Here is a 55,616-nt window from a genome sequence, read left to right on the forward strand (position 1 = left end):
CGGCGAAGAGCTGGGCATCTCGCAAATGCAGGTGTCCCGCCTGCTGACCCGCACCGTTGCCAAGCTCCGCACGGGAATGCTGGGCGCTGCCGCCGAAGCGCGGGGCTGATAGAGCGGGCGCCCATTCCGTACATACGGAAAACCGGTGGCGGCGGGAGCGGATTAAGCCACGGCGCCCCGTACGCATGGCGACCGTATGCATGCCACAAATGAATGGCGCGGAACAGCAGAGCGCAGAGAACACGCGGAACAGGGGGCGGGCCCGACACATGTCGGGCCCGCCCCCTGTTCCGCGTGCTGTTGTGTGCCGCGTGGCGTGCGGCTACCAGCGGTACCAGCGGCCGCTTCCGCCGCGCGGACGTGCGACGAATCCGATGAGCCACACGACCAGGACCACAATGGCGATCCACCACAGGGCCTTGAGCGCGAAACCGGCGCCGAAGAGGATCAGGGCGAGCAGAAGAACGAGAAGCAGGGGAACCATAGTTATCAACCTCCAGAACGCCGTGTGCCCCGGGATGAGCCCGTCACACCCTCGCGACGGCAAGATTCAATTCCCTCGAAGAGTGCGGGACGAGAAGAGTGCGAGGTCATCCTCCAAAGGTGAAGCGAGTCGCCCGCTCCCTGTTTAGAACCCGCGAATGTGGCCAGGTGTATCCATGTCACGGTGTGCCAACGAATATGTGGGAGTGATTGTTGTGTCGGGTGACGAAAAGACTCAGTCGAAGGTCGAGCAGGCCAAGGGCAAGGTCAAGGAAGCGGCAGGCCGGACGGTCGGCAACGAGCGCCTTGAGGCCGAGGGCCGTGCGGAGCAGGCCAAGGGCGACGCACGCCAGGCCAAGGAAAAGATCAAGGACGTCTTCAAGCACTGACCCGCTCGGGACGTACGCGGAGTGGGGCCCAGCCGGAATCGCCCGGCTGGGCCCCATTCCGCATGCTCGGGGGCTCGCACGTCTGCCCGGCACGGTGTGTGGTCGCCCACGCGCAGGGCAAGCCGGTGTCGTGGTCCGTCGTCACACGCACCACACGTCACACGCACCACACCTCACGCGCACCACGCAAGGCCCCTCCCGCCGACGACGGGCAGCCGGTGAAGCCTGCTGAAACCAGCGTGATGCCCCGCTGAAACCCGTCCGGCGCACTCTCTCTTCATCAACGCGGCGAACGGCCGCGGAAGACATCGAGTCGCAGGAGCACGGCATGCAGAAGTTCGACACCACCGCCCCGATCACCGCCATCCTCACCGTCCCAGCCGGCCGCGTCCGGATCGTCGCCTCGGACCAGGCCCACGCCAGGGTCGACGTCCGGCCGGCGGACGCCGCGAAGGGCCGCGACGTGAAGGCCGCGGAGCAGACCACCGTCGGCTACGAAGACGGCGTCCTGCGGGTCGAGGGCCCCACGAAGAGCCAGGCTTTCGGCTCCAGCGGCGCCCTCGACGTGACCCTCGGACTGCCCGCGGGCTCCCGCGTCGAGGCCCGGACGGCCAGCGCCGAGTTCCGTACCGAGGGACAGCTCGGTGACGTCGTCTTCGACGGCGCCCACGGCACGGTCCAGCTCGACGAGACGGCCGCGCTCCGCCTCACCGTGCACGCGGGGAACGTCTCGGTCGGCCGCCTGGCCGGCGACAGCGAGATCAAGGTCTCGGCGGGCGACATCGAGATCGCCGAAGCCGTGCACGGCACCCTCACGCTGCGAACCGAGTCCGGAAGGATCACGGTCGGCGCCGCCCGCGGAACCAACGCCACCCTGGACGCCGGCACCTCCTACGGCCGCATCCACAACGCCCTCAACAACACGGAAGGATCCGCCGCCGCCCTGAACATCCACGCGACCACCTCGAACGGTGACATCACCGCCAGCAGCCTGTGACCGGGGAGGTCCGTTCCTGGACCGGGGAGTGCCCGTGACGGGACCTGTCGTGTCGGCCCGTCCCGACCGCACACCGCTGCCGTCCGCTCTCACCCACCCCCACCAGGTCGGTTCTAGAAGTTGCTGTGTGAGGGTTCCCAGATCGAGCAGTCATGGGCGAAGAGCACGCGTCGCGGGTCGAATTCGGCAAGTCGTTCCAACCAGTGCGCGTAGTCAGGGAGCGGCTGTGCCACGCCGTGCAGAGCGGCCTGGCGGGCCAGCTGGTCCGACGCGAACTGGGATGCGAAGTCGTGTGCCTGGCCGGCGAGGACCACGGTGCCGTCTCCCTGCCGAAGGACCAGCGACTGATGTCCTGGGGTGTGCCCGGGTGTCGGGATGATCCAGACTCCGGGCCGGACCTCGGCCTCACCGGTGAGTTCCTCGTAGGACGCGCCGGGGAAGTCGACGAGCTCGTCGATGGTGTAGTCGCCCCGGCGGGCGGCGGCCAGCTCGGTTTCCTGGACCAGGATCGGCTTGCCGCCCAGCAGTGGGTTTCCGCCGCAGTGGTCGAAGTGCAGGTGGCAGTTCACGACCAGAGAGATGTCGCCGAGGGTGACTCCAGCCGCGGACAGTGCCTCTTGCAGTGCTCGGCGCTGGGGCCGGTAGTGCGCCTCGGTCTCGGGGTCGGCGCTGCCGATGCCGCTGTCGAAGAGGATCAGTCCCTGTTCGTGTCGCACCAGATAGGCGAGCACGGGTTCAACTCGCGGTTGCGGGCCGCCTGTCTCTGAAGCCGGCCGGACGAAGTATCCCAGGTCGAGTCGGCGCACCGCCGTGTTCTTCCCCATGCCGGCCATCCTGGCAGCCATCGCTGTGCCGTTCAACGGGTCCGCCCGACAGCGGAATCGCGACCGGATGCGGCGGTCGTCGTCCCCGGCGTCCCCCTCATCGACCATCGTGCCGAGTGCCGAGTGCCGAGTGCCGAGTGCCGAGTGCCGAGTGCCGAGTGCCGAGTGCTGAGTACCGGGTCACGGCGACGCGGGCTGAAAGACCAGGAAGAAGAACCGGGCCCCCGGGCTCATACAGGGTTCGGCGGCGCACATGGTGACCAGGCCGCGCTGGGACGGAACGTGGCGCTCGCAGCACTTGTCCCGTGGGGAGAGGTCGCTGTGCGGGCCCGAGTAGCCGGGATGACGCATGATGCGGGTCTGGCCGTCGGGGTGGCGGAACGCCACATTGTGGGTGCGGTAGATCGGCCCTGACACCGGGTCCTCCGACACCTCCTCGTGGAGCTGCTGAAGGTCCTTGTTCTGCGGGTGGGTGGCCACCGCGGCCCGCAACTGGGCCGCCACGGGACCGGCCCACTGCTCCTCCCAGTCGACCAGATGGTGTTCGCGCGCGTCCTCGCGCAACAGCATCCAGCGGATCAGGTTCTGCTCGGGCACGCGCGGCGCTTCGCCTTCCACCTGGGGGAAGATGGAGACGAAGTCGTCGTTGTAGGCAAGCAGGTTCCACGCCACGTCATTGATGTAACAGGGCTGCCCCGTCACCTCGTTGACAGCCTTCTGCCAGGCAGGAGCGACACTCGTCCCCGACGTCGGGTCCAGCGGGGTGGGCGGCTCGTAGCCGAGCGCGTAGATGTAGAGCGCGGTGCGCTCCCCCTCCTCCAGGCGCAGCACCTTGCACACCGAGTCGAGGAACCCCTGGCTCGGCGCCGGCATCTCACCCCGTTCCAGGTGGCCGTACGTACGTTCCGTCACGAAGAGGGCCTGGGCGACCTGCGCCTGCGAGAGCCCCGGCGAACGGCGGCCCCGGCCCGTGCGCCTGGGTATGCCGAGTTCCGACGGGTCGATCTGCCCCCGCTTCCACCGCAGCAGCTGCCGCAGTGCGTCCTTGTCGGTCACCCCTCTGACCCTCCCTGGCCGGCCCCGGGCGACCCGCGGCCGCACTTGTCGGAGGCGCCCGCGCAGGTAATTCGCGAGCAGGTCACCCTACAACTGCGGCGCCGGGGGGTCGTACGGGTTACTTCGGGGCGGGCGATTTCGGGACCAACCGCGCGGGGTGTCAGGGGAACGGGTGCGGATGCGGGTTGACCTCCTCGGGACGCAGCGGCCGAGAAGTGTGGCCGAGACGGTGGGGCGCGGTGAGCACCCGGTCGAGACCGGCGATGCGCCGCAGATGGTGCCCGAACGTCATGGGAAGCAGTCCCGGCACGATCACCTTGACGCAGGCGAGGTCGGAGGCGGTGTGCACCGACGTGGTCTGGTCGACGACGATCGCTTCGAGCCCCGTCGCGGCGAAGCGACCCACCAACTCGTCCAGATCCGAGCGCAGATCGGTGTGCCGCGGCCATGGACAGCGGTCGGTCAGTTCGCTCAGACTCCGGCGCTCACGCGGCGGCCGCCCCCCGGGCGCGAGCAGGAAGTCGAGCCGGCGGGCGGCGACCGGGTCGCAGTACAGCAGCGCGTGGTCGTCCATCAGACGGACCTGCTCGGGGTCTTCGCGCATGCGAGCCGCGTCCTCCGTCCGCTGCGGGTAGATGAGCCCGTACGCCTCGATGGCGGTGACCAGTTCGTGCAGCGCGCCGAACACACCGCGCTCGGGGTCGAGCCCCGAGCCGCCCGCACAGAGCACGCGGGGGCGAGGTGCCCCGGCGCCCGGGGCGGGGGGCCGTTCGTCGACGGCCGCGGCCCAGAAGCAGGGAATGCCTTCGGCGCCGGTCACGTCGAAGACCTCGACGCGGTACCCGTCGCGTTCGCGGATGCGGTCCGCGAGCAGGGCGATCCGCCGGTCGCGCGCGGTGCGCAGATCGAGCGGGGTGGCCGGGAGACGGGCGTACCAGGTGAGCAGGAACGCGTCGCGCTCGGCCAGCTCCAGGAGACCGTACAGGGCCGCCTCTTCGACACAGCCGCCCAGGGCGCACCCGTTGGAGATCTCCGACACGAACGGGCGGACCGACGGAGGCTGGTGGCGGCCGATGCGGTAGTACGCCAGGCTCTCGGGGACCAGGACCGGCCGCTCGCGGGTGAGGGAGTAGCCCCAGACCCACGGCATCACGAGGTCGGGACGGTAGGGCTGGAAGGGGAAGCCGGGTGCCTGATAGCGGTGGGGTTCATGGCCGCCGGTGGTCGCGGGATCGAGTACACCCCCGGGGTGCCGGGCGGCGAGCTCGCGGTGGCTGCCGCGGACCACGGTGCGCCGTCCACCCGGCCGTCCGCCGCCGAGACGCTCAAGGGCCTCGGCGATCGCGGTGACCTCGGCGGTGCGGAAGTCGAGCGCGCGGCCGTACCCCCCGTCGACCGACTCGGGCGGGCCGACCTTCGCCTCGGCGAACGGCAGGGCGTGCAGTCCGCGCGTGCGGAGACCCTTGAGCACGCCGGTCTCGTCGTCGGCGTAGCGGGCCTCAAGGACACCCCGCTCCGCGCGCAGATCGCGCACCCGCAGAACGGCGGGGTCCGGCTTGGGCCGCGCGACGCGCGGGATCACGGCGCCGGCCGCGTCGTCGTCGGGCAGGCCGCCGCACTCCGGGCAGTGGGGGTCGGGCACGAGGAGGTGCCGGCTGATCTCCAGGCCATCGAGGCGGAGCATCGTGACGGTCAGGTCGGGGACGGCCCCCGCGGTGGTGAGCCGGTGCAGGGCGAGCCCCGCCGCGAGGTCGGCCGCGATCGGGGTGAGCAGCGGAGAAACGGTGCCGGTCAGACGGCTTCCGTACGTCGAGCGCAGAGCCGCCTCCTCGGCCGCGTCGGCCCGCGCGCCCGCACGGCGGGCGGCCAGGCACTGCTGACAGCCGGGGGTGCCGGGTCGGACCAGCGGACCGATCACCACGCGGTCCAACTCCGCCACGACGGCAAGATAGGGGGCCCCGTCAACCAAAGGACCCGCCAGACATTTTGACGCTGCGTCAGAAGAGTCCGCCGCGACCAATTGCATCCCTGGCGCGGGGCGGGGCACGACCGCCGCCCGGCGGAGCAGGGCTTGGCCGAGCAGGCCCCCGTCGTGGTGTACCCGTACGGCGGCCGAGGGGGGATCGGCCGACATGGCAAGCTCAGTCATCGCAGCGCACCGCTCTCAGCAGGTTGGGCAGTATGTCGGTGGCGGCCGGATCGTGGTCGAGCGGTACGACCACGGTGTCGTGCGCGGGGCCGCGCAGATCACGGCGGGCCTCCGCCACCGCCTCGTCGAAGGTGGCACCGGCGCCGAGGCCTCGCGGCGGACGCGTTCCCTGCGCGCGGACACGGGCCGCCGGGACCAGATGGGCGGTGTCGCGCTCGGGCGACCAGGCCCACAGCGCGGGGCCGGACGGCGCCGGGACGAACCGTCGGGGATCGAGGGCGAGCAGGGCGTAGTGGGCCAGCGCGCGTCGCGCGGTGCGCAGGCGCGCCGCGGTGAAGTCCGTTCCGGTGGCGTGCACTTGGTGCACCGCTCGGCCGGTGTCCGGGTCGCGGACCAGGGCCCGTGCGGCGTGCCGGGGGAACTGTGGCAGCGCTCCCTCGTCCAGTTCGGCGAGCAGCCCGCAGCGCTCGTCGATACAGCCCGCGGCGCGCCGGGAGAACTCCTCGGGTGTGACGGCCGGCCCGGCGCGCAAGGAAGCGATCCGGGCGAGGAACTGCGCCGCGGACTCGGGCGCGGCCGGCAACGCCGCCGGGTGAGGCCGGTAGGGATGGCTGGTGGTGGCCAGGGTCGTCGCGTCCAGGCGAGTGACGCGGACCGGCTGGTCCGCCCCTGATGTGCCGGGCTCCTCCGGCGCTGCCGGGGAGAGGCTGAGGAAGGCCCGCTGGAAGTGGTGGGCGAGCAGTGGGGCCGCGAACTCGGTGGATCCGTAGGAGACGTGAGGGGGGCGGACGGGGGCGTCCTCCCTGCCGTGCACGCGCAGCCACGCGCCGAGCCAGCCTCCGGCAGTACGGTCCGGCCCGGGGGCGAGCATCGGGCCGATCCACCACGATTCCGCGTCGCGGACAGCGGCGGCGAACCACAGGCCGCGTACGCGGCACTCCTCGTCGAGCCGGGCCACGGACCGCGCGTCGCCGCCCTCCGCGAGCAGGAGCAGGGCGTCGTGGCCGCCGTTCGCCAGCGCCGTCAGGGCGGCCTCCTGGCCGGCGACCGGCGTGATGCCGGTGAGTCCGGTGAGCCGCAGCGCGTCGGCCAGGGCGCCGGTGGCGGCGGGCGTGCCGAGGGCCAGAGTCCTGAGGTGCGGGTAGCGGGCGGCGCGGGGGTCCGGCTCGCGCGGGGCCACATCGTCCAACAGGCCGTGCTCATCGAGGAGTTGAAGCACGCGCAGGACCGTGCCGCGCCGGGCACCGTCGAGACCGTCGAGGAGCTGCGCCACCGTGCGGCTGCCGTCGAGGAAGGGGGCGAGCCGCTCCAGCCAGCCGGCGATGCCCGGCGCGGCGATGAGGTCGGTGCCCCGGCTGGAACGTACGTAGACGGTGCCGCTGCCGCTCGGCGTCAGAAAGACGTCCGGACGCAGGAGGGGGACGGAGACGGAGGTGATCACTGTGTCCTCGGCCGGAAGAGAGTCGGTACGGTCGGAAGGAGGTGGCAGACCGGTGCACCGCCGCCGCGTTCCCGGCCGAGCAGGGCGGCGAGCAGCGTCGTGCGGTGGGGACGTGTGCGCAGAACGGCATCGGCAGCCGCGGTGTCGACGTCGCAGCGGAGCCCCGCGCCGAGCCCGGCACGCGCCGCGGCCACGCCGATCCGCTGACCGATGACACCGGCGCGCAGGTTCAGCATCCGGTACCAGCGGTCGCCGTACAGCGGGTAGCCCGCTTCGTAGTCGCCGGTGACGAGCACGGCACAGGCGGACTCGAATCCGGCCAGCTCTCCCGGCCCGCCGGGCGGGAACAGCCCCCGGGGCGTGCCGCCACCGCCCGGGACCGGTGTGAGCCGGCCCGTGTTCCGGTCGAGCCGATGGCATCCGGCATCGAGACCGGCGACACGCTGGGCCACCACATACACGTCGCAGCCGACCGGCGCGGCATGGTCGAACGCCATCGGGCGGACGGCCTCCTGGAGGACCGCGAGAAGGGAGTCCACCAAGATCGGGACCGGCTCGAAGCCTGAACGCGCCGTACGGCGTCGAAGCATCGCCGCCCCGGGCACGATCGGCCCCGGGGCTCGGCCGGTGACGACCGAACGCACCTGCTCCGCACGGGAGTTGAGGCCGAGCAGTCGGCCCAGCTCCTCGTCCGCGAAGCGCGCGTGCGCCATCGGAGTGGCCTCGGCGGACTCCAGCAGGGTGAGCGCCTGGCCGGTGAGGACGCCCGTGTCGAGCGCTTGAAGACGGTGGCCGAAGGGGCCGTAGCGGGCCAGATTCGCGTCCAGTCGGCTGGTGAGCAGCAGCACGCACTCGGGTCGCTCCGGTGGCGGCCGGTCCAGTGCGCCGGTCACGTCGGTACGGACGTCGGCGCCGGAGAGGAGTTCGAGCGCGTGAGCGGACGGCAGATAGTGGAACAGGCCCGATCCGGTGGCCGCGTACACCTCACCCGGATAAGCGCCGCCGCCGGAGGGGACCGGCCGGCCGACGCGCGCTCCCGAGCCGGTCCAGTCGATCCTGGTGACGCCGTTGAGCAGCGCGAGGAGCGAACCAAGACGTTCCGCCGTCGCTGCCGCCGGATCGCCGCCGTCCGACGGCGACGGGAAGGTCGGCGGGAACGGCAGGGGCAGGACGGGCACGCCGGGATGGTGTAGGGGCGCGGTGGTGCCCGCTGCCGGATCGATGGCGGGCAGCACACTGCCGTGGCGCGCGTGGTAGCGACGCGCGGCTTCCCCTCCGGTCTCGGCGGACGCCGGGTAGCCGTCGGACGGCGGAGCCGACGAGGCGGACCTCATCCGTCGCCCCGCGCCGGTACGGCGACGCTCTCCGGCGCACCGGGGGTACCCGCCGCGGTGGCCAGGACCAGATCGAGGGCGCTGACGCCGTACACCTCCTCCACCGCGTCGGCCGCGAGGTGGCAGAGCAGATAGCGGGTCAGGCCGGGCAGCCCCAGCCGGGAGAGGTGGAGGTAGGTGTAGTTGAGCATCAGGCGGTACCGCAGGAAGCGCGGGTCGCGGTACATCATCTCCTTGTACGTGGCGCTGCCGCTGATCGCCCGGTGCAGCGGGCTGGCCGTGACCAGTCCGCCGATGCCGTTCTCCTCGTCGGACGGTATCTCCGCCTCGGGGATCTCGCCGGCCTCGTACAGTGCGGTCCAGCGCCCGCCCAGGGGGTCGATCGTCGACACCCAGCGATGCAGTGCGGCCGCCTCCTCGCGCCCGTCCGCGGACCCGGCCGCAGGAGAGTCGAAAGCTGCCACCACGGCGCGCACCTGGGCCGTGAGCGCCGCGCGATTGGCCGCGTACCGCCTGTCGAAAGCGCCCCGCACCTCGGGGCCGACGGTACTCAGGTACCCCTCGGCGTGCGATCGGAAGGAGACGAAACCGCGCCGGATCGACGCGTCCTGCGGATGCCGGCAGAGGGTGTGCGCGGTGGCGAGCATCAGGCGCAGGGCCAGCGTCTCGCGCGGCACTCCCGCGGCGACGGACTCCAGGTGCTCGAAGAGCAGGTTGTTGGTCTCCTCGTAGAAGAGGGCCAGTTCATCGGCGCCGACCGGGCAGCCCAGCACATCGACGCGGCGGTCGTGCTCCTCCCAGACGATGGAGTTGTCGGCGTAGAAGGGGGTCAAGGGGCCCGGCTCGCGCTCGGCCGCGGCGAGCCGGCGGTGCAGCGGCAGCAGGGCGGCCTCGTCGAGCGGCGCGGCGGTGGACGGCCGCTCCGCGAGATGCCTCCCGATCAGCTCCGAAACGGCCGGGACCACCCACTCGTCGAAGACGGCGGGCGTGGCGCGGACGACCAGGCGCAGATGGGGGCCGCGTCGCCAGTGCCGCAGCACGTAGGCCGATTCGACGCGGCCGGCGCAGCGCTCGATGACCGGCCGCACGGCGTGGAGGATCAGATGGTCGACGTCGTCACCGAAGTACGCGATGTGGGCCGCGCGCCACTGTGGCTCGTCCGTCTGCGGGCTGGCTGTCACGGGAGTCACTCCTTGGCGGTTCTTCGTGGTTTTTCGCAGTGCTCTATGTGGTTCGCTGCGGTTCTCTGACGGTTCTCCGCGGCTGGGGAACCGTCAGGGTGGCTCGGCGCCGTCGCTCGTCAACTCCGCCACCGTCAGCAGGGCCAGGGCGCGCAGCGTGGCCTCCTGGCCGAGCCGTATGCCGAGGCGGTTGCAGGCCAGGTGGGTCAGATGGCCGGCGAGCGCGCTCGGGTCGGCGGCGTACCGCTGGGCACCGCGGCACGCCGCGAGCCATTCGCTCACCGGATCGGCCCCGGTCGGCGTGGCGTCGGCCGACGCCGTCGCGCGCGCCGCGCGGGCGACGGAGAGGAGCGCGGCACGCCTGCTCCCGTACTGGCTCAGGACATCCGGCGACGGTCTTCCCGGCCCCGCGTTCCGGTCCAGGCCGGCGGCCAGCAGCGCGAAGCAGTGCGCCGTCCGCCGCGCCGGGCTCCACTCGGCTCGTACGGCGGCGACGCCCAGCTCGCTGCAGGTGGCGAACGCCTCCTCGGCCGCCCGCAGGCCGATGCCATGGCCGTACTTGCCGTGCTCGGGGCGGTAGACGTCAAAGGCGGCACTGTCGTTGGGGGCGAGAGCGCCGGGCTCACTCTCGGGCTCGTGAACCCTCAACTCGGCTGCCAATGAAGCGTACTGACGCTCTGTCATTCTTGCTGACGGTGGCAGTCCGGCGAACAGGGACGCCGCATGGTCGCGAAGGACGAGGCGCACCGCCGGTTCGGCTTCCGGGGTGGTCGGGCGTACCCGCAGACGGAGATGAGGGCCGCCCTGCCAGTGACGGAGATAGAAGAAGCGGTCGGCCAGGCCCTGTCGCCGCAGCTCCGCGAGGGCCGGCGGGAGGAGCGTGCCCACCACCAGATCGAGCGGATGCCCGGTGTACACACGCATGCTGACCCACCGGTCCTCGGTCCGCGAGGCGTCCGGTGTCCCCGCTTGCGGCGCCGCGCCGGCCGGGCGGACCGTCATGCCTCCCCCCGCCGCGGTGCCGCCGGGAGCCGGAGTGTGGGCATGTCGATCACGAACTCGGACACGTGCCGCGAGCCGTCCTGGTGTGCCGGTGCGTCGTGCAGATCGGGCAGCGCCTCCGTGAGCAGCAGCGGACGGCCCGTGGCGACGGCGCGCTCGAAGACGCGCAGCAGGTGCGGGTGGGCGAAGTCGACGTACACCGGCTTGCGGTCCTTGTCGTGGAGGGCGGGCCCGGTGAAGCCGTCGGCGGGGCGGGGGGTGAGGACGCGCAGGAAGCAACGTCGCGGCAGGCCGAGCGCCGCACGCCACGCGTGGACCCGGACGAGATGGGCGGCGTCCCGCTCGCCGGGTGCGCGGACGGGCCCCCGGCCCGGATCGATGAACCACGTCGCGCGCCGCACCACTACGGCTCCGACAGCCAGGCGGGGCAGCGCCGTCCAGCCCGAGCCGGCCGCGCGGCCCGCGTCCCCACCGGCCACGGCTGTGGTGGTCCCCGGTGGCAGAAGGCGCCATAGCTGCGGCCAGTCCGACCAGAAGGTGTACGACGTCTGGCCGAAGGCCTCCACCAGCAGCCGGGCCTGGAGGGGAAGGAGCGGCGTGGCCAGTAGTCCCAGATGGAGGGGTCGAACCACCCGCCCCATGGTGCGGTGGACCAGGTGCAGGCGCCGCGTATGTGGGTCGTGCACAACGTTCAGATCGGCGGGGCGGATCAGCTGCTCGGGCGGCCGGTGCGAGGTGGCGCCGTCCAGATCGATGGCGTAACGGGTGGCGGGAGCACGCTGGTTGAGCGCACTGCCGAAGACGGCGTCGAACTCGGCGTAGAGGGGACCGTCCGGCGCGTCGTGCGGGGCAGGGCTCCGGTGGGCTGCCGCGCCCCCGGCCTGCTCGGCGGTCAGACGGGCGATCCGGGTCAGACCGGTGCCATGCCCGCAGGTCACCGTGTTGAGTACGAGGCCGAGCCCGGTGGTGGTGTTCGTGCGGGGCAGCGCCTGGACGTAACAGACATGGCTGTCACCGGAGTTGAGCGGATCGGGCCAGGTGGCGCAGAGGTCGCGGACGGCCTGCGGGTCGAGGCGGAGGGTGCCGTCGGACGCCGGTGGAGTGCCGGCGATCAGACGGCGCAGCTCGTCCTGACGCCCCGCGTCCCGCGCGGTGGGCGTGTGCGGTGCGGCTGCCGCCCACCACGCGCCGAAGTCCCGGAGGAAGCTGGTGAACGACCGCTCGAACCCGGGGCCGTAGGCGGTCACGGCGAGGTGCAGCAGCGCTTCGCGCGGCGGTGCGAGAGTGTCGAAAGGGGAGAGCAGGGCGGGTATGAGGGCGAGGTCGGCGAGGGCCGGCTGCCAGGCGGACGGGTCGAGTTCGGCGGCCGCGCCCACGGCGGCGGTGTGGTGGAAGTACAGCGGCCCCGGCTCCAACTGCTCGCCCGGCCCCATCAGTTGGAGGATCTGGGCGGCGCTCGTCAGATGGTCTCGCAGGGCGGTGGCGATACGCCGATGGGAGCCGGGAGCGGCGGTGCCGGCGGCATCCGTCTGATCGCGGACGGCGCGGAGCTGGGCGAGGAGGAGGGTGAGGCGGCCGTCGTCGCGTGGTGGCTGGGGTAGGTGGCGGCCGAGCCACTCGCAGAGCGTGGCGGCGCTCAGCTCCTGGTCGGGCAGGCCGAGGCGGACCTCCAGGAGGCCGAGCCGCACGAGCCGGGCAAGGACGGCGTCGGCGGTGCTCCCCGTGCCGGGCGCGCCGAGCAGGGCGCGCAGCCGCCGGGGGCTGCCCGCCTCGCGGACGGCTCCCAGGATCGCGGTCAGGGCCGGGGTCGCGGGCAGGGCACGCACCTCGCCGGACGGTCCGGGCGCGGTGAACAGCCACTGGTCGCCGCCCTCGGGGGAGTGGTGTGCCGGTGTGGCCGACGGATTGACGCGCAGGTGCACGGCATCGTCCAGCTCGGGTACGAGGGCGAGCGCCGCGGCGATCCTGGACAACGGCAGCAGCCCCGCCTCGGCCACTTGCACCAGGGCGGTGCCGGAAAGCCGGACGCCACCGTCACCGGCGTCCGAGTGCGCCCAGCTGCCGAGGCCGCAGGCGGCGAAGGTGGTGAGCGGGCTCGGCTTGGCCATCGCGCGGCCCGCGTACTTGGCGAGCCGCACGGCCGCCCCGTCCAGCGGTCGCCGCCGGGACGCCTCGCGTCCGCCCCAGCGCAGCAGGTCCTCGTACAGGTCCGGGCTGGCATAGGCGAGACCCGTCGCGAACGACGGGTCCCGGACGAGCGCGCCGAGGGCCTGCGCCGCCGAGCGCGTCTCGGCCGGCAGGACACGTTCCAGTTCGGTGAGGAGTTCGCTCCGGGTGCGGTGCAGCGCGGCGTGGGCGTGAAGGTGCTCGGTGAGGACGACGCCGAGTACGTCCGCCGGGGCCGCCGCGTCGATCAGCGGGCCGATGCGCGCCCCTCGGTGAACGGCTCGGCGCAGGCCCACGAGGCGGGCCTTGTGCGGGCGGGCCGGCTCGGTGCCGATGAGTGTGTGCAGCGTGTCGCCGAGCCGGCCGGCCTCAGCGGCCAGCTGCTCGTCCAACGAGGCTATGTGCAGGGCGAGTTGCGTGCTGCGGGGGATGCGGGACGCGTCCAGTGCGGTGGTGGGAAGCCCGGCGATGCGTACGCCCACGGCGAGAGCGGCCGTGCCCCCGTCGGGCGGAGCGTCCACGCGCGTGGACGCGGCGGCGCGGCTCATCAGAACACCACCGGGAGGCGGAAGGCGGCCCCGGGCCGGGCCGCGCCGATGGCCACCTGGAAGACCACGGTCTCGTCGGGCGCCAGCCCCAGCAGGCGCTCGGCGCGGGCGGCGTCGTAGCCGTTGTGGACCCGGGCGGACAGGCCGTGGCGCGCGGCGGCCACGCAGAGCAGATGGGCTGCCGCCCCCGCGGCCAAGTGCAGTCGGCGGAAGGCGTCGGCGCCGTACGCGGCGACGGCGCTGCCGCGACGGACGGCGATGTAGGCGGTGCACGCGGTGGAGCGGAAGTTCATCGACACCCGGCCCTCGGTCTGTCCGATCCGCTCCAGCAGGGCGAGCGGGTCGCCGTCGCGGACCTGCCAGAGACGGCCGTCGCTGTGTACGTAGTGGCCGGGTGCGGAGTCGGCGACCCGCTGGACCAGGAGGTGGCAGGAGAAGTCGGCGAACGGTGCCGCTGCCAGGTCGGCCCCGAGATCGGTGAGCAGCGCCCGGGGCGCCGGGGCCGGGACGGGGTCGAATATCGCGGCCCCGGAGTGGCGGGCCCGCAGCACCGCTGCGAGGCCGGCGGGAACCCTGGGAGCTCCGGCCGGCGGGCGCTCCGCGGGGGGCAGGATCTCCAGGTAGCCCATCGGGTGCTCGTCCGCAGGCAGCCGGCCCGCGCAGAGGCCGTCGAGCGTGTCCCGGTCCTGGCCGGGCCGGGTACGCAGACCGAGCGCGGAGGCGACGAGGTGCACCGCGCCGAGCAGCATGCCCGCCTCCTGGGCGCAGAGCCGAGGAGCGTAGTCGCCGTAGAGGCGTGCCGTGCGGGCGAACTGACTGGTGATCACGGCGAAGCGGGATGCGGCGGGACCGCCGCATCCGGAGGGTTCCGCCGCGGAACCTCCCCCCATCTCTGCGTCCAGGCACACCAGTTGGTGGTGAAGCGGATCGAACCGGTACGCCGTGGTGGGGGCGACCAGGGTGAGCTGGCTGGGGTATTGGCAGCGGGCGGAGGCCACCGCGCGGTGCAGCGGCCAGCCGTGCGGGGTGAGGTCGTGCTGGAGCAGCCCGTACGCGTAGTGCAGCAGCGCGGCGAGGACAGCGGGGTCGGCGAGGCCGGCCGGGGCGGGGCCGGGGGAGGGTGCCAGGTGCAGCGGCGGTGGCGCGAGCGCGAGGCGGCGTCCTTCGGGGTACGCGTCGGGTTCCGCCACGTCGGTCTGGCCCGGAGCCGGGTGTCCCGCGGCCAGGGTGGCCGGGATGGCTCTGCGGGAGTAGACCGTGTCCGCCCAGAGCTCCGGGGGAAACGGCTCGGCGCCCGCCAGATTCCGGCGGGCCCGTTCGGTCACGCCGGTCATGACGGCTCCGTACCGAGGAAGCGTCCGGTGACCAGGTCGAGTACCGCGGCCGGCGGCGTGGCCGAAGGCTCCGGGCCTCCGGCGTCGGTGTGCAGTTGCGCCACCTCGTGCAGCAGGTGCATGCAGAGCTGGTTGGCAGCGAGGGCCGCGATCGGGCCACCGAGGTAGGGGCTCGGCTCACGCAGGCGGATGCCGTCGGCATCCCTGGCGCCGACCGTGGGTCGACCCGGCTCGGCACGGGGCGGCCCATCGGAGCCGGCCATGTCTGAGACCGCCTCGGGGAGGGTGACGGCGCTGATCACGATACGTTCGCCCTGTCCGGCCGCCTGGCCGTACCGGAGCCCGCCCCGGTGTGCGAGTGCGCGAGCCAGGAGCGCTGCCCCGGGGTCGTGTGTGTCGGTGGCGTGGAGTACGACGCCGACGTCCGGGGGTAGTTGGGCCGGGTCGTCGTCGAGTTGCCCGAAGTGGAAGGAGCCGCCCTCCTCCCGGCACAGCGCCACCCATGCGTTGAGCCGAGTCATGTCGGTGGCGCCCCCGGAGTTCCCCCGGGGTTCACTCAGCCGTAGGCGGACATGGGCCACGCCCGAGGCGAGCAGGGCGAGGACCAACGCGCTCGCCATGTGTCCGGAACCCACCACGAGGGGCGCGCAGTGGCGGTAGCGCTCGAAGCGGTGCTCGGGTGAGTCCGTGCGCGCCGCAATGAAGTCGATGAGCGCGGTGTGGTGCTCGCACACCTGCGGGCTCAGCCCGTGGGGCCGATCCGTCGTGGCGTCCCGCACGAAGCCTTCCCGCGCCAGGAGTTCCACCAGCGTGCGGACCTGGTGTGCGGCCTGGGGCGGAAGGTCGGCGGTGAGCTGGTCGAGGGTGCTGCGACCGTCGAGGAAGGGCCGCAGGCGCTCCAGCCACGGATAGATCCCGGGCCGCGCGAGGGCGGTCGTGCGCCCGGGTCCGCTGATCACCACGCCCCGCTCGGAGGGCAGCAGATGGGTGTCGGGAAGCAGTCTCGGCTTCATCTCCGCCTCCTCGGGAACACCTGGCGCGAACGCGCTCTCGCAGGCGTGAATGCGCCCGGTCGAGGCTGCGCTCGCGGCCTCCGGGCGGCCGACACTAGCCGAGGTGAATGGTCTAGTCCACCCCCTTCCCAGTTCCCCAACCGTCACGCTAGTGTCCCAATTGGACGTCCACATACGCCCGTTGATGCTCCATTAGGTTCGAAAGGAGGGCTTTGATGAACGAGAACAGTAATGTCTCGCTCGCAGCCGCGGTCGCTGACCTCGCGCTGGACCTCGACCTGGACTCGCTGGCCGGTGACGAGCACAGCCAGTCGCTCACGGCAGGCCACGGTATGACGGAGGTGAGCGCGTCTTTCTGCTGCGCTCCGCCGCCGAACTGCTGTAACTGCAGCTGTTCCTGAGCCGGTAGCGCGCGCCGGGCGAGCCCATGGCCCGGCGCGCGCGTCGACCCGGCGAGGCGATCCGTCCCGCCGTTGCCTGCCGCCTGGCTCCTGCCGCCCGTCTCCTGTCGCCGTTGCCACATGACTCCCGCCGCCGCGGGGCCTACCGTCCCGCCAGCCTGTGGAACGCGCGGGCCACGCCGCCGGCGGGGTGGACGAACAGGGCGGCCCACTGATGCTGGGCCCGGGGCCGGGTCAGGCCCACGCACATGGCGGCGACGGCCGAGGCCAGACCGCCGACCGCGAGCCCTGCCCGGGGATGTGTCGTGCTGGAGATCCAGCCGATCAGCGGTGCCGTGAGCGGTGTGGTGCCGAGGGAGGCGAGGGTGTACAGGCTCATGACCCGGCCGCGCATGGCGTCGTCCGTACCCAGTTGCAGCGCCGATTTCGCGGCGGTCATGAACAGGATCAGCACCGCGCCGGTGGGCACCAGCATGACCAGGAAGCTCACATGGCTCGGCATCGTGCTCGTGGCGACCTCCAGGACACCGAACCCGAACGCCGTCCCCACCAGATAGCCGGGACCGCAGGGGCCTCTCCGGGCCGCTGCCACGGAGCCCGTGACCGCGCCGACCGCGAACGCGGTGGAGCCCAGCCCGAAGGCGGCCGGCGATGTGTGGAACACATCGCTCGCCATCAGGGCCGTGGTGATCTGGAAGTTCATGCCGAACCCCGCGACCACGCCGACCAGAACCAGCGGAGCACCGAGTTCCGCGCGAGCACGCACGTAGCGCAGCAACTCCCTTACCTGGCCCTTTGATCGGGGCTCTCGATCGGGCGCCGCCTCGCCGGTCCGCCGTCTCGGCCGCATGCGCAGCAGCGCGGCGAGTACCACGAGGTAGGAGAAGGAGTTGAAGAAGAACGCGGGAGCGACACCGAAGACACCGATCACAGGACCGGTCAGGGCGGGCCCCGCGATCCGGGCGAGGTTGAACACCGCGGTGTCCAGCGCCACCGCGTTGGGCAGGTCCGCGGTGGGGACGGTCTGCGCGATGAAGGACTGCAGCGCCGGTTTCTCGGCCACCAGGGTCAGCCCCATCCCCAGCGCCAGGGCGTAGACGGCCGGAAGGCTCACCGCGTGGGTGAGGACCAGGATCCCCGGCGCCAGTGAGACCAGGCACAGCACCGACTGCGTGACGAGCAGGATCTTCCGCAGCGAACAGCGGTCCGCGAGGACCCCGCCCCACGGGCCGAAGAGCAGCAGCGGCAGAAACTGCAGTGCCGTGATGATGCCGAGGGACGTGCCGTCTCCGTGGGACAGATCGAGGACCAGCCATGCCTGGGCCACCTTCTGTATCCACGTCCCGGTGTGGGACCCGAGCTGGCCGAGCGTGAGCAGCCTGAATTCCCGGTGCCGCAGTGATCTGAGCATCCGCCGGCTCTCGCCGTCGCCCGCCGGAGGCAGGGGCGCGAGGCCGGTGGAGCCTTCTTCAGAGGGCGTGCTGGGGCGAACGACCGTATCCTCCTGGGCTTCGGATCCATCGGCGCACGGACGCACGGTGCCCTCCGTCGGCACACCGTGGCTGCTCCACAGGGGGATGGGCCCGGGGTCGGGCCCCGCGCGGCCCGGGGCCGTCGCGGAGCCGGCCCGTGCGCCGTGTGTCGGGAATGCGCGCCGGTGCCGCGCGGGGCCCGGCGCCGTAGTCCGTCCGTCCGCGCGGACCGGACGGCGCCAACTGGCAGGCCCGGCACGGTTGTCGGGGGCGCGGCCGGTCACCGCAGGCGCGCGGCGCACGCCTCTGCGATGGCGGGCACGACCTGGTGGAGGTGCTCGCGCCACCCGACATTGGCGTTCACCTCGCAGATCGTGAAGCTGCCGTCCGGCTCGAAGAGCAGGTCCACACCGGCGACCCCGAGCCCCAGCACCTCCGCCGCGGCCACCGCCAGCGCCTCCCCCGCCGGGTGGAGGCCGATGCAGGGTGTGGCGGTTCCGCCGAGGGCCAGGTTCGACTTGAGCCCGCCGTCCGCGGCCACGCGCACCTGTGCCGCCACGGCCTGCCCGTCGACGACGATCACCCGGAGGTCCCGGCCATGTGAGTACCGCACATACTCCTGGAACAGGTAGGGAGCCTCGTCGTTGAGACTGCCTTGAACGTCGTGCAGCATGGCCGTGTCAGGGGCGAGGAAGACACGGCGCCCGCGATGGCCCCGTACCGACTTCACCACACACGGCTCGGGCACCCCCGCCCGCAGCACGTCCGTCATCGACGCGTCCACGTAGGTGCTGGTGTCCGGGACGGGGAGCCCGGCGGCCGCGAGCTGTTGCAGGTGCCAGAACTTGTTCACGCACGCGAGCACGGCGTCGATCGGGTTGAGCAGCACCGTGCCCATGGCCTCCAGGTGCCGCAGCAGGGTGATCTCCCGGTCCGTGGAGAGCTTCGGTGTGGACAGGCGCGCGTAGGCGAGCTCCGGCGCTGCGATGGGTGTCCCGTTGAGGTCATGCAGGGTCAGACGTCCGTCGTGGATGCCAAGGACCAGGTCACTGGTCCGCATGACCGCGCCGCGGTCGCCCAGAACACGCTCGAATCCGCCGGCGAGTTCGGCGGTGATCCGGTCCTGGTCGAGCCCGCCGCCGAGAAGCAGCCAGAAGGGCGCGGTGGCCAGGCAGCCCGGGAAGGCCTTCGCCGGGACTTCGGTTACGGTCATCAGGGTGCTCCTCAGGACATCGGCGGCCACACCTTGCGGCGTGGGCCCTGCACATATGTGCCGCGCACCCGTGAGGGCAGCGTCGGACATCTGTCGTCGACAGGTGGATCACAGTGCCATCCTGTAGTCCGACAACCCCTCAATTCGCCCATATGTGGCCGTGTTTCCCCGCGGAGCACACCAGGTGGCTCCTACAGCTGCCGCACAGATGGAGTCGATGGGGCGAGACACCATACGAGGGCCGCGCTTCAGGGAACACACCCCGCCCGGGTAGGCCCTGGAGGGCGCGGTCGGCGGGGAACCAGCCTGGCATGTAACGCTTCGGGGCGCCGCGGCCAAGTAGAGGTGTAAGGCACCACACGCCGCCCTGCCCCAAGGAGCAATCCGTGCCAGCGGAGCATTCGACAGCACCACCTGCGCGCGACCCCGCCGGGTTCGCCGTCTTCTACGAGCAGCAATTCGACGCCGTGCTCGGCTTCGTCACCCGGCGCGTCGACAGCCCCCACCTGGCCGCCGACCTCACGGCGGACATCTTCGTGGCCGCGCTGGAGAACGCGCACACCTATGACGCCCGACGTGGCGCGCCCGTCGCCTGGCTGTACGGCATATCCCGGAACGTCATCGCCGCACACGTCCGGGGAAGCTCCCGCGAACAGCGCGCGGTTGCCCGGATCACCGGCCGCAGGCTGCTGGACGACCAGGACGTCAGCGCCATCGAGACCCGCATCGACGCCGCCCGCTCAGTCCGGCACATGGCTGCCGCCCACGCCGCCCTGCCCGACCCCCTGCGTGAACTCCTCGACCTGGTCGCCCTGGACGGGCTGACCACCAAGGAAGCCGCGCAAGCGCTGGGCATCAGCTCGACCGCGGCCCGAGTCCGGCTGCACCGGGCCCGCAAGGCCCTGCAAGCCGCTGGGCAGACCCGTATCGACCATCGCGAAGCAGTTCTGGAGGCCACCCAGTGAACGCACCCGTGCACTTCAAGCAGCAACTCGCGCAGGAGCTCACCGTGCGCGCGAACGCCCTGGCCCCGCAGAGCGGCCTCCGCGTCCGCGGCCGTGTCCCGCGCCGCCGGCTCACCCTCTCCCTCGGCGCCGTCGCAGCCGCCGTCGCTGTGGCGGTCGCCGTTCCGCTCCTGGGCGGAGTGCAGGGCGAGCAGGCCGAAGGAACGTCGGCGGCACCGTCGCTCCAGACCAAGGCCGGCAACCTCGACATCGTCACCGCCGACTACGCCGTGAAGTCAGTCCCCGACGGCACGGTCGCCGTGAAGGTGATGAGCCGCCGGGGCATCCCCGGGCTGCAGGACGCCCTGCGGCAGGCGGGCATCCCCGCGTCGGTGATGACCTTCTCGGCCTCGTGCCACACCAAGGTCCTCTACGACGGCGGCGTCGACTCCATGAAGGTGTTTCCCCAAGGAACCGCGGGCAGCGGCATCGACGGCCACTACTCGCTGATCAAGCCGAACGCCGTCCCGGCCGGCGATCACCTGCTGTTCGTCCCGACGACCGGGGCCCAGGGCCAGATCGGCACGCTCCAGATGTCGGTCGTACGCCAGGTCCCCAGCTGTGTCCCGGAGTCCGACAACGGAATCGGCGCGGGGTACGTCCCGCCGGGCACCAACCCGTAACCCGCAGATCGTAGGCGGGTAGTTGGCAGGAAGCCCGAGGCAGGCCGGCGGGAGAGGGGGGCCCGCCGGCGGTCAGCCCTCGCCGCTGGGGTTCCCGTTCAAACCCCGGCGCCTACGCCTCCGTTGGGCCCCGCGCACCATGTCACCCGCGGCGAGGGTCAGGGTCGCCACGCCTCGGACCCAGCGCGGCCCCCCGCGACTCGACCACACCACGCACACGCACCCGCCGACCACGAGTACCAGCACGCCCAGCAGTACCAGACCCACCATGATCTCCGCCTCCGTACTGACGTCGAACCGACGTCGTCGGTCCCCTTCCCCCGGGGCGCCCCAGGCAAGCAGGGCTGTCGCAGCGCCGCAAGGGTGTCGAGCGTACGCGAACAGGCAGCGTGCCCCGGGCCGCAGGGCTCGGCCTTCAGCCGACCTCGTAGTCGAACCAGATGCGATGCGTCCCATCGGCCTCGACGGCCAGCCCACCGGCCCCGGAGATCCCGGTCAGCGCGCCGGTGCCGCTCGACGGCACGATGCTGAAGAACTCCGCGGTGCGGTCGCTGCCGGCCGTCGTCGCCGAATGCACGAAGTTGAAGGCGCCCTCCCGGCCGTGCAGCGAGCCCTCGAACGACTCCATGGCGACATACGTGCCGACGCCGGTCGACTGGTCGAAGGCGGCGGTGAACAGCGTCGCCGAGCGCCCCACCACCTCTCCGTCGAAGTGTTTCTCCATCGTCGCGACCCCTACCGGCAGCCCCGTGGGCACGGCGGGCTCGGGCTTCAGCTCGGTCGGGACGAAGGCTTTGACGCTGAAAGTTGCCGTAGCTCTCATGCGACGACCGTACCGACGGGGTCTGACAATCGCGGCCGAGCGGTGTGCGGCCGGCCCGGCCGAACGCCGCGCCCACGTGCCGCGTGACCCGTACGGCCCAGCAACGCTGAGGGTCCGGGCCGGGCGGCACGGAGAGTAGGACCCGAGCGACCAGACGACCGGGACCGAGGCCCGACGGCCTCGGCGGCCCCGAGGCGGCCGTGGTCATGGCCGGACGTAGACGCAGACGCAGGCGTAGACGCAGACATAGAAGCGGACGCAGGAGCGCGAGGACCGGAAACAGCCGCATCAGAAGCAGACACGTCTCCTCACACCCGGCAGACAGGGTCACGACCATGAAGAACGCATCGGACGCCGAGAGCGGCGCCGGACGGCTGCACCGCCTGGGACGCTGGTGCGCCACGCACGCCTGGCGGATCGTCATCCTCTGGCTGGTCCTGCTCGTCGCGTGCAGCGTGGCCGACCGGCGCTGGGGCGGCAGCTTCGCCGACAGCTTCTCGCTGCCCGGCACCAGTACCCAGACCGGCGCGGACCTGCTCAAGGCGCACGGCGGCACGTCCGGAACCTCGGCGCCGATCGTGATCAAGTCCGACCAGGGTTCGGTCTCCGACCACCAGGCCTCGGTCGACGCCGCCGTGAAGAATCTGCAGAACCTGCCGGACGTCACCTCCGTGAGCAACCCGCTGACGACGCCCGGCGCCGTCTCGCCCAAGGGCACCATCGCCCAGATCAACGTCACGTTCACGAGCAACCCGGCCGGCTTCGACCATTCGTACGTCGGCAAGGTCGACGACGCCGTCCAGCCCCTGCGCTCCGACCACGTGAGCGTCGACTACGGCGATCCGCTGGGGCAGCTGGCCGCGCCGAAGGCGGCCGACCTCACCTCGGAGGCGATCGGCCTCGGCGTCGCCGTCATCGTGCTCCTCATCGGCTTCGGCAGCGTCGCCGCGGCCGGGCTGCCGCTGGTGACCGCCGTGGTGGGTCTGGTGGTGGGACTCGGCCTACTCGGCCTGCTGGCCGCCCAGTTCAGCTTCGGGCAGGCAGCGCCCACGCTGGCCGCGATGATGGGCCTGGGCGTCGGCATCGACTACGCGCTCTTCCTCTCCACCCGCTACCGCGCACTCCTCCAGGAGGGCGTGGATCCCGCGGACGGGGTCGGCCGCACCGTGGCCACCAGCGGCCGGTCGGTCCTGGTCGCCGCCGCGACCGTCGCCATGGCTCTCGCCGGCCTGTACGTCTCCGGCATGAGCTTCATCGGAACCCTGGGCGCCGCCGCCGGGCTGACCGTGATCGTCGCGGCGGCCGCGTCCGTCACGCTGACCCCCGCGCTCCTTGGCCTGCTCGGCCGGCACATCGACCGCCTGCACGTGCGCACGCCGGTCGCGGAGCCGAGCGGCACCAACGACGTCTGGCACCGCTGGGCCGCGAAGGTGGGCCGTCAGCCCTGGTTCTTCCTCATCGGGGGCCTGGCGCTGCTCGGGGTGCTCGCCATCCCGGTGGGCTCGATGCACCTCGGCCACATCGACGCCGGGGCCCAGCCCACCACCAGCACCGACCGCCGCGCCTACGACCTCATCACCGAGGGCTTCGGCCCCGGTGCCAACGGCCCGATCACCATCGTCACGCAGCTCGACAGCCAGCAGGCCGCGAACCAGGCGCAGAGCCAGACCCTCGCCAACACCTTGCAACACGACCTGTCGGCCGTCCACGGGGTCGCGTCGGTGACGCCGCCGAAACCGAGCCCCGACCACGCCCTCCTCGTCAGTACGGTCATCCCGACCACCGGCCCCCAGGACACGGCCACCACCGACCTGATCCACACCCTGGAGGACGACACCGTCCCGCACGCGCTCTCCGGCACCGGCGCCACCGGCTACGTCACCGGCCCCACCGTGTCGGGCCAGACGTTCACCGACACCCTCGTCTCCAAACTGCCCCTGATCATCGGCGTGGTCGTCGCGGCCGCGTTCGTGCTCCTGCTGTGCGTCTTCCGCAGCCCGCTCGTGGCGCTCAAGGCCGCCGTGCTGAACCTGTTCTCCATCGCGGCCGCGTACGGCGTCGTGGTCGCGGTCTTCCAGTGGGGCTGGGGCGGGAACCTGGTCGGCGTGACGGAGAAGGTGCCGATCGAGTCGTACGTGCCGATGATGATGTTCGCGATCATCTTCGGCCTCTCGATGGACTACGAGGTCTTCCTGCTGGCCCGCATCCGCGAGACCTGGCTGCACCGCGCCGACAACCATCTGGCGGTCGCCGCCGGTCTCGCCGCGACCGCGCGCGTCATCACCTGCGCGGCCCTCATCATGACCAGTGTGTTCCTGGCGTTCATGCTGTCACCGAACGTGGTGGTGAAGATGCTGGCGCTCGGGCTCGGCGTCAGCGTGATCCTCGACGCGACGGTCGTACGCCTGCTCCTCGTCCCGGCGACCATGTACCTCTTCGGCCGCGCGAATTGGTGGATTCCCCGCTGGTTGGACCGCCGGCTCCCGCACCTCGACCCGGAAGGCCCGCACGAGCCGCCCGAGGCCGTCGCCTAGCCGACCCGCTCACACGCCCACCAGCCCACCGGCCCACGGCGTTGTTCAGATCGAGCGCATTGACGGCTGTGGCCGAATCAGGTGTGGCTGACGTGGTTTGTCGTGAATCTGTAACGGCGCGGCCGCCACCGAAACGGGCCGCACGCCCTCCCCATCTGGCAGGACGGCAAGGCGCGTTGGGCGCCGCTGCGACGGGGGCGGGGTCTCACCGACCGGGGGAGACCCGTGAAAGGGGAAGTCCATGACCAGGACGAAGAAGACCGGCATGAAGGCACGCGCCGGCAGGGCTGCTGTGATCGGTGCGCTGGGGCTGGCCTCGGTGGCGCTCGTCGCCGCGCCGGCGTTCGCCAAGGGCAGCGTGGAGATCACCGCGCCCCACACGGTTCAGGTCGGCAAGACCATCACCGTCAAGGCGCACGGCGGCGACGACAGCGCCGGGCTCCTGCACCAGCTGTGTGTGGAGGAGAACGGCTTCGGCGAGGGCTGGCACCAGGAGACGTGCAGCGTCCCGGCCGAGGGCGACGCGCGGGTCACCGCGGCGGGCACGTCCGCCCGGAGCGGCGATCTGCGATTCCGCGCGGTGCTGTACGGCCTGACCAGCAAGCACGACCAGAAGCCCGTCCGTCTGCACGCCTCGGACGTGGTGACGGTGCACGTGCGTTGACGGGCTGGTCCGGGGTGCACGTCCTTGCCGGAGCGATGACCGTGACCGTCTTCCGACCGTGATGGTGCACGTGTGCCGACGGACCCCGTTGGTGTTCGTCCGCTGAACCGGCCGCCGACAGTGCGGCCCCGGGCGGGAGCGCGCGAGAGGGTGGGCCTTGCGCCTGCCCTCTCGCGGCCGCCGGCGCCGCGCGCCACAGCGAGCTGATTCCCGGGCTGCGAGCCCGGCGGCCTTCGGGTCGCCCCGGCGGAGGTCACCGGCGGCGCACGAGGAGTGCCGCGACCGCCGTGCCGGTCACGGCATCTCGAAGTCCTCGAAGTCGAAGCCCGGCGCGACGATGCACGAGACCAGGACGGGCTCGTCGCCGACCGGCTCCGCAGCCTGCCAGGTGCCGGCCGGCACCAGGAGTTGGGGCCGCTGCCCCGATGCGACGTCCGGGCCCAGGACCGCGGTCGACTCCTCCTCGGAGGTGGCCCCGGTACCGCCGAGGCGCAGCGTCAGGGGGCTGCCCCGGTGCCACAGCCAGAGTTCGTCCGACCGCACCCGGTGCCAGCGGGAAGCCTCACCGGGATGGAGAAGGAAGTAGATGCCGGTCGCGAAGGGACGGGGTCCCGGGTACCCGTCCGGAACGGCGCTCGGCGCGGTGCGCCATGTCTCCCGGAACCACCCGCCTTCCGGATGCGGTTCCAGCTGAAGCAGGGCGACCAGGTCGGAGATCTCGCTCATGGGCAGACATACTGGCGCACGGCGCGGACGCTCACAACGGGCGCCGCGCTGTGTCAGTGGCGGGTGCGATGGTGAGGGACATGATCCCTTGGAATCTGACCGCCATCGAACAAGCCCTCCGGAGTAGTTGGGCCGCCGACACCTGTTCCCCGGACGACATCACACGGGCCGGCTGGCAGCCCGACAACCCGGCCTGGGGGCACTGCGACATCACGGCCCTGATAGTCAACGACATCTTCGGCGGCGACCTCGTGGTCGGCGAAGTCCATCTCGATGGGGAGCAGCACGGCTTCCACTGGTGGAACCGGCTGCCCAGCGGGGTCGAACTCGATCTGACCCGCGAGCAGTTCCGGCAGGGGCAGAGCATCACCGCGGCCCGTGTCGTCCAACGCCCGCCGGGCCCCCTGCGCCGCTGGGACGAGTACCTCCTCCTGCGCGAGCGCGTCGTCGAGCACCTCGGCCACCTGCCCGAACCCGCTGCCTGACCCGCCCGGCGCACACGATCACGACGGTAGGCGGCCGGGCGGCGCCCACAGTCGGACGGCGTCCCGGTCGCGCAGCCGTCGCAGGAAGGTGAGGACACCTGCGGAGCCGGTGGCCCAGCCCATGTCGGAGCCCGTGAGTGTGTTGTCGGGGAACAGGGGGCGGCGTACGGTGCCGCCACTGCGGGCCAGGACGAGGGAGGCCACGTCCTCGGCCGCGTACCAGAACGATTCGTCGCCCGTCGCGAGCGCGGCGTCGACGAGCAGATCGCCGACGCCGGACAGGCCGCAGCACTGCGACACTGGACTCATCCGAGGAGCGATCCGGTGACACGTCCGGGCGCCCCGCAGGCCGACGGCCAGGAGCTCGGCGTCCTGTTCGCCCACGCCCGCTTCGATCAGGAGCGCCGCTATGCCCGTCAGGCCGCGGCACCAGGAACCGAAGCGTCGGCTGGCTTCGGGGCGCTCGGCGACGGCCAGCAGCTCCGTGAAGCGGGCTGCGAGGGTGTCGATGCCGGTGCACGCGGCTGCGCGGACGACCGGGTCGGCGGTCACCCGCTGCAGGGCGTACAGGAAGTGAGCGACGCCCGCGGTGCCGTGGGCGAAACCGAGCTCGTACGCCGCGTCCGACGACGACGCCGGCCGTGAGGGCGCGATGCCCGGATCGGCCCGCGACGGCTCGTGGGCCGGATCGGCCGTGCGGGTCAGCAGGGCTGCGGCGCAGGCCGCCGCGGTGGCCAGGTGGCGGGCGGCGTCGATCCTGCGCCCGTCCGCTTCGGCCTGTGCCGCCAGGACGAGGTGGCCCGTGCCCGTACCCGCAGCCCCGCCGATCTGGTCGCCGGTCTCGTCGGGTGGGGGAGGGTGCGGGGGCGGAGCGCCGAGGGAAGGCACGGCCGAGCGTGTGACCGCGCCGAGGAATACGTCGATGCCGGTTCGGCCGATGTACAACGCTCCGTTCAGGCGCGGCAGTTCGGGATGGCGTGCGGTCTGCCGGGCCAGCTCGTCGACGGCCTGCGGTACGCCCGGCCGGTCCATGTGGTGGAGCAGTTCCAAACCCACGCCGGCCGCGCCCGCGTAGAGGGTGAGCGACGAGCCGGGATGGTGGGTGCCGGGCCTGACACACAGTCCGGGCGCCGCGGCCACGCTCGTGGCGACCGTGTGGCCGATCACCTCGTCGAGGAGGGCGGGCGAGAGGCGCGGCGGGGCCGGCCGTCGGCTCGTACCGGGGAGGGCGGGCAGCCCCGCCGTGAACCGCCGTGCGGTGAGGGTCCGTTCGGCCGCGTCGAGGCTCATCAGGCCGGCGATCAGCCGGCGTACGGGCCGCAGCGCGGGGCCCGGCGCCGCGGCGGCCAGACAGGCCAGGGTCCGGTCGCGGTTCACCGTGCGCTCGGGATCGATGACGACCGGGTCCATACCGGTGAGCGCGAAATGCAGGGTCGCGCCGAGCGCGTAGAGGTCGTCCGCCGGGTCGGGTTCGGCGTCGGGCCGGTACACCGGAAGGGAGTAGCCGCGCGTCGCGCCGGCCGGGCGGTGGTCGGCGAGGGCGCTGATGCCGAAGTCGACGACGCGGGCGCAGCCGTCGGGGCCGAGCACCACGTTGTGCGGTTTGAGGTCGCCGACCACCACCGCGCGGGCGTGGATCGCATCGAGAATCACCAGTAACTGCCGTGCCAGGGTGCTGACCTGGCGCGCCGCGTCATCGCCACGTGCCGCGTACGGGCCGTGATGCAGGACGTCGCGGCGCAGATCGACCGGCCCGCAGTCGCTCATGACCAGGTACTCGTCCTCGCCGTGGCGCAGGTGGTCGACGAGACGCGGTACGCCCTCGACGCCGCCGAGTGCCGCCAGCACTCGGTGCTCGTGGCGCAGCCGGCCGCGCGCGTCGACTCCCCGCGCGTCCTCGGCCATGTGCGCCCTGGCCTGTTTGACGACGACCGCGGCGCCGGTCACCGTGTCCACACCTCGCAGGACGTCCCCGCGGGGAGAGCGGGCGATGCCGGTGCTGATGCGGAACCGGCCGCCGACCAGAGGGGCGCTCGGCGTCCCGCCGGGGGCGGGCCGGCCGAACGGGTCCTCGGCCCAGGGCGGTTGGCGGTATCGCGCGCCCGCTCGGGCGGCGAAGGTCCGCCCGTCGGGGCCGGTCATGACGAGCGCGCTCCCCTCGGCCCCGGTCGCCCGGAAGGGGCCGTACCGGTAGTACACCGGCGAGCCGCTCCGCACGCGGCGGTCGCTGAGCACCCGGGGGCCGGTGCGGCCCGCCAGGGCGTCGGCCAGCTGGTGGGCGATGACCACGAAGTCCTGGGCGCGCGGGTAGACGGTGACCGCCTTGCCGACCAGGCGCGGGTCCCGCTCGCCGCTGTTGAGGTCGCGCAGCACGCGTGGGCTGACCGCGAACTTGGCGTCGCAGGTGTGGCGCAGCAGGACCGGGACGACCAGGCGCAGCGTCTCGGCGAGTTCTTCGGCGCGGGTCGAGACGCGGAGCTTCCAGCCGTGCTCGCGCGGGGGCATGTCCGGGTCGAGGAGGTACAGCCACATCTCGTCTGCGGCGACCCGCCGTTGGGCTCCCGCGAGGAGCGCTTCGAGGTGCCGGCGCAGGAACGCCGCGTCATCGTCCCGGGAGCGGGAGCGGGGGCGATCGTCGGCGTGCGGGGCCTGTATGCCACCGGGCGGAGCCTGTGCGTCGCCGGGCCGCGCCTCGTGGCTGCGGTCGTGCTGCGGCCCGTGGATGCCGCTGGGCCGCGGCGGAGCGGGTATGGCATCGCGCCGCGGGGCTTCGACGTCATCGCCGCGCGGATCAGGAGCACTGCTGTGTCGCGGATTCGGGGCGTCGTCGTGTCGCGGCGGAGCGTCTGTGGCGTCGCGCCGCGGGACTTGGATGTCGTCGCCCCGCTCATCCAGTGGGTCGTCGTGCCGGGCCGGGTGCATGTGTCTCCCTTCCCCGCTGTCCATTTGTGTGTCCCCGGGGGCTCTGGGGCGCCGGTCCCCGGTCCTGTGCGCCGGCCGCCTGCGGGCGCGGCCCCGGCCGGTGGGCCGGGGCCGCTGTGGTCGGGCCAGCCTCAGTCGCAGGCGACTCTGGTGGTGGCCGTGGGCCACGGGTCGGCCAGACAGGCCTCGACGCGACGGCCCGGGTCCACGTCGTCCTCGAACTCGATGAGCTGCTCCTCCAAGTCGAGCGGACCCGCCTCGCGAATCTGGAGTTCCATGGGGCTCATAGCGATCCTTCCTGCGTCTGCCAGTGAATGAACAGGTGGTCTCGTCCTGAATCCGTGCATGGCGTGGCGCACCGGACGGCGGCATATGCGCAAGCGGTCGCCCGGCAGGAGTCACTACACCGGAGTCGCGGCCAGAACAGAAGCCCGTGGGCGAGAAAGCCGGCAGGAAATTCCGCGGGCCCCGGCGCGGCGGGTGCCGCGGCGGGAGCATCCGTCCGAAGCCCGCTGAACCCGGCTGAATCCGGAGTGATGCCCGGCTGAAACCCGCACCGCGCATTGTCTGCAACACGACGCGGCGAACAAGTCGCACGCCGTCAACGACAACGAGACGCAGGAGCCAGTCATGCAGAAGTCCACCACCGCAGCCACCTCCCCCTCGATCGCAACCTCCACCTCCACCTTCGCCGCCACCGCCGGCCCCGTCACCGCCGTCCTCGACATCCCGGCCGGCCGGGTTCTGGTGACCGCCGCCGAGCAGTCCGTCGTCACCGTCGAGGTCAAGCCCGCCGACGCCTCCAAGGCACGCGATGTGAGGGCTGCGGCGCAGACCACGGCCGTCTTCACGGACGGCGTCCTGCGGGTCGAAACCCCGGTCAAGAACCAGTACTTCGGTGCCTCGGGCGCACTGGAGGTGTCCGTGCAGCTCCCGGCGGGTTCGGGGATCGTGGCGAAGGCGGGTGCGGCCGAGTTCCGTACGGCGGGCCCCCTCGGCGACGTCACCTTCGACGGGGCGCACGGCACTGTGCACATCGACGAGGCCGCGACGCTGCGGCTGAACGTGCACGCCGGGGACGTACGGGTCGGCCGCCTCGTCGGCGACGGTGTGATCACCGTGTCGGCGGGTGACATCCACATCGACGAGGCCGCACGGGGCGCGGTCACCCTGCACACCGGGTACGGGGCGATCACGGTCGGCGCGGCGCACGGTGCCTCGGCGACACTGGACGCGGGCACGTCCTACGGCCGGGTCAGCAACGCGCTGAGCAACACCGAGGGTGCCGCGGCCGCACTCAACATCCACGCGACGACGGCGTACGGCGACATCACCGCCCGCAGCCTGTGAGACCGCAGCCTGTGAGACCGCAGCCTGTGAGACCGCAGCCTGTGAGACCGCAGCTTGTGAGCCCCCAGTCCGTGATCCTCGCAGCCGGTCAGGGTGTGGGCGGTGAGGGCAGGGGTCCGGCACCGGCGACGGGGTTCGCCGGCCGTGGGAGTCTGGGGGCATGGACACGTTCAAGAGCCGACTCCACGCCGCTTCGGAGTGGTGCTCCGCCGCCATCGACGAGTCCCAGGAGGGGCGTTGGGTCCGAGACGCCGTGGAGCGTCAGGTGATGCGCGACATCAGGTGCGCCACCAACCCCCTGCACGGCGGGCGGACGGCCCCGTTCAGCGATGATCCGGGCCGGGTGCGCGTCGGGCGCATCGCGAACTGGGCCGGTGTCCTGCGGCTGGCCGCCCGCGCCGGCGACTGGGTGCTCCGGCCCGTCGCGGGACGCCGCCCGCCACGTCCCGCCGGCATGGCCGAGCTGCTGTCCGGCATCTACGCGGTCGGGGAGCAGGGCGAGATCTGGATGAAGCGGTGTCTGGCGGGGGAGATGCCGCCGCAGGCGGAGCTCGCCAAGGCCGAGTGCTTCCTGTCCGGCCCGGGATCGATCGAGGACCTGGAGCTCTTCTTCTACGACTGACGCGACACCCGGTCGATGCGCCGGGCCGGGGCGGCTGCCGCCCCCGGGGGATGGGGAGGGCAGCCGGCGGGACCGCTTCCGAGGTCGGTATCCAAGGGGACCGCTTGCGAGGTCGGCATCCGAGGGGGCCGGCTTCGGCACCGGCGCAGGCCCCGTACCGCTACCGCCCCGCTCAGGCTCGGTGCGTGCCTGCCGCCAACGCGTTCTTGACCTCCTGTGCCACGCGGGCCGCGTCCGCGGGATTCCCCACGACATCGGTGTTGTTCATGTCGATCACGAGGACGTCGCTGGCCGAGTAGTGCTTGTGCACCCAGTCGTCATAGCCCGACCACAGGGTCCGGTAGTACTCGACGAGGGCCTCGTCCTGCTCGAAGTCTCGGCCGCGCAGCCCGATCCGGTGCAGCACCGTCTCGAAGTCGGCCGAGAGGTAGACCATGAGGTCGGGGGCCTTGCGGTAGGGGAGTTCGTCGATCTCGCGCATCATCTCGCCGAGCAGCCCCTCGTACACCTGCATTTCCAGGGTGCTGATCCGGCCCAGATCGTGGTTGACCTTCGCGAAGTACCAGTCCTCGTAGATGGACCGGTCGAGGACGTTGTTGCCCTCCTTGTACGCCTGCTTGATCGAGGCGAAGCGCGTCTGGAGGAAGTAGAGCTGGAGCAGGAAGGGGTAGCGCTTGGCCTGGATCTCTTCGGGGCTCGCCGTGTAGAAGAGCGGCAGGATCGGGTTGTCGTCCACGCTCTCGTAGAAGACGTCGCTGCCCAGCTCCTTGGCGAGCAGTTCGGCCACGCTCGTCTTGCCGATCCCGATCATGCCTCCGACGCAGATCACCGGCATACCTCGCTTCTCCCTGGGGGTCTTCTGTGCCTGGGTGGGCCGGGCCACCCAGGCACCGAGGCACCTGTCTGTCGGTGGAGTCTCGGTTCCCCAAGGTTGTCGTGATCGGCGTCACGCGGTCCCGGTCCGGACCAGGGCCGCGGAACCGGTCGCCGTCGCGGCGCCGCCCCCGGCCGCGCCCCACAGGCCCGTGCCACGAGTACCGCGCGCAACGACGAGCCACCGTGCCGCGGCCGCCATGAAGCATAGATGACGACGCGGCCACCGTCCCCGGCCGGAGCACGTGGCACCTGGCGACGCTGCCGTCCCCGTACATGCCGACGTCGCAAGGGCGGTCCTCCGCCGGTTGGGCCGGTCGGCCTCGTGGCCGTGGGGGCGCCTGCGGAACGTGGAAAGAAACGTGGGCGGATGTGTCGATCCGGGACCCCCGCGTTCGACGCCAGGGCAGGGGCACGGTCTCCAGGCCGTGGCTCCGGCCGACACCGCAGGCCACCCGCCGACTCGACGAGGAGACGACATGAAGATCCGCGCCCGTATGAGCATGAGCGCCGACGGCTACGTGACCACCCCCAGCGGATGGCCGGCGCTCACCGCCGACCCCGCGTTCGTCTCCGGTCACAGCCACGGCATCCAGGAGTTCCTCGCCGGGTGCGAGGCCGCGCTCATGGGCCGCACCACCTTCGAGCCCGCCCTCACCAACGACCGCTGGCCGTGGCCGAACCTCGAGGTGTTCGTGCTAGCGTCCCACCGCCCGGCCGGAGCCCCCGACCACGTCGTCACCGACAGCGACCCGGCGCGCCTCTTGGAGAAGCTCCGCGCGGCCAACCGAGGAGGCGACGTCCACCTGATCGGCGGGCCGAAGACGATCGGCGCGTTCCACGCGATCGGCGCACTCGACACCCTGGAGCTGGTTGTGCTGCCCCTGCTGTTCGGCGGCGGCACGCAGCTGACGCCCGCGCTCGACCCCGGCACCGGGCTGACCTTCGAGAGCCAGCGGGCCCTGCCGGGTGGTTCGGTGGAAATCGTCTACGCGTGCCGGGGGACCCGCGACGCGCTGCCGCACAAGCCTGCCGGCCAGCAGTGAATCCGTAGCGCACGCACACAACTCCCCTGGGCGCAACGGCGCGTGGAGGAGCGTGCGTGCGCGCACAGGGCGTTTGCCGGTGCGTCGGGTGGTCTTCCGCGCTCCCTGGCCGAATCTGTTCCGGCGGGTCATGGTGTGCGGGGAAATCGCACGGCTTCCGGGAGGGGCGGTGGGCGGGGTGGGGGCAGGGGACGAGGTCCGCTTCGACGGTCAGGTCGCGGTGGTGACGGGTGCCGGCCGGGGGCTGGGCCGGGAGTACGCCCTGCTGCTCGCTGCGCGAGGCGCACGCGTGGCCGTCAACGACGTGGGGACGGGGATCGACGGGCGCGGCGCGTCACCGTCGCCCGCGCACGAGGTCGCCGAGGAGATACGGCGCCTCGGGGGAGAGGCCGTGGCGGACGTCCATGACATCTCGACCCCCGACGGCGCCCGCGCGCTGACGAGAGGGGCGATGGAGCGGTGGGGGCGACTGGACATCCTGGTCAACAACGCCGGAATCTCCATCCTGCGACCCCTGGGAGAGCTCCAGGACGAGGAGTGCGGACGTGTGCTCAGCACACATGTGGGCGGCACACTGAACATGCTTCGGGCCGTGTGGCCCCACATGGTCGGGGCCCGGTACGGGCGCATCGTCAACACATGTTCCGATGCCCTGTTCGGCGACACCGGGCTCAGTGTGTACGCCGCGGGCAAGGGCGCCGTGCTGGGCCTGACCACGTCGCTCGCGGCCGAGGGCGCCGCGCACGGCATCAAGGTCAACGCGGTGGTGCCGATCGCCGCCACCCGGATGTCCCTCGAAGCGCTCGACGACGACGCGCCGACGGCCACCGTGCTCACCGACCTCTTCCCCGCCCGGCGCGTGGCGTCCGTAGTGGCGCTCCTGGCCCATGAGTCGGTGCCCTGCACCGGGGAGCTCCTGCACGCCGCTGGCCGCCGCATCGCCCGGATCTTCCTGGGCGCGACCGACGGGGTGGTGTGGGAGGGCGAACCCACACCGGAATCGATCCGGGATCACCTTCCCGCCATCCGCAGCACCGAAGCCTTCCGCACCCCGGGCAGCGTCAGTGTGTCCATGGCCTACTCCTTCGCACGGCTGGGTGTGGGCGGAGGCACCGAGCCCCTCGCGCTCGACCTCAAGTCGCCCGCCGTCGACAAGCAGCAGGGCCCAGGCTCAGGCCTCGCCGACGCCTGAGCGACACACCGGCGGCCGGTCATCGGCCTCCCCACGGCCGCACCGTACCCGCCATCCGCGCACCCGGGAGGACCCATGCCCCAGGACATCGACTTCGCCCTGCCCGCTCCCTCGCGGATCAGTCCGGGCCTCGACCGGGCCCGCCTGCACAACGCCGCCTGGGTGCGCCGTCTCGGTCTCGTCACCGACGACCGTTCGGCGGCCTGGTACGACTCCTGGGACATGCCGCGCCTGGCCGCGCTCGGTTTTCCGCACGCCGACGGCCCCGGCCTGGACCTGTGCGCGGACGCGATGGCCTTCTTCTTCGTCTTCGACGACCAATTCGACGGCCCGCTCGGCCGGGACCCCGCCCGGACCTCCCGCGTGTGCGGGCAGTTGACCGACATCGCCCACGGCGCCGCCGCGCCCACCGACGCCGACCCGTGCACCGCCGCGTTCGCCGACATCCGGTCCCGGGAGATCCGCGGCGCCCACCCGGCCTGGATCGCACGGACCGCACACGAGTGGGAGTACTACTTCGCCGCGCAGGCCCACGAAGCGATAGGACGCCTCCGCGGCACCCCGGCCGACATGGAGACGTACCTCCAGGTCCGCCGGGGCATCGCCGGAACCGACCTCCCGCTGTCCCTGGGGGAGCGCGCCGCGGGCATCACCGTCCCCGCGGCGGCCTTCCACGCTCCTCAGCTGCGCATCATGCGGCAGACCGCCATCGACGTGACGCTGATGTGCAACGACGTGTACTCCGTGGAGAAGGAGGAGGCCCGCGGCGACATGGACAACCTGGTCCTGGTCCTCGAATCGGCACGGCATCTCACGCGTGACGCGGCCGTCGCCGAGGCCCGCCGGCACGTGGACCGCCGCGTCGGACGCTTCGACGAACTCGCCGTCCAGACAACCGCGTTGTGTGCCCAGCTCGGGCTCGGGCCCGAGGAGGAGGCCGCCGTGCACACGTACGTCGACATCATGGCCGCCTGGATGAGCGGCTACCACGCCTGGCAGACGGAGACGCTCCGCTACCGCACGGCCCCCGAGGTCGTCCCGGCCTCCGGCCCCGGCTATCTCGACCAGATCCTGCACAACAGCCCCGCCAACGCGCCCTGCCACCAGGCGTCCTGAAACACAGTTGCCGCTTGCGGAATTCATCCGCACGTCAGTTGTTTCAATTGCGGAACTGCGGCTAGACGGACCCCATGTCGGAAACAGCGAAGTCGGAAACAGCGAAGAAGAACGAGGCCTCGAACAGCACCGCGGCCAAGAGCACGGCTCGCTCCGCGAGCAGCGGAGCTCGGTCTGCTACGACCAAGGCTGCATCGGCTACGACGACCGGGGCCAAGTCGGCGACCACCGACGCCAAGTCCGCGGCGGCGCACGCCAAGACGGCCGCGAGCCAGGCCAAGGCGGCGGCGTCCGACGCCAAGGACAGCACCGGCCGCGGCGTAGTGGCGCTGCGCTCCAAGGCCAAGGCCGGCGGCGAGAAGCTGTCCGCGGTGCCTGGCAAGTCGCTGCGTGCCGCGACGACCGCGTGGACGGTGGTCCAGAAGCGCAAGCAGATCGCGGCGGGCCTGGGAGGCGGCGCGCTGGCAGCCCTGGCGGGCGCCTACAGCCTCGGCAGGGTGACCGCCCGGCGTGGACACGGGCCTTTCACCCGTGCCACGGGCGGCCGGTTCTGACAAGGCCGCCCGACGGTGAATCCGCTCCCGCGGAAATCACCCGACGGTAAAAAGCAGCCCCCATGGCGGGGGATATGAGCGGTGCGATCGGCCGCGGCCGATCGCACCGCTCATATCCCCCGCCATCGCGCGCCATCGCGCGCCATCGCGCGCCATCGCGCGCCATCGCGCGCCATCGCGCGCCATCGCGCGCCATCGCGCGCCATCGCGCGCCATCGCGCCTTTCGCGCACCCAAGTGGCGCTGACCGAACGCCGTCATGGTGCGGCTCGTCGGAATGCGTCGGGCGCCCCACGGCGCGTGGCCTACCCGCCCGGCCGCCCTCCGTCGTGGCACGCTGAACGCTCTGCCATGGTTCGCGAGGACGACACGGAGGAAACGTGACCAGCACACAGGCCGATGTCATCGTGGTGGGGGCCGGCCTGGCGGGGCTCGCCTGCGCGAGCGACCTGAGCCGCGCCGGCAAGACGGTGCGGCTGCTGGAGGCGTCCGACGCCGTGGGCGGACGCGTACGCACCGACCGCGTCGACGGATTCCTCCTGGACCGCGGCTTCCAGGTGTTCAACACCGCCTACCCGCAGGTCAAACGCCGCTTCGAGCTCCGTGGGCTCCGGCTGCGGCCCTTCACACCGGGCGCCCTCGTCCACACCCCGCAGGGCCGACGGCTCTTCACCGACCCGACGCGCCGGCCCCGCCGGACCGCGGACCTCCTGCCGGGCCGGCTGGCATCGGGCCGAGACCTCATGGCACTCGGCCTGCTCAGCGCCCGGGACATGCTGGGACCCGTCCGCGCCCTCAAACGCGGCTCCGAGCACACCACCGAGACGGCGCTCGCCGCGGCCGGCATCTCTCCCGAGCTGGTCGAGACGTTTCTTCGGCCCTTCCTGTCGGGCGTGTTCCTCGAAGAGGAACTGGAAACCTCCTCCCGCTTCTTCCACCTGGTCTGGCGGAGCATGCTGCGCGGCACCCTGTGCCTGCCCGCCGACGGCATGGGCGCGGTGCCCGCGCAGCTCGCCGAGACCCTCCCGCCGGACTGCCTTGTCCTCGACACCCCGGCACAGGCGCTGACGGACAGCGGAGTGCGGACCGAGGACGGTGTCCACTGGGAAGCCCCCACGGTCGTCGTGGCCACCGGCGCGTTCATGGCCGCCCGGCTGCTGCCGGGGCTCGCGATTCCGCCCACCCGCACCGTGACCACGTACCACCACGTGGCCCCGGAGTCTCCACTGGGCGAACCGACCCTGCTCCTCGACAGCGGGCGACGGTTCCTCAACACCTGCGTACAGAGCGATGTCGCCCCGACCTACGCGCCCGCCGGCAGCGCCCTCATCTGCACGTCCGTCCTGGGCGAGAGCGGCACCGAGCGTGAGGGCGAGCTGCGTGCCGCGCTCGGCGACGTGTACGGCACCGACACCGCGCGCTGGCAGCTGCTCCAAGTCGACACCGTCCACGAGGCGTTGCCCGCCATGACCCCTCCCTGGCCGCTGTCCCGGCCCACCCGCGTCGCCCCGGGCCGCCATGTGTGCGGCGACCACCGGGCCACCGGCTCGGTCCAGGGCGCCCTCGCGTCGGGGACGCGGGCCGCCCGCGAGGTGCTCACCGCCACCGGACCGGGGCGTACGCCGTAGGGCCTGACCGGTCGACATGTGCGGAGCGAGCCGCCACCCGAGCGGAAGGTCAGGCCGCCAGCACCCGCTCCAGCCAGGAACGGCGGGCCTGCCACGCCGCCCGGCTGATCGCCGCGTCCGGGACCACAAGGTCGAACGTGTGATAGCCGCCGGACCACACGTGCAGCTCGGCAGAGCCGCCGGCCCGCCAGATCCGGTCGGCGAAGGCGACGGCCTCGTCGCGCAGCGTCTCCGCGGAGCCGACGTCGATGAAGGCCGGCGGCAGTCCGGACAGATCCGTGGCGCGGGCGGGCGCGGCGTAGGGCGACACGTCCGGGCCCCCGCACGCGGAACCGAGCAGGGACTTCCACCCGAAGCCGTTCCAGCTCCGGTCCCACACATCGACACCGTCCATCTGATGGGCCGAAGCACTGTCGTTGCGGTCGTCGAGCATCGGGCACATCAGCAACTGCCCGGCCAGCCGCGGACCGCCCGTGTCGCGCACCGACAGACTCAGCGCGGCGGCCAGGCCACCGCCGGCACTCGTCCCCGCCACGACGATCCGGTCCGCGTCCAAGCCGAGTTCGGCCGCGTGCTCAACGGTCCACAGCAGCCCGGCGTGGACATCGTCGAGCGGTGCGGGATGCGGATGCTCCGGCGCGAGCCGGTACCCGACCGAGATCAGCGACGCCCCGAGCCGCTCGGCCTCGTCCAGCAGCGGCCCGATGAAGAACAGGTGCCGGGGATCGCCGGTGACGTAGCCGCCGCCGTGCAGGAAGTAGATGGCCGGGCGCGACGCGGCCGGGCCCGAAACGGCGGCAGGCGTGCAGATCAGCAGCTCGGCCCCCGAAGTGCCGGACGCCCCCGCAACCGAGCGCGAAGTCACCTCGAACCGCCCGCCCCGCCGCAGCTCGTCGAGCGTCGGCACCTCTGCGGCGTCCTCCGCTCGGACCTGTGGCAGCCTCTCCAGGCTCATCGGGCCCGCACCGCTCTCCTGCACGGCGCGGTATCCGTCCAGCAACGCCGCGTCGAAAGGTATGGCCGCCATCAATCCGCCCTCGTCAAAATGCGCGCGCCATCCCCGGGCACGGCGCTCATGGGTTCCGAATGCGCTCCCGTTGCGCCCTCGTTGAGGCGAGCGTCCGGTCGCTGGGGGCAGTGTAGATCTTGCTCTACGCGGCCCGGCCCCAGGGTTCCGGGGCTCCGCGCCGGGCCGGGGCACGGCAGCGGGCCGGAGCGTGCGACCGGTCGGGCTACGGGACGCGAAGCAGTCACGCGGTCGGCCGGACAGGTCCTGTCCGCCCCGTCGGGCGCTCAGCCCGGGAAGCGTCCCGTCGACCGCAACAGCCAGCGCCGTTCCGCGTACGCGAGGTCGTCGCGCCACAGCCGGCCCGCGGTGTGGTTGACGAGAGGGCCGGCGAGCGGCCGGAGCAGCTGGGCCACGCGGAAGCCGGGCCGGTCGGAGGTGGCGATGACCGCCTCGACCACGGCGGTACGCGGCCGGCCCCGGGCATCGGTGCCCAGCGGCGTCGCATGCGTCTCGACGACCGAACCCACCCCCTCGCCCCGGGTGATGTGCATGACCACGGTGCGCGGTTCGGGCGCCGTGAAGGCCGCGCGCACCGGGACCACCACACGGCCGGCCACCTTGAACGACACATCGACGACGAACGCGTCGTCCTCGTCCGTGCCGTCACGCCGCGGCGCGCTGACCACCGTCAGGTCGACGAAGGAGTACGGGTGGAACCAGGCGCCGTGCCACGGGTCGAGGCGGTTGGCGACAATGTCCTCGGGCTCACAGACACCCGCCGTCGTGTACACCGACGCGAGCGACCGGTCGAGGCGGGGACGGGGAGGCAACACCGGCGCTTCCAGGGGTGGTTGGGCCTCGTCGGCCGCGTCGAGCCGCACCCAGATCAGCACCCCGTCGTCGTGTACGGGCAGCGGCTCCCAGCCCGCCGTCGGGGCCCCGCTCAGGGCGAGCCCGTGCCAGTGACACACCAGGGTGCCGCAGTGCACCGGGCTGTTCTTGAGCGGCGCCCCCAGGTGCGGACACTGTCCGGGCCCGGCCACGGGCGTGCCGTAGGTGTCGCGCCACACCACGATCTCGCGTCCCGCAATGGTGCGCCCCCACGGGGCGGTCGCGGTCAGGGCCCGGGAGGCGCCCACGACGTACCAGTTGCCGGACGGTCTGGCCTGGGCGCGGCGCAGGGCCGCATCGATGAGTGCGGGGCTCGCCTCGCGCCAGGTACTGCGCTGCTGCTCCCAGGGCACGGCACGTTTGCGCAGGCCGAGGGGGAGGCGGGGGCGCCGTGCCGGATCGCGCGAGACCATGCGCTTCTGCTTTCGTGAGTAACCCATGCCGACCCCGCTCCCGTGGGCGGCCCTGCGTCGGCTCGCCTGCCCGCCATCGTGTCAGCCGGCCCCGGACGGCTCCGGCCGCCGCGCCACGACGGCGGCCGCGGCGGCCGTGGCGCTGTTCGGGGCCCCGGTGTGCAGGACGGTGCCGGGTGCCCGGCGGTGACGTGCCCGTGCGCGGCTGACGAGCCCGTCGAGAGCGATCAGCGCGCGCTTGCGGCGCGGGACCACGGCACGCCGGTGCACGACGCTGTAGCCGTCGGCGGCGATGGCGTCCAAAATGCCGCGGTAGAGCACGAACGCGGTGCGGATGCACGGCCTGGCCCGCGGGCTGAGCATCGCGATGCCGGGCGCGGCCTCCCGGTAGACGCGCCGGGTGAGGTGCTCCGCCGCACGCAGTGCCTGCGTGATGCCCGGGTCGCCCCTTCCCGTCCGTCTGCTCCACTCCAAAAGGTGCCGGTCGACGCCGTGCGCGGCCAGCAGGTCGAGGGGAAGGTAGACCCGGCCCCGGTCCAGGTCCTCGCCGACGTCCCGCAGGAAGTTGGTGAGCTGGAACGCCACGCCCAGGGCCGCCGCATGCGGTGCGGCCTCGGCGGCCGGCACCACCGTGCCCAGGACCGGCAGCATTTGCAGACCGATGACGGCCGCCGATCCGTGCATGTAGGAGCGCAGGTCGGCATAGGTGGCGTAGGAGGTGACCGTGAGGTCGCTGCGCATGGACGCCATGAAGTCCCGGAACAGCTGGGGGTCGATGGCGTAGCGGTCCGCGGTGTCGGCCACCGCCCGGATGACGGGCCGGGCCGTCGCCGCCCCGGGAAGCAGTCCGGCGTCGAGCTCCCGGTCCAACTCGTCCAGCGCGCACCTGCGCCGGTCCGTCGTGGCGGTGCTGTCCAGCGAGTCGACGATGTCGTCCGCCCAGCGGGCGAACCCGTACAACGCGTGGACGGCCGCCCGGTGTTCGAGGGGAAGCAGCCGGGTGGCGAGGAAGTAGGTCCTGCCGTGCCGGGCGTTGAGCGCCCTGCACTGCTGGTACGCGTAACGCAGACCGGGGTCGGTGATACCGGCGGCGTTGAGCTCGCGGGCGGTCATCAGGGGCGCTCCTTGGCGGAGTTCGGGGCCGGGGGCAGATCGGGTCGACGGGGGACGCGGGAGCGCGGGGCGGCGGCTCCGGTGATGCGGGCGGCGGCGAGCTTTCCCGAGACGAGCACCGTGGGCACGCCCACGCCGGGGGTGGTGCCGCACCCCGCGAGGACGACGTTCTCGGTGCCGTTGACGAGATTGCGCGGCCGGAAGGGACCGGTCTGCGCGAAGGTGTGGGCGGCGGAGAAGGGGGTGCCGTACAGATGCCCCTGGGCCTGCCAGTCCGCCGGTGTGACCAGGTGCTCGTCCGTCACCGATGCGGCGAGCCCCGCCAGGCCCCGGCGTTCCAGTTCGGTGAGGAGCCGGGTGCGGTAGCGCGGGGCGAGTTCGGCCCAGGCGCGCGCGTCGGGACCGATGGCCGTGTTGGGGCAGGGAGCGAGGATGTAGTGGAGGTGTCTGCCGGGGGGTGCGAGGCCGGGGTCGCTCGCGGTGGGCCGGGTGATGAGGAGCGAGGGGTCGCTCATGAGCCGGCCCTGCCGGGTGACTTCGTCGAACGTCGTCTTCCAAGCCGCGCCGAACGAGATGGTGTGATGGGCGAGTTGGGGCCAGGTGCGGTCGCAGCCGGCGTGCAGCACCACCGCCGAGGGAGCGGCCCGCAGACCCACCGGGCGCCGCGGGGCCCGGCCGAGGAGCCGGTAGGCGACCGGCAGGTCGGCGGTGAGGACGACGGCGTCGCACGGGATGCGTTCGTGCTCGGTCACCACCGCGGTGATCCGCTGCCCCGAACGCTCCAGCCGCACCACGTTCTCCCCGTAGCGCAGGCGCGCGCCCGCGGACGAGGCGGCGTCCGCCATCGCCGCGGGGAGCGCGTGCATGCCGCCGCGCGGGAAGTACACGCCGGCGACGGTGTCCATGTAGGCGATCACCGCGTACGCGGCCAGGGCGCGGGCCGGCGGCACGCCCGCGTACAGGGACTGGAAGGAGAAGACCCTGCGCAGGCGTTCGTCCTTGATGAAGCGCCCGATGCGGGCGTCGAGACGGCCGAAGCCGCCCAGGGCGGCGAGCCTGGCGAGGTCGGGGGTGAGCAGCTGCAACGGCGAGTCGAAGTTGGTGTCGATGAAGCTGCCGATCTGCGCCCGGTACAGCCGCTGGAGCCACTCCCGCAGCCTGCGGTAGCCCTGGGCCTCGCGCGCTCCGGCGAACCGGGCGACCTCGCTCTCCATGGCGTCACCGTCGGTGTGCACGTCCAGGGTGGCGCCGTCGGCGAAGCGGGCCCGGTAGGCCGGATGCAGCGCGATCAGCTCCACCTGGTCGTACAGGCTCCTGCCGACGGCGGCGAAGGCCTCGTCGGCGAACTCCGGCATGGTCAGCACCGTCGGCCCGGTGTCCCGCAGGAAGCCACCGCTGTCGAGCCTCCCCGCGCGGCCGCCGGGGCCCGGTGACCGCTCGACGAGGGTGACCCGGCGGCCCGCCCCGAGCAGGTGCAGCGCCGCGGAGAGACCGGCGAGTCCGGCCCCGACGACGACCACGTGGTCGGTGCGGCCCGGAATGGTGCGCCTCATGAGGCCTCTTCCGTCGTGGAGCGATGCGGGCCGGCCGGGGAGAGCGAGACGCCGCCCCCGTGGGTCGTCGCGCCTTCGCGGACCGTGCCGTGCGGGACCGCCGGGTCTACGGAAGCCGTCGCGCCGGGCCGCCCGGCTGCCGCGTACATCAGGGCGAGCAGACGGTCGTGGCCTTCGGTGCGCGGCGAGACGTGGCTCAGATGCCGACGGGCCGTGGTCAGCAGCTGGTCGATCCTGCGCGTCACGATCCGCCGGGCCCCCGTGGACGTCACCGCGTCGCGCACCGCGCGCAACCCGTCCGCGTCGAGGTCCGCGCGGCCCACCTGCCGCGCGAACACCTCCTGGGCCGTGGCGTTCCCGGTGGAGCCGGCCCTCGCGAGCGCCACGGCGATCAGATAGGTGGGTTTGCCGCTCCGGATGTCCTGGCCCGGCGGCCTGCCGCCGTGCTCGCCGTACAAGTCCCTTACGTCGTCGTGGAGTTGGAAGGCGATTCCGGCACAGCGGCCCGCCGCGCGGAGCGCCGCCGTCGTCTTCGCGTCGGCGCCCGCGAGCAGCGCCCCGAGCTGCAGCGGGCGCTCCACCGTGTACAGGGCGCTCTTGAGACACGCGGCGCGCACGGCGCGGGCCACGGACCGTGTCCCGGTGACCGCGCCGTGCATGTCCAGGTACTGCCCCGCGACCATCTCGGTGCGCATCACGGCCCACACGGAGCGGATCTCCTTCGCGACCGGTGCGGGCAGCTCCAGCTCACCGACGATGTCGTCGGCCCAGGCGAGCGCCAGGTCCCCGGCGAGGACCGCGGCTGACTCGCCGAGCCTGCGGTGGCCCGCGCCCGTCGCGACGCCGGCATACTGGCCGGCCACCGCCGCGTGCAGCGACGGCTCGCCACGCCGCACCAGGTCCCCGTCCATCACGTCGTCGTGGATCAGCGCACAGCACTGCAGGAGTTCGAGCGCGGCGGACAGGTCGAGCGCCGCCCGCGTCCGCGCGTCGCACGGCCGCGCGCAACCGCGCAGGCCCCACCACAGGAACCGCGGCCGTACGCGCTTTCCGCCGCCGAGCGCGAACCGCTCCAGACGCGCCGCCACGTCGTGCGCGAACGTCTCGTCCAGCGCCTCGGCCCACGCCGTGCGGTGCGCGAGCCAGTCCTGGAGCCGGCCACGGACCGCCGCGGGGACATCGGCATCGACCTCCGCGTACGCGGGCACCGCCGCCGGTGCCGGCCCGTCCGGGCACCCGGGGGCGGCCGGGGCGCTCGCTGGTCGCAGCCCCTCGCGCCGCCGACCGTCTTCCCAGTCCATCGCGGCAGCTCCTTCGGCTTGTCCGTGCCGGGCGGTCGGGGGACCCTCCCCGTGCCGGTGCCCGCCGGAGCGGCGGATACGCAGGGCGAGCATCAGCCGTCGCCCGTTCGGCGTGAACACGGGCTCACCGTGGTACTGGTGACCACGGCACGCCTTCACGTACCGGACCGCAGCAGAAGCAAACCTGATGGAGTCACTCGATTAGGGCGAGGGGAGCATCGAGCCGATGGACGAAGCCGACGTGGTCGTCGTCGGGGCGGGCGCGGCCGGCCTGTCCCTGACCGAGCGGCTCGCCGCCCCCGGATTCGCCGCGGGAGCGCCGTCCGTCGTCCTGCTCGACGCCCCACCAGGCCCCCTGCGCCCGCCGCGCCGCACCTGGTGCTTCTGGGAGAGCGGGGCCGGACGGTACGACGCGGCGGTCACCGCCACCTGGCGCTCCCTGCGCGTGCACGCCCAGGACGGCCGCAGCACCCGTCAGGACATCGCGCCGCTGCGCTACAAGATGATCCGGTCGGACACCTTCCAGACCCTCGTGGAGGAACGCCTCGCCGCAGCACCGCACATCACACGGCGTCAGGCCACCGTGCAGCGCATCACCCCGGCCGGCCGCGGCAGCCACATCCACCTGCGCGACGCCGAGGGCCGCGCCACAGTCCTGCACGCGCGGTACGTCTTCGACTCCCGCCCTCCGCGCGTCCTGCCCCCCGCCCGCACCTGCCTGCTGCAGCACTTCCGCGGCTGGTTCGTGCGCACCCGGCGGCCCGTCTTCGACCGCGGGGCCGCGGACCTGATGGACTTCCGCACGCCCCAGCCCCGCGACGGCCTGGCCTTCTTCTACGTTCTGCCGACCAGCGCCACCACGGCGCTCGTCGAGTACACCCAGTTCTCCGCCGCCGTGCTGCCCGGCGACGCGTACGACCGGATGCTGCGCGGCTATCTGACCGACGTCCTGGGCGCGGCCGGCCACGACGTGACCGACACCGAGACCGGGGTCATCCCCATGACCGACGGCCGCTTCGCCCGGCGGAGCGCACCCGGCGTCTTCCCCATCGGGGTCGCCGGGGGAGCGGTGCGCCCCTCCACCGGGTACGCGTTCTCCGCCATCCAGCGCCAGGTCACGGCGGTGTCCACCGCGCTGCGAGCAGGGCGCGACCCCCTGCCGCCCGCCCCGCACTCGCGACGGTCCCGGGCCATGGACGCGGTGCTCCTGCGCGGCCTCGCCAGCGGCCGGGTGGACGGCGCCGCCTTCTTCGAACAGCTCTTCTCCCACGTCCCGATGGAGCGGCTGCTGCACTTCCTCGACGGACGGACCACCCCCCTCCAGGACGTCGCGATCGGGCTGCGCACCCCGATCCTGCCCATGGTGCGCAGCGCGCTCGCCGCCGCCACCTGCCCACGGCGCCCCGTAGCGCCCCCCGCCCGGCCCTCCTGAGCCTCCCCTTCCACCGAGGAACACCATGCCCGTCCCGCCCGAGCCCGCCGCCCCCTTCGACCATGCCTCCCGCACCCGGGACGCTCCGGGACAGGACGACCACCCGACGAGCACCGGCCGGCCGGGGCGCGACGCACGAGCCCGCCTGCTGCCCGCACGGCCCGGCACCGCACGCCCCCGCGACGCCACATCGCTCTCCGTCGGAGTCGTCGGAGGAGGCATCGCGGGACTGGCGGCGGCGACCGCGCTCGCCGAACGCGGCGTGCGCGTCACCCTGTACGAACGCGCCGACACCCTCGGCGGGCGGCTGGCCGGCTGGCCGACCACCCTGAGCGACGGCAGCCGGGTCACCATGAGCCGGGGCTTCCACGCCTTCTTCCGCCAGTACTACAACCTCCGCGCCCTGCTCCGGCGCACGGACCCCGCACTACGACGGCTCACCCCGCTGCCGGACTATCCACTGCGGCACGCCGACGGCCTCCACGACAGCTTCGCCGCCGTGCCGAGGACACCCCCGTGGAGCGCTCTGTCCTTCGCCGCCCGCAGCCGCTCCTTCCCGCTGCGCGAGCTCGCCCGCGTGCACGCGGGGGCCGCCCTCGGCCTGCTCGACGTCCGCGTCCCCGACATCTACGCACGCCTCGACTCCCTCAGCGCGTACGACTATCTCGACTCGATCCGGTTCCCCCGGTCCGCCCGCCATCTGGCGTTCGAGGTCTTCTCCCGCAGCTTCTTCGCCGACCCGCGCACCCTGTCGGCCGCCGAGATGGCCCTGATGTTCCACATCTACTTCCTGGGCTCCGCGGAGGGCCTCCTCTTCGACGTACCCGACGAGCCGTTTCCGCAGGCGCTCTGGGACCCCCTCGCGGACCGGCTGCGGCTGCTGGGCGCCCGGGTCCGCACCTCCACGGAGATCGACGGTGTCACGCCGGACCGCCGGGGCGGCCTGCGCCTGGCCACCGAGCGGGGGGACGACCACCACGACGCCTGTGTGCTCGCCCTGAACGTCCCCGGACTGGTCCAACTCACGCGAAACAGCCCGGAGTTGGGAGACCCTGCCTGGCGCGCGCGCATCGAGGGGCTGCGCACGGCACCGCCGTTCCTCGTGAGCCGCCTGTGGCTCGACCGACCCGTCGCCCGCGACCGCCCCGGCTTCCTCGGCACCAGCGGGTACGGCGACCTCGACAACGTCAGCGTGCTCGAACGCTGGGAGGGCGAGGCCGCGCGCTGGAGCGCCCGCACCGGTGGCTCCGTCGTCGAACTCCACGCGTACGCCCAGCCGGAGCACGCCGACCGGCGCGCGGTGCAGGACCGGCTCCTCGGCCAGCTGCACCGCGTCTTTCCCGAGACGCGCGGCAGCGCGGTCGTCGACGCGCGCCACGAGTGGCGGGACGACTGCCCGTTGTTCCCCGTGGGCGGCTACGAGGACCGGCCCACCGTGCGCACGCCGCGCCCCGACGTCATGCTCGCCGGCGACACGATCCGCTGCGACCTGCCGGTGGCGCTCATGGAGCGGGCCGCCACGACGGGCCTGCTCGCCGCGAACGGTCTGCTCGCGGGGTGGGGCATCGCCGGGCACGACCTGTGGACGGTCCCTGCGCGCGGACGCACCCTGGTGACGCGACGCCTGGCGGCGCTGGCGGGAGGGTGAGGGGCGCCGACGGCGCTCCCCGGTACCCCAACACGCCTTCCTGGCAGGGGGGTTGAGATGCTCACCGAACGGCGAAGGGCCGTGGGAGTGGGCCCCGCCGGCTCATCACCGGCTCCTCACCGGCTCATCCTTTGACGGCATACCCGTCCCACAGCGGGCCGCCGGCCAGGTCCAGCACCTCGCCCACGACCGCGGCGAACCCCGTACCGTCCCCGGCGATCGCCTGTGCGGCAGCCTCGTGCAACGCGCGGTGCACGTCGGGGGCAGCCTCGGCGAGCCGCCGCGACAGCCACTTGCCTCCGCCGAGCCAGACTCCGCCGACCAGCAGGACCAGCTCCGACGCGCGTTGCAGCATGTGCGCGACCAGGTACACACGCTCGGCCGGATCCGCACAGCCCCGCAGGTCGTCGAGGAGGTCGGTCAGGACGTACCGCAGGTAGTCGCGCTCGGGGCCGGAGAGCGGCGGCGGGCCCGCGGCCCAGCGCTCGCGTGCCTCGCTCTGCAGGGAAGCGCCCAGCCCGTCCGTGTCGACCAGGAGCATGCCCTCGGCGCACATGGCGAGCAGCGGCGAACTCCGCTGCGCGGTCTCCCGGTCGGCGAATCCGTGCCAGACGGCCTCGGTCTGCACGAACAGCTCCACCGGCCAGCCGCGGTACACCAGGTTCTCGCGGGCGGGCGCGGGCGGCCCGTCCAGGAGGACCACGATGTCCAGATCGGACAGGGGCGTCCGGCGAGCGGTCAGCACGCTGCCGGCGAGAAAGGCGGCCCGAGCACCGGGAAACCGGTCCCGTACCAGGTCGCGGGCGGTGAGTATGGGATCGTCCATGACTGCAGCGTACGTGCCGGGGCGACGCGCCGATGGCGCCCGCGATCGGAGGCACCGCTCCGGGGGGACCGGCTCACTAGTAGCTGAGGCGGTATTCCGTGCCGCTCCAGCCGCCGAGCACACGGCGCGCAGTGCCATCGCCCGCGGCCGGGGGAGTGATCACCTTCCTCCGCTCTCCGGGTCAAGGAGAGCCACCCGGAGCCGGACCGGAGCGTCAGCCGGACGCCCGTCCTCAGGAGGCCGGCGGGGTCAGGGCGGTGCGGTCGAAGGGGCCGCTGTGCTCGGCGGCGTACGCGATGGCGGTGTTGACGGCGTCGAGACCGAACGACCGGACCCGTTCCGGGGCGAGGTCAAGGATGCCCGACGCGAGCAGCCGGATGATGCCGGCGTTCGCCGCGCGCGGGTACATCCACTGTCCGCGCACGGTGATCGAGTTGCGCATGATCCACGGGTACGGGAGTGCCAGGTCGTCGCCGCCGAGCATGCCCACGCCGCCCATGAGGACGACGCGGCCGAACTCGCGCACGGTCATGGCGGCCGCGCGTGCCACCGAGGCGGGGGCGCTCGGCGGCAGCAGGTCGATCACCATGTCGATCGCGCCGCCGGCCGCCGCGGACATCGCCGCGCGGTCGACGGCCTCGTCCCCCGTGAGCGGGACGGGGCGCAGCCGTGGTCCGAACCGGTCGGCGAGGAGGCCGAGCACGGCCTTGTTGCGGCCCGGGGCGACCACCCGGCCCGCTCCCATCGCGAACGCGACGGCCACCGCGCTGCTGCCGAGATTGCCGGTGGCCCCGCTGACGAGCAGCGTCTCGCCCGCCGCGAGCCCGCCCGCCAGGAGCCCGCCGTAGGAGATGGCGTGCACGCTGAGCGCCGCCCAGCGCGCCGGATCGTCCCCGGCCGCGGGAGGCAGCGGGAAGACGTTCTCCGTCGGGACCCGCATGCGTTCGGCGTACGAGCCGTCATGCAGGTACTCGGCGAGCCGCGCGCCGCCTTCGCCGCGCGAACTCCAGCCCTGCAGCGTGATGTCGGGTGTCAGGGCGTCGTCCCGGGAGCGCACCGTCGGGTCGCACCACACCAGGTCGCCGACGCGCAGCCTCGTGGCGTCCGGGCCGACGTGGATGATCCGTCCCACGCCGCCAAGACCCGGCACGACGGGAGGGACGAGGGGGTAGTTGCGTGTGCCGCCGAAGACTTCGCCCGCGTAGGGCGCCACGCAGGTGGCCAGGACCTCGACCACCACCTCGCCGCCCCCGGCCCGAGGTTCGGGTACGTCCCGCACCGCGAGCGGTACGCCGAATCCCGTCAGAACTGCTGCCCGCATGTCTTGATCTCCCCGTTCGTGCCTGCTTGTCCGAGCTGGTGAGATCGACACTAGGAGGCGATCCGGCATGCGGGAAGCGACGATCCGGCATCCGTGGTATGCGTAGGCCGCATGGACATCTCCAGTACGGGACTGCGGGTCCTGCGGCAGATCGCGGAGTCCGGCAGCTTCACCGCGGCGGCCGCCCGGCTCGGCTACACGCAGTCCGCCGTATCGCGCCAGGCCGCCGCCCTCGAACGCAGCGCGGGCACCGCCCTGTTCGAGCGCCGACCGGACGGGGTCCGGCTCACCGCCGCCGGACTGACCCTGCTGCGGCACGCCCACACCGTTCTGGCCTCGCTCGCGGCCGCCGAGCGTGAGCTCACCGGCACCGTCCCGCGTACCGAGCGGGTGCGGCTCGGCGTGTTCCTGAGCGCGGGTGCCGCGATCCTGCCGTCCGTCCTCGCCCACCTCGCGGAGGCGGACCCGCAGCTCACGGTCACCACCAGCGAGGGCACCACACCCACTTTGATCCGCGCCCTGCGCGCGGGCTCGGTCGACCTCGGGCTCCTGACCTCGCGCCCGCCCCACCGTCCCTTCGACGGCGAGTCGCCGCGTCTGCACGTCCAAACCGTCATGGACACCGAACTGGTGGTGGCCGTCCCGTCGGCCGGTGAGTTCGCGGGACGGGGCACGGTCCACGTCGACGAGCTGGTGGGCGCCGCGTGGATCGCCACCTCGTCCCTGAACTCCGAACCGCTGCTCGGCGCCTGGCCGGGTCTGCCGGGGCGGCCGCGTGTCGTCCACTCGGCGCGCGACTGGCTGACGAAGCTGCATCTCGTCGCGGGGGGCTTCGGTGTGACGACGGTGCCGGCCCGGCTCGCACCGGTGCTGCCGCCCGGCGTGAGCCTCGTGCGCGTCGAGGGCGCGCCCCCCGAAGTCCGCCGCGTCCTGGTGGCACGTCTGCCCGGACGGCCCACCCCGGCGGTCACCGCCGTCACCCGGGCGATCATGTCGTCCGCGTGAACCGCCGCCAGGGGGTACGGCTCGGGTGCCCCGCGCGTACCGCCCGCAGAAAGTTGTCGACGCCGCCCGATGTCGTGGTTAGGGTCGCGGGCGTGACGATTTCCCTGAACGACGCCGCCCGTAAGCTGCTTGACGATGTGCATCCCGCGGTGCTCGCCACCGTGAACCCCGACGGCAGCCCGCAGACCTCGGTGGTCTGGGTCGGCCGGGACGGCGACGACCTGCTGATCTCCTCGGCGGCCGGCCGCCGCAAGGTCACCAATGTGGAGCGTGATGGGCGGGTCAGCCTGACCGTCTACGACCAGGCCGATCCCCAGCGCTACCTGGAGGTGCGGGGCACCGCGACCGTCACCGAAGACCTGGGCCGCACGGTGGCCGTCGCCCTGGCCGAGCAGTACGAAGGCCCCGGCGCGGGCCAGGAATACGTGGACCTGCCGCCGGAGGTGGTGCGGGTGGTCGTCAGGATCACCCCGCACCGGCTGGTCGGAACCGTCGCTGACTGACCGACTGACCGACTGCCTGCCTTACTTCTGCGCGGCCAGCTGCTTCAGGTCGACGGTCTGGTCGGCCGGGGGCTGCGGAGGATCGACCGGCTTGTTGTAGTCGGTGAAGACCGTGTTCTCGGGGGACGTCCCGGTGGCGGTGACCTTCAGGATGTACGGCTTGCCATCGGTGGCGACGAACATCGACCGGGTCTTGCCGTCCTTCTGCTTCTTCAGCTCCACGGCCTTCTTGCCGTCCACGGTGGTGGTGTCGCCGCGTGACATCCCCTGCCGCTCGGACTTGTCCTCGTCCATGGTCGCCAGCAGGCCCTGCTTGTCGCACAGTCCGGTCAACTGGTCGTCGGCTGCGGGCATCCGCACCCACTTGTCGGCGACCTTCGGCACCAGCTTCTCGGCTTGGGGCTGCTGCTTGAGGTTGGCCTGCCAGTAGGCGCTGTTGCCCTTGAGGTACAGCGTGGCGTCCTTGTGCCGGATGTCGGAGACGGCCTGGGCGTTGGTGACGGTGCCCTGGCAGTTCTTCTGGCTGTCGACGGACAGATCGATGCCCACCCGCTGCCCGCCGTTCCGGGCGACCGTGCCCTTCAGGTGCATCGAGTCGGCCTGACGCGTCGCCTCGACGGCCTTCGCGGCGATCTGGTCGGCGCTCTGCCCCTTGAACGCCTCGTCGTCGCTCCCGCCGCACGCCGCGGCGCCCGCAAGGCATAACCCGACTACCGTCACCGCTACCGACGTTCGTGTCGTACCGCGCATGCGCGAACACCCCTTCTGTGGCGGCTCCCTCGGGCGTCGCCTTCGCTGCGCACGGTCCCTGCGACCGCGCCGTGCACCGCCTGGTACCCCCGGATTCCCCCGCATCACGGGGTGGCAGTCGTTCCGGATAGCGGCCCGGGGGTGCGCTTGACGGCGCGGCTGACGATGGCGGTCTCGACGTGGGTGATGCCCAGGCCGGCCAGGTCCTCGGAGAGGAACCCGTAGAGGGCCGTCAGGTCCGGGAAGTACGCGGCGGCGTGCAGGTTCGAGGGCCCCGACGTCGCGAACGCGCCGTGCACGGAGGGATGGTCGGCCAGCGCCTGCCCGGCGGCGGCCAGATGGTCGGGGGCGACATGCAGCAGGAGCTTGGCCTCTATGGGCAGCCCGAGACGGCGTGGATCGACCAGGACCTGGGTGATGAGACGGCCCTGCGCGGCCAGCCGGGCGAGGCGGCGCCGCACCGTGCTCTCCGGATGACCGGTCCGCGCGGCGAGCGCCGCCGAGGTCAGGCGCGCGTCGGGGGCGAGCGCGTCGATGAGGCACTCTTCCAGGGCATCGGCGTCGACGCCGTAGGGGCCGCCGGGGGAACCGGAAGCCGCCGCCGCGGGAACCGGCTCGGCGGGGCTCAGCGCCGCGCGTTCGGGCGGCGTCAGCACCTGGTGGCGCCACTGGGACGTGAGCCGGAAGACGTGCAGGATCGTGGCGCTCTCCAGGGCCGTCACCGCCTGCGTGGACGGCAGTTGACGGAAGACCAGCGGATCACGTGAACCGGGCTCGGTGCGCGCGACCGCGAATATCTCGTCACCCGAGGTGGTGATGTCGATGAACGGGATGTCCTCGCGCGCCGCGAGCGCCGCCACGATGGCGTCGAGCTTCCCCCGCAGGACCCGGATGCGCAGGAACAGGGCACCGGCCGCGCCGTCGCCCCGGGGCCGGGCCACCGGTGAGATCACCACGCGCACGGTCCCGTCGGCGCCGAGCGCGTGCAGGCGACGGCGCACGGTGGCCGGGCTCAGCCCCAGCACGTGGGCCGCCCGCTCCGCGGTGAGGCGGCCGTCGCACTGCAACGCGGCCACCAGCCGCTGATCCATGGGGCCGAGTACGGAATCCGCCAACACGCGTGTCATGACGGCAAGTTACGCCCATTGTGACGCCTCACCGAGCCCGACTCGGCTGCCCTGCACCAAGGATGGAGGTAGACAGCCAAGGCCTCCCAGTCGCACGGAGACCGCGGACCTGGCACAGCATCACCCATACATGGAGGAACGGAATGAAGCGGAAAATGACCGCCATGCTCGCGGTCGCCGGCATCGCCGCGGCGACCCAGCTCGCCCTGGGAAGCACGCCTGCGTCCGCCTCCGGCGCCGCGTACCAGCTCAAGAACGTGGCCACCGGCAAGTGCATGCGGGGCGCCAATTCCAACAACACGTACGCCGTCACCATGGTGAAGTGCAACCGGAACGACGCCGGCCAGTGGTGGGGCGTCGTCCAGGGGCAGGTGCACGAGGTCTTCGCCGGTACCCACGACACGAACGTCTGTCTGGCCGTGCCCAAGGGGGAGAGCGGTGACGCCCCCAAGGACGTCGACACGACCAGCTGCAACAACTACAAGACCTACTACCTGGGGATGAGCACGATCCCCAAGGCCAACAGGCCCACGACCCTCGGCACCGTCCCCGGCTACATCGGGCACTACGCGTCCGGCGACACCTACCTCAGCTGCTATCAGATCGACGGCAACTACACCAAGTGGCTCTGGGTGCCGTAGCACTCCGGCGACGCGCCGGCCGCGCGTCGCCCACGCCGGCTTCGCGACCTCCGGTCTCCACCAGGTGTGGGAGCCGGAGGTTCGCCGCTGCGCGTCCCTGTCCTCTCACCGAACGGAGCCGCTCTGGCCGAGCCCCGGGGGCGCACGTACAACGTCGGAATCTTCTGCATGCAAGCTCTCCTCGCGCGCTGTCGGTCCTCATCGTGCAATGCCGGGGCGTGCCGTGGCGCGCCAATTGAGCGCGGACACGGCTCCGCCGACCCAGCTGTCCGACAAGTCAGCCTCCCGCCGGCACCCGCACCGCGGCCAGCACCGGCAAATGGTCCGTGCCGGAGCGGAGGTCGCCTTCCGCGACGCCGGGAAGACCCATCGGCACCCCGCAGCCGAGGACCTCCACACCCTCGGTGGCGAAGACCGCGTCGATCCGTTGCAGGGGATCACCGAGCCGAGTGGTGTGCTCACGACCCCACGGCTTCGTCGCCCAGCCGTCCTGGAGCGACCGCGCCAGCAGACCGAAAGTACGGCCGTGGGGACGGTCGTTGAAGTCTCCGCCGACCACCGCGTGCGGAACGTCCAGGGCCGCCAGTCGGTCGAGGAGCAGCCCGCCCTGCTGGTAGCGCTCCTGGTCACTGACGCTCAGATGACAGCTGAGCACTCCGAGCCGGGCCCCGCCGAACCGCAGGACGGCGGTGGCGAAGCCACGTTGGTGCAGGCCCGGGGTGCGGGGGAGCAGGATGTCCTCGGTGCGCTCCACATGGGCACGCAGGGAGGACAGGATCATGGGGCCGGACGCCGTGGCGCCGCCGGTGACGTACACGAGCTCCGAGCTCCTGGCGAGACGAGCGGCGGCCTTGCGCCAGCGGAAGAAGCGCGGCGCTTCCTGGACGCAGACGACATCGGGCCGGCACGCCCGGATGACCCGGGCCAGAGCCGTGACGTCATCACGCATGGAGCGCACGTTGTAACTCAGTACCCGCACGACCGCGGACCCGTCGGCCTCCGTCACGGACTCGGGCAGATCCCGCAGGCTTTCGCTCTCCATGCGTCCCCTTCGTGTTCTGGCGGCCCGGCGCCACATCGACCGCGCCGGCCTTCCCTCCGGTGTGCAGCATCATTCGATCACTGAACTCGGATGAGTTCGACCGCGCGGAACACGTGCCGTGCCCGCGGCCGGCATCGACCGGTGGATCCCCGCCCACGCAATGCAGCTCGTCCGCGATCCCGCTCGTCACGAGACGGGCGCCCGCCCGCGGCCCCAGGCCGCAAGCGGCTGGAGCGCGTCGTTGAGCCGCATGCCGTCCTCGGTCAGCGAGTACTCGACGCGGGGCGGTACTTCGTCGTAGGAGACACGGTGCACGACGCCGTCAGCCTCCAGCTCACGCAGATGAGAGGCGAGTACCTTCTCCGTGATCCCCGGAAGCAGCCGTCGAAGTTCGCCAAAGCGACGGCAGGGGTATGTGTGGAGCGCCCACAGGATCAGCACCTTCCATTTGCCGCCGATCACCTCCATCGCGGCGTCGATCCCGCAGAGATGCCCTTCCGGCGCGCCCGGCCGGTTCAGCGTCGTCATGCCCCCACCCCTCCGACGTGCTCGCTCACCCCGGAGTAACCACCCACTCGCAAGTGCGTACTTGATCACCCCCGGCTCTGCGAGCAGCCTAATCGGCATGACACCGACCACCGTTGACACGACACCCGTCACACTCCTGGGCCTCGGCGCGATGGGCACCGCGCTGGCCCACGCCTGGCTTGCCGCAGGGCACCCGCTCACCGTCTGGAACCGCACACCGGCCCGCGCCGCGGCACTCGCCGCCGAGGGCGCGAGAGCCACGGAGCACGCCGACGAGGCGATCGCGGCGAACACCCTGATCGTGCTCTGCCTCCTGGACGACCACTCCATCGACGACGTGCTGGACGGCACCGACCTGACGGGCAAGGACCTCGTCAACCTCACCACCAGCACCCCGGCCCAGGCGCGCGCCCGCGCCGCATGGGCCCGCGGGCGCGGCGCCCGCTACCTGGACGGCGGCATCATGGCTGTCCCGCCGATGATCGGCCTGCCGGAAGCCGGCGGCTACGCCTTCTACAGCGGCTCGCGGGCGGTGTTCGAGCGCCACCGGGCGACGTTGGGCGTACCGATGGGCACCACGTACGTCGGCGAGGACGCGGGGCACGCGGCCCTGCACGACATCGCCCTGCTCAGCGTCATGTACGGAATGTTCGCCGGTGCCGCGCACGCCTTCGCCCTGATCCGCAAGGAGGACATCGACCCCAGGACCCTCGCTCCGCTGCTCGCCGACTGGCTCGTCGCGATGGCCCCGGCCGTTCACCAGACCGCCGACCAGCTGCACAGCGGGGACTACACCAACGGCGTCGTCTCCAACCTCGCCATGCAGGTGGCCGGCACGCCGACCTTCCTGCGCACGGCCGAACAGCAGGGCGTCAGCCCGGAACTGCTCGGCCCCTACTTCGAGTTGATGCGCCGCCGCCTGACCGAGAACACCGGAAAGGAAGGCCTGACCGGCGTGATCGACCTCCTGGCCCGCTGATCGGGCCACGCCTCTGTCCGCGGAGGCGGGCGACGACCCACCAGGACGGGTGCTGCCCGGGTGCGACACACCCAGGCACACCCGGGGCCCCGAGTGTGGCTCACCCGGGACCTGGACGCGTCGCCGCTAGTTCCGGTACCGGAACACGATGCGGCCACGCGTCAGGTCGTACGGCGGGAGCTCCACCAGCACCCGGTCCTCCAGCATGACCTTGATGTAGTTCTTGCGGATCTTCCCGCTGATGTGCGCGAGGACGTGGTGGCCGTTCTCAAGCTCCACGGTGAACATCGCGCCGCGCAGGCACTCGACGACCCTGCCCTCGACTTCGATGACGTTCTTGTGCTTCGTCATCGCAGCACCAGTTCCAGGT

54 protein-coding genes (2 of these 54 cut by a window edge) are annotated in these 55,616 nt (G+C 72.5%); 22 read left to right on the forward strand and 32 right to left on the reverse strand.

Annotated elements, in window-relative coordinates; all coding sequences use genetic code 11:
• Window positions 1-109, forward strand: partial view of a SigB/SigF/SigG family RNA polymerase sigma factor gene (locus tag OOJ98_RS14485; protein ID WP_267055082.1) — the final stretch only. Its footprint begins 776 nt before the window's first position; 109 of the gene's 885 nt are visible here — the last part of the coding sequence; the start codon falls outside the window, past its left edge; the stop codon is at window positions 107-109.
• Between the two features lie 213 nt (window positions 110-322).
• Here OOJ98_RS14485 and OOJ98_RS14490 read toward each other — a convergent pair whose 3' ends face one another.
• A complete protein-coding gene (locus OOJ98_RS14490) occupies window positions 323-484 on the reverse strand; it encodes a hydrophobic protein (RefSeq protein ID WP_267055052.1) in 162 nt (53 codons plus the stop codon).
• 214 nt (window positions 485-698) lie between these two features.
• On the opposite strand from OOJ98_RS14490, the gene OOJ98_RS14495 reads away from it, so the two are divergent.
• Together OOJ98_RS14495 and OOJ98_RS14500 are read left to right on the forward strand one after the other, a co-directional pair.
• Window positions 699-872: a CsbD family protein gene (locus OOJ98_RS14495; protein ID WP_267055083.1), complete on the forward strand. Its 174-nt coding sequence runs from the start codon at window positions 699-701 to the stop codon at window positions 870-872.
• Window positions 873-1,200: 328 nt separating this feature from the next.
• Entirely contained in the window at window positions 1,201-1,869 is a 669-nt protein-coding gene (locus OOJ98_RS14500; protein WP_267055084.1) for a DUF4097 family beta strand repeat-containing protein, read from the forward strand.
• Window positions 1,870-1,982: 113 nt separating this feature from the next.
• Here the strand turns inward: OOJ98_RS14500 and OOJ98_RS14505 are convergent, their stop codons facing one another.
• From OOJ98_RS14505 to OOJ98_RS14550, 10 genes are all read right to left on the reverse strand, one after another.
• Window positions 1,983-2,693, reverse strand: coding sequence for an N-acyl homoserine lactonase family protein (locus OOJ98_RS14505; RefSeq protein ID WP_267055085.1), 711 nt, complete (start codon window positions 2,691-2,693; stop codon window positions 1,983-1,985).
• Between the two features lie 180 nt (window positions 2,694-2,873).
• Window positions 2,874-3,749 (reverse strand): helix-turn-helix domain-containing protein, encoded by an 876-nt coding sequence (locus tag OOJ98_RS14510; RefSeq protein WP_267055086.1) that lies wholly within the window; start codon window positions 3,747-3,749, stop codon window positions 2,874-2,876.
• A 160-nt stretch (window positions 3,750-3,909) separates the two neighbouring features.
• The gene (locus OOJ98_RS14515) at window positions 3,910-5,898 is read right to left on the reverse strand and encodes a TOMM precursor leader peptide-binding protein (RefSeq protein WP_323177894.1); all 1,989 of its coding nucleotides are present in this window, start codon (window positions 5,896-5,898) and stop codon (window positions 3,910-3,912) included.
• A complete protein-coding gene (locus tag OOJ98_RS14520) occupies window positions 5,891-7,339 on the reverse strand; it encodes a hypothetical protein (protein WP_267055087.1) in 1,449 nt (482 codons plus the stop codon). Before OOJ98_RS14520 ends, OOJ98_RS14515 begins: the two co-directional genes overlap by 8 nt.
• Entirely contained in the window at window positions 7,336-8,517 is a 1,182-nt protein-coding gene (locus tag OOJ98_RS14525; protein WP_267055088.1) for a hypothetical protein, read from the reverse strand. Before OOJ98_RS14525 ends, OOJ98_RS14520 begins: the two co-directional genes overlap by 4 nt.
• A gap of 152 nt (window positions 8,518-8,669) precedes the next feature.
• Complete coding sequence (locus OOJ98_RS14530; RefSeq protein WP_267055089.1) at window positions 8,670-9,854, reverse strand: thiopeptide maturation pyridine synthase; 1,185 nt, start codon at window positions 9,852-9,854, stop codon at window positions 8,670-8,672.
• A gap of 93 nt (window positions 9,855-9,947) precedes the next feature.
• Complete coding sequence (locus OOJ98_RS14535; protein WP_267055090.1) at window positions 9,948-10,778, reverse strand: lantibiotic dehydratase C-terminal domain-containing protein; 831 nt, start codon at window positions 10,776-10,778, stop codon at window positions 9,948-9,950.
• Between the two features lie 74 nt (window positions 10,779-10,852).
• On the reverse strand, window positions 10,853-13,570 hold the full coding sequence (locus OOJ98_RS14540; protein ID WP_267055091.1) for a lantibiotic dehydratase: 2,718 nt from the start codon (window positions 13,568-13,570) through the stop codon (window positions 10,853-10,855).
• Window positions 13,570-14,904 (reverse strand): nitroreductase family protein, encoded by a 1,335-nt coding sequence (locus tag OOJ98_RS14545; protein ID WP_267055092.1) that lies wholly within the window; start codon window positions 14,902-14,904, stop codon window positions 13,570-13,572. Before OOJ98_RS14545 ends, OOJ98_RS14540 begins: the two co-directional genes overlap by 1 nt.
• Window positions 14,901-15,917: a hypothetical protein gene (locus OOJ98_RS14550; protein ID WP_267055093.1), complete on the reverse strand. Its 1,017-nt coding sequence runs from the start codon at window positions 15,915-15,917 to the stop codon at window positions 14,901-14,903. The genes OOJ98_RS14545 and OOJ98_RS14550 overlap by 4 nt, the downstream gene beginning before the upstream one ends.
• Before the next feature lie 215 nt (window positions 15,918-16,132).
• Here OOJ98_RS14550 and OOJ98_RS14555 point away from each other — a divergent pair, with 215 nt between their 5' ends.
• The gene (locus OOJ98_RS14555) at window positions 16,133-16,318 is read left to right on the forward strand and encodes a thiomuracin/GE37468 family thiazolyl RiPP peptide (protein ID WP_267055094.1); all 186 of its coding nucleotides are present in this window, start codon (window positions 16,133-16,135) and stop codon (window positions 16,316-16,318) included.
• Between the two features lie 142 nt (window positions 16,319-16,460).
• On the opposite strand, the gene OOJ98_RS14560 is transcribed toward OOJ98_RS14555, so the two are convergent.
• Complete coding sequence (locus tag OOJ98_RS14560; RefSeq protein WP_267055095.1) at window positions 16,461-17,729, reverse strand: MFS transporter; 1,269 nt, start codon at window positions 17,727-17,729, stop codon at window positions 16,461-16,463.
• Between the two features lie 341 nt (window positions 17,730-18,070).
• Entirely contained in the window at window positions 18,071-19,003 is a 933-nt protein-coding gene (locus OOJ98_RS14565; RefSeq protein WP_267055096.1) for a RimK family alpha-L-glutamate ligase, read from the reverse strand.
• A 386-nt stretch (window positions 19,004-19,389) separates the two neighbouring features.
• Here OOJ98_RS14565 and OOJ98_RS14570 point away from each other — a divergent pair, with 386 nt between their 5' ends.
• On the forward strand, window positions 19,390-19,968 hold the full coding sequence (locus OOJ98_RS14570; RefSeq protein WP_267055097.1) for an RNA polymerase sigma factor: 579 nt from the start codon (window positions 19,390-19,392) through the stop codon (window positions 19,966-19,968).
• Window positions 19,965-20,630 carry a hypothetical protein gene (locus OOJ98_RS14575; protein ID WP_267055098.1) on the forward strand — a complete coding sequence of 222 codons (666 nt, stop codon included), beginning with the start codon at window positions 19,965-19,967 and terminating at the stop codon, window positions 20,628-20,630. The genes OOJ98_RS14570 and OOJ98_RS14575 overlap by 4 nt, the downstream gene beginning before the upstream one ends.
• Window positions 20,631-20,702: 72 nt before the next feature.
• On the opposite strand, the gene OOJ98_RS14580 is transcribed toward OOJ98_RS14575, so the two are convergent.
• Together OOJ98_RS14580 and OOJ98_RS14585 are read right to left on the reverse strand one after the other, a co-directional pair.
• Window positions 20,703-20,900, reverse strand: a complete 198-nt coding sequence (locus tag OOJ98_RS14580; RefSeq protein ID WP_267055099.1) for a hypothetical protein — start codon at window positions 20,898-20,900, stop codon at window positions 20,703-20,705.
• Window positions 20,901-21,045: 145 nt separating this feature from the next.
• Window positions 21,046-21,453 (reverse strand): DUF3224 domain-containing protein, encoded by a 408-nt coding sequence (locus OOJ98_RS14585; protein ID WP_267055100.1) that lies wholly within the window; start codon window positions 21,451-21,453, stop codon window positions 21,046-21,048.
• Between the two features lie 335 nt (window positions 21,454-21,788).
• Here OOJ98_RS14585 and OOJ98_RS14590 point away from each other — a divergent pair, with 335 nt between their 5' ends.
• Entirely contained in the window at window positions 21,789-23,987 is a 2,199-nt protein-coding gene (locus tag OOJ98_RS14590) for an MMPL family transporter (protein WP_267055101.1), read from the forward strand.
• Window positions 23,988-24,228: 241 nt separating this feature from the next.
• Entirely contained in the window at window positions 24,229-24,651 is a 423-nt protein-coding gene (locus tag OOJ98_RS14595) for a hypothetical protein (protein WP_267055102.1), read from the forward strand.
• A gap of 294 nt (window positions 24,652-24,945) precedes the next feature.
• Here OOJ98_RS14595 and OOJ98_RS14600 read toward each other — a convergent pair whose 3' ends face one another.
• Window positions 24,946-25,377: a cupin domain-containing protein gene (locus OOJ98_RS14600; RefSeq protein WP_267055103.1), complete on the reverse strand. Its 432-nt coding sequence runs from the start codon at window positions 25,375-25,377 to the stop codon at window positions 24,946-24,948.
• Window positions 25,378-25,457: 80 nt separating this feature from the next.
• On the opposite strand from OOJ98_RS14600, the gene OOJ98_RS14605 reads away from it, so the two are divergent.
• Entirely contained in the window at window positions 25,458-25,862 is a 405-nt protein-coding gene (locus OOJ98_RS14605) for a hypothetical protein (protein ID WP_267055104.1), read from the forward strand.
• A gap of 18 nt (window positions 25,863-25,880) precedes the next feature.
• On the opposite strand, the gene lanL is transcribed toward OOJ98_RS14605, so the two are convergent.
• Entirely contained in the window at window positions 25,881-28,784 is a 2,904-nt protein-coding gene (lanL, locus tag OOJ98_RS14610) for a class IV lanthionine synthetase LanL (protein ID WP_267055105.1), read from the reverse strand.
• A 131-nt stretch (window positions 28,785-28,915) separates the two neighbouring features.
• A complete protein-coding gene (locus tag OOJ98_RS14615; protein WP_323177895.1) occupies window positions 28,916-29,062 on the reverse strand; it encodes an SflA family class IV lanthipeptide in 147 nt (48 codons plus the stop codon).
• A gap of 352 nt (window positions 29,063-29,414) precedes the next feature.
• Between OOJ98_RS14615 and OOJ98_RS14620 the strand changes: the two genes are divergently transcribed.
• The gene (locus OOJ98_RS14620; protein ID WP_267055107.1) at window positions 29,415-30,134 is read left to right on the forward strand and encodes a DUF4097 family beta strand repeat-containing protein; all 720 of its coding nucleotides are present in this window, start codon (window positions 29,415-29,417) and stop codon (window positions 30,132-30,134) included.
• A 160-nt stretch (window positions 30,135-30,294) separates the two neighbouring features.
• Window positions 30,295-30,756 (forward strand): hypothetical protein, encoded by a 462-nt coding sequence (locus OOJ98_RS14625; protein WP_267055108.1) that lies wholly within the window; start codon window positions 30,295-30,297, stop codon window positions 30,754-30,756.
• 172 nt (window positions 30,757-30,928) lie between these two features.
• Here OOJ98_RS14625 and OOJ98_RS14630 read toward each other — a convergent pair whose 3' ends face one another.
• Window positions 30,929-31,591, reverse strand: a complete 663-nt coding sequence (locus OOJ98_RS14630) for a deoxynucleoside kinase (protein ID WP_267055109.1) — start codon at window positions 31,589-31,591, stop codon at window positions 30,929-30,931.
• 517 nt (window positions 31,592-32,108) lie between these two features.
• Between OOJ98_RS14630 and OOJ98_RS14635 the strand changes: the two genes are divergently transcribed.
• The 5 genes from OOJ98_RS14635 (at window position 32,109) to OOJ98_RS14655 (ending at window position 37,164) form a co-directional block, all read left to right on the forward strand.
• Entirely contained in the window at window positions 32,109-32,675 is a 567-nt protein-coding gene (locus OOJ98_RS14635) for a dihydrofolate reductase family protein (RefSeq protein ID WP_267055110.1), read from the forward strand.
• A gap of 178 nt (window positions 32,676-32,853) precedes the next feature.
• Window positions 32,854-33,867 (forward strand): SDR family NAD(P)-dependent oxidoreductase, encoded by a 1,014-nt coding sequence (locus OOJ98_RS14640; RefSeq protein WP_267055111.1) that lies wholly within the window; start codon window positions 32,854-32,856, stop codon window positions 33,865-33,867.
• Window positions 33,868-33,942: 75 nt separating this feature from the next.
• Window positions 33,943-34,983 (forward strand): terpene cyclase, encoded by a 1,041-nt coding sequence (locus OOJ98_RS14645; protein ID WP_267055112.1) that lies wholly within the window; start codon window positions 33,943-33,945, stop codon window positions 34,981-34,983.
• A gap of 74 nt (window positions 34,984-35,057) precedes the next feature.
• Window positions 35,058-35,537 carry a hypothetical protein gene (locus tag OOJ98_RS14650; protein WP_267055113.1) on the forward strand — a complete coding sequence of 160 codons (480 nt, stop codon included), beginning with the start codon at window positions 35,058-35,060 and terminating at the stop codon, window positions 35,535-35,537.
• Between the two features lie 379 nt (window positions 35,538-35,916).
• On the forward strand, window positions 35,917-37,164 hold the full coding sequence (locus tag OOJ98_RS14655; protein ID WP_267055114.1) for an NAD(P)/FAD-dependent oxidoreductase: 1,248 nt from the start codon (window positions 35,917-35,919) through the stop codon (window positions 37,162-37,164).
• A gap of 49 nt (window positions 37,165-37,213) precedes the next feature.
• On the opposite strand, the gene OOJ98_RS14660 is transcribed toward OOJ98_RS14655, so the two are convergent.
• The 5 genes from OOJ98_RS14660 to OOJ98_RS14680 form a co-directional block, all read right to left on the reverse strand.
• Window positions 37,214-38,191, reverse strand: a complete 978-nt coding sequence (locus OOJ98_RS14660; protein ID WP_267055115.1) for an alpha/beta hydrolase — start codon at window positions 38,189-38,191, stop codon at window positions 37,214-37,216.
• A 266-nt stretch (window positions 38,192-38,457) separates the two neighbouring features.
• A complete protein-coding gene (locus OOJ98_RS14665) occupies window positions 38,458-39,504 on the reverse strand; it encodes a DUF5914 domain-containing protein (protein ID WP_267055116.1) in 1,047 nt (348 codons plus the stop codon).
• Window positions 39,505-39,558: 54 nt separating this feature from the next.
• Window positions 39,559-40,590 carry a phytoene/squalene synthase family protein gene (locus OOJ98_RS14670; protein WP_267055117.1) on the reverse strand — a complete coding sequence of 344 codons (1,032 nt, stop codon included), beginning with the start codon at window positions 40,588-40,590 and terminating at the stop codon, window positions 39,559-39,561.
• Complete coding sequence (gene crtI, locus OOJ98_RS14675) at window positions 40,590-42,143, reverse strand: phytoene desaturase family protein (RefSeq protein WP_267055118.1); 1,554 nt, start codon at window positions 42,141-42,143, stop codon at window positions 40,590-40,592. Before crtI ends, OOJ98_RS14670 begins: the two co-directional genes overlap by 1 nt.
• Window positions 42,140-43,444 (reverse strand): polyprenyl synthetase family protein, encoded by a 1,305-nt coding sequence (locus OOJ98_RS14680; protein WP_267055119.1) that lies wholly within the window; start codon window positions 43,442-43,444, stop codon window positions 42,140-42,142. The genes crtI and OOJ98_RS14680 overlap by 4 nt, the downstream gene beginning before the upstream one ends.
• 226 nt (window positions 43,445-43,670) lie before the next feature.
• Between OOJ98_RS14680 and OOJ98_RS14685 the strand changes: the two genes are divergently transcribed.
• Together OOJ98_RS14685 and OOJ98_RS14690 are read left to right on the forward strand one after the other, a co-directional pair.
• Window positions 43,671-44,876 carry a lycopene cyclase family protein gene (locus OOJ98_RS14685; RefSeq protein WP_267055120.1) on the forward strand — a complete coding sequence of 402 codons (1,206 nt, stop codon included), beginning with the start codon at window positions 43,671-43,673 and terminating at the stop codon, window positions 44,874-44,876.
• 25 nt (window positions 44,877-44,901) lie between these two features.
• Window positions 44,902-46,524 (forward strand): FAD-dependent oxidoreductase, encoded by a 1,623-nt coding sequence (locus tag OOJ98_RS14690; protein WP_267055121.1) that lies wholly within the window; start codon window positions 44,902-44,904, stop codon window positions 46,522-46,524.
• Window positions 46,525-46,648: 124 nt separating this feature from the next.
• Here OOJ98_RS14690 and OOJ98_RS14695 read toward each other — a convergent pair whose 3' ends face one another.
• Window positions 46,649-47,350 (reverse strand): nucleotidyltransferase domain-containing protein, encoded by a 702-nt coding sequence (locus tag OOJ98_RS14695; RefSeq protein WP_267055122.1) that lies wholly within the window; start codon window positions 47,348-47,350, stop codon window positions 46,649-46,651.
• A gap of 232 nt (window positions 47,351-47,582) precedes the next feature.
• The gene (locus OOJ98_RS14700; RefSeq protein ID WP_267055123.1) at window positions 47,583-48,671 is read right to left on the reverse strand and encodes an alcohol dehydrogenase catalytic domain-containing protein; all 1,089 of its coding nucleotides are present in this window, start codon (window positions 48,669-48,671) and stop codon (window positions 47,583-47,585) included.
• Between the two features lie 111 nt (window positions 48,672-48,782).
• Here OOJ98_RS14700 and OOJ98_RS14705 point away from each other — a divergent pair, with 111 nt between their 5' ends.
• Both OOJ98_RS14705 and OOJ98_RS14710 read left to right on the forward strand, forming a co-directional pair.
• Window positions 48,783-49,676, forward strand: coding sequence for a LysR family transcriptional regulator (locus tag OOJ98_RS14705; protein ID WP_267055124.1), 894 nt, complete (start codon window positions 48,783-48,785; stop codon window positions 49,674-49,676).
• 92 nt (window positions 49,677-49,768) lie between these two features.
• Complete coding sequence (locus OOJ98_RS14710; protein ID WP_267055125.1) at window positions 49,769-50,179, forward strand: PPOX class F420-dependent oxidoreductase; 411 nt, start codon at window positions 49,769-49,771, stop codon at window positions 50,177-50,179.
• Window positions 50,180-50,200: 21 nt separating this feature from the next.
• Here the strand turns inward: OOJ98_RS14710 and OOJ98_RS14715 are convergent, their stop codons facing one another.
• Window positions 50,201-50,899, reverse strand: a complete 699-nt coding sequence (locus tag OOJ98_RS14715; RefSeq protein ID WP_267055126.1) for a hypothetical protein — start codon at window positions 50,897-50,899, stop codon at window positions 50,201-50,203.
• Window positions 50,900-51,033: 134 nt separating this feature from the next.
• The gene (locus OOJ98_RS14720; RefSeq protein ID WP_267055127.1) at window positions 51,034-52,056 is read right to left on the reverse strand and encodes an Lrp/AsnC family transcriptional regulator; all 1,023 of its coding nucleotides are present in this window, start codon (window positions 52,054-52,056) and stop codon (window positions 51,034-51,036) included.
• 143 nt (window positions 52,057-52,199) lie between these two features.
• On the opposite strand from OOJ98_RS14720, the gene OOJ98_RS14725 reads away from it, so the two are divergent.
• On the forward strand, window positions 52,200-52,697 hold the full coding sequence (locus tag OOJ98_RS14725; protein ID WP_267055128.1) for an RICIN domain-containing protein: 498 nt from the start codon (window positions 52,200-52,202) through the stop codon (window positions 52,695-52,697).
• Between the two features lie 277 nt (window positions 52,698-52,974).
• Here OOJ98_RS14725 and OOJ98_RS14730 read toward each other — a convergent pair whose 3' ends face one another.
• On the reverse strand, window positions 52,975-53,739 hold the full coding sequence (locus OOJ98_RS14730) for an endonuclease/exonuclease/phosphatase family protein (RefSeq protein WP_267055129.1): 765 nt from the start codon (window positions 53,737-53,739) through the stop codon (window positions 52,975-52,977).
• Window positions 53,740-53,925: 186 nt separating this feature from the next.
• Complete coding sequence (locus tag OOJ98_RS14735) at window positions 53,926-54,267, reverse strand: helix-turn-helix domain-containing protein (protein WP_267055130.1); 342 nt, start codon at window positions 54,265-54,267, stop codon at window positions 53,926-53,928.
• A 97-nt stretch (window positions 54,268-54,364) separates the two neighbouring features.
• On the opposite strand from OOJ98_RS14735, the gene OOJ98_RS14740 reads away from it, so the two are divergent.
• A complete protein-coding gene (locus OOJ98_RS14740; protein ID WP_267055131.1) occupies window positions 54,365-55,246 on the forward strand; it encodes an NAD(P)-dependent oxidoreductase in 882 nt (293 codons plus the stop codon).
• A 126-nt stretch (window positions 55,247-55,372) separates the two neighbouring features.
• On the opposite strand, the gene infA is transcribed toward OOJ98_RS14740, so the two are convergent.
• A complete protein-coding gene (gene infA, locus OOJ98_RS14745) occupies window positions 55,373-55,597 on the reverse strand; it encodes a translation initiation factor IF-1 (RefSeq protein ID WP_267055132.1) in 225 nt (74 codons plus the stop codon).
• On the reverse strand, window positions 55,594-55,616 hold the 3' portion of the coding sequence (locus tag OOJ98_RS14750; protein WP_267055133.1) for a GNAT family N-acetyltransferase. It continues 772 nt past the right edge of the window; the window shows 23 of its 795 coding nt (coding positions 773-795); its start codon lies off the right edge, out of view; the stop codon is at window positions 55,594-55,596. The genes infA and OOJ98_RS14750 overlap by 4 nt, the downstream gene beginning before the upstream one ends.

Source organism: Streptomyces sp. NBC_00083, assembly GCF_026343295.1.
Lineage (GTDB): Bacteria > Actinomycetota > Actinomycetes > Streptomycetales > Streptomycetaceae > Streptomyces.

Bases quoted from the DNA above. Each gene is read 5' to 3' on its own strand.
- OOJ98_RS14720 (WP_267055127.1), bottom strand. From the start codon at position 52,056: ATGACACGCGTGTTGGCGGATTCCGTACTCGGCCCCATGGATCAGCGG.
- OOJ98_RS14595 (WP_267055102.1), top strand. From the start codon at position 24,229: ATGACCAGGACGAAGAAGACCGGCATGAAGGCACGCGCCGGCAGGGCT.
- OOJ98_RS14680 (WP_267055119.1), bottom strand. From the start codon at position 43,444: ATGGACTGGGAAGACGGTCGGCGGCGCGAGGGGCTGCGACCAGCGAGC.
- OOJ98_RS14550 (WP_267055093.1), bottom strand. From the start codon at position 15,917: ATGAAGCCGAGACTGCTTCCCGACACCCATCTGCTGCCCTCCGAGCGG.
- OOJ98_RS14590 (WP_267055101.1), top strand. From the start codon at position 21,789: ATGAAGAACGCATCGGACGCCGAGAGCGGCGCCGGACGGCTGCACCGC.
- OOJ98_RS14630 (WP_267055109.1), bottom strand. From the start codon at position 31,591: ATGCCGGTGATCTGCGTCGGAGGCATGATCGGGATCGGCAAGACGAGC.
- OOJ98_RS14700 (WP_267055123.1), bottom strand. From the start codon at position 48,671: ATGCGGGCAGCAGTTCTGACGGGATTCGGCGTACCGCTCGCGGTGCGG.
- OOJ98_RS14555 (WP_267055094.1), top strand. From the start codon at position 16,133: ATGAACGAGAACAGTAATGTCTCGCTCGCAGCCGCGGTCGCTGACCTC.
- OOJ98_RS14565 (WP_267055096.1), bottom strand. From the start codon at position 19,003: ATGACCGTAACCGAAGTCCCGGCGAAGGCCTTCCCGGGCTGCCTGGCC.
- OOJ98_RS14730 (WP_267055129.1), bottom strand. From the start codon at position 53,739: ATGGAGAGCGAAAGCCTGCGGGATCTGCCCGAGTCCGTGACGGAGGCC.
- OOJ98_RS14500 (WP_267055084.1), top strand. From the start codon at position 1,201: ATGCAGAAGTTCGACACCACCGCCCCGATCACCGCCATCCTCACCGTC.
- OOJ98_RS14705 (WP_267055124.1), top strand. From the start codon at position 48,783: ATGGACATCTCCAGTACGGGACTGCGGGTCCTGCGGCAGATCGCGGAG.
- OOJ98_RS14585 (WP_267055100.1), bottom strand. From the start codon at position 21,453: ATGAGAGCTACGGCAACTTTCAGCGTCAAAGCCTTCGTCCCGACCGAG.
- OOJ98_RS14505 (WP_267055085.1), bottom strand. From the start codon at position 2,693: ATGGGGAAGAACACGGCGGTGCGCCGACTCGACCTGGGATACTTCGTC.
- OOJ98_RS14645 (WP_267055112.1), top strand. From the start codon at position 33,943: ATGCCCCAGGACATCGACTTCGCCCTGCCCGCTCCCTCGCGGATCAGT.
- OOJ98_RS14685 (WP_267055120.1), top strand. From the start codon at position 43,671: ATGGACGAAGCCGACGTGGTCGTCGTCGGGGCGGGCGCGGCCGGCCTG.
- OOJ98_RS14695 (WP_267055122.1), bottom strand. From the start codon at position 47,350: ATGGACGATCCCATACTCACCGCCCGCGACCTGGTACGGGACCGGTTT.
- OOJ98_RS14635 (WP_267055110.1), top strand. From the start codon at position 32,109: ATGAAGATCCGCGCCCGTATGAGCATGAGCGCCGACGGCTACGTGACC.
- OOJ98_RS14735 (WP_267055130.1), bottom strand. From the start codon at position 54,267: ATGACGACGCTGAACCGGCCGGGCGCGCCGGAAGGGCATCTCTGCGGG.
- OOJ98_RS14540 (WP_267055091.1), bottom strand. From the start codon at position 13,570: ATGAGCCGCGCCGCCGCGTCCACGCGCGTGGACGCTCCGCCCGACGGG.
- OOJ98_RS14625 (WP_267055108.1), top strand. From the start codon at position 30,295: ATGGACACGTTCAAGAGCCGACTCCACGCCGCTTCGGAGTGGTGCTCC.
- OOJ98_RS14615 (WP_323177895.1), bottom strand. From the start codon at position 29,062: ATGGAACTCCAGATTCGCGAGGCGGGTCCGCTCGACTTGGAGGAGCAG.
- crtI (WP_267055118.1), bottom strand. From the start codon at position 42,143: ATGAGGCGCACCATTCCGGGCCGCACCGACCACGTGGTCGTCGTCGGG.
- OOJ98_RS14665 (WP_267055116.1), bottom strand. From the start codon at position 39,504: ATGGGTTACTCACGAAAGCAGAAGCGCATGGTCTCGCGCGATCCGGCA.
- OOJ98_RS14670 (WP_267055117.1), bottom strand. From the start codon at position 40,590: ATGACCGCCCGCGAGCTCAACGCCGCCGGTATCACCGACCCCGGTCTG.
- OOJ98_RS14600 (WP_267055103.1), bottom strand. From the start codon at position 25,377: ATGAGCGAGATCTCCGACCTGGTCGCCCTGCTTCAGCTGGAACCGCAT.
- OOJ98_RS14490 (WP_267055052.1), bottom strand. From the start codon at position 484: ATGGTTCCCCTGCTTCTCGTTCTTCTGCTCGCCCTGATCCTCTTCGGC.
- OOJ98_RS14605 (WP_267055104.1), top strand. From the start codon at position 25,458: ATGATCCCTTGGAATCTGACCGCCATCGAACAAGCCCTCCGGAGTAGT.
- OOJ98_RS14650 (WP_267055113.1), top strand. From the start codon at position 35,058: ATGTCGGAAACAGCGAAGTCGGAAACAGCGAAGAAGAACGAGGCCTCG.
- OOJ98_RS14560 (WP_267055095.1), bottom strand. From the start codon at position 17,729: ATGCTCAGATCACTGCGGCACCGGGAATTCAGGCTGCTCACGCTCGGC.
- OOJ98_RS14725 (WP_267055128.1), top strand. From the start codon at position 52,200: ATGAAGCGGAAAATGACCGCCATGCTCGCGGTCGCCGGCATCGCCGCG.
- OOJ98_RS14545 (WP_267055092.1), bottom strand. From the start codon at position 14,904: ATGACCGGCGTGACCGAACGGGCCCGCCGGAATCTGGCGGGCGCCGAG.
- OOJ98_RS14515 (WP_323177894.1), bottom strand. From the start codon at position 5,898: ATGACTGAGCTTGCCATGTCGGCCGATCCCCCCTCGGCCGCCGTACGG.
- lanL (WP_267055105.1), bottom strand. From the start codon at position 28,784: ATGCACCCGGCCCGGCACGACGACCCACTGGATGAGCGGGGCGACGAC.
- OOJ98_RS14660 (WP_267055115.1), bottom strand. From the start codon at position 38,191: ATGGCGGCCATACCTTTCGACGCGGCGTTGCTGGACGGATACCGCGCC.
- OOJ98_RS14740 (WP_267055131.1), top strand. From the start codon at position 54,365: ATGACACCGACCACCGTTGACACGACACCCGTCACACTCCTGGGCCTC.
- OOJ98_RS14535 (WP_267055090.1), bottom strand. From the start codon at position 10,778: ATGCGTGTGTACACCGGGCATCCGCTCGATCTGGTGGTGGGCACGCTC.
- infA (WP_267055132.1), bottom strand. From the start codon at position 55,597: ATGACGAAGCACAAGAACGTCATCGAAGTCGAGGGCAGGGTCGTCGAG.
- OOJ98_RS14620 (WP_267055107.1), top strand. From the start codon at position 29,415: ATGCAGAAGTCCACCACCGCAGCCACCTCCCCCTCGATCGCAACCTCC.
- OOJ98_RS14580 (WP_267055099.1), bottom strand. From the start codon at position 20,900: ATGGTGGGTCTGGTACTGCTGGGCGTGCTGGTACTCGTGGTCGGCGGG.
- OOJ98_RS14690 (WP_267055121.1), top strand. From the start codon at position 44,902: ATGCCCGTCCCGCCCGAGCCCGCCGCCCCCTTCGACCATGCCTCCCGC.